47 protein-coding genes, 1 tRNA gene and 2 pseudogenes are annotated in these 57,218 nt (G+C 71.6%); 25 read left to right on the top strand and 25 right to left on the bottom strand.

Annotated features, from left to right (window positions below; all coding sequences use genetic code 11):
- Nucleotides 1-197: 197 nt before the first annotated feature.
- Both ACFRFC_RS06910 and ACFRFC_RS06905 read left to right on the top strand, forming a co-directional pair.
- A complete protein-coding gene (locus ACFRFC_RS06910) occupies nt 198-1,508 on the top strand; it encodes a sensor histidine kinase (RefSeq protein ID WP_382686780.1) in 1,311 nt (436 codons plus the stop codon).
- Nucleotides 1,505-2,170 carry a response regulator gene (locus ACFRFC_RS06905; RefSeq protein WP_382686782.1) on the top strand — a complete coding sequence of 222 codons (666 nt, stop codon included), beginning with the start codon at nt 1,505-1,507 and terminating at the stop codon, nt 2,168-2,170. The genes ACFRFC_RS06910 and ACFRFC_RS06905 overlap by 4 nt, the downstream gene beginning before the upstream one ends.
- A gap of 18 nt (nt 2,171-2,188) precedes the next feature.
- On the opposite strand, the gene ACFRFC_RS06900 is transcribed toward ACFRFC_RS06905, so the two are convergent.
- Nucleotides 2,189-2,599: a VOC family protein gene (locus ACFRFC_RS06900; protein WP_382686785.1), complete on the bottom strand. Its 411-nt coding sequence runs from the start codon at nt 2,597-2,599 to the stop codon at nt 2,189-2,191.
- A 227-nt stretch (nt 2,600-2,826) separates the two neighbouring features.
- Between ACFRFC_RS06900 and ACFRFC_RS06895 the strand changes: the two genes are divergently transcribed.
- The 6 genes and pseudogenes from ACFRFC_RS06895 (at nt 2,827) to ACFRFC_RS06870 (ending at nt 10,763) form a co-directional block, all read left to right on the top strand.
- Entirely contained in the window at nt 2,827-4,932 is a 2,106-nt protein-coding gene (locus ACFRFC_RS06895; protein ID WP_382686788.1) for an MMPL family transporter, read from the top strand.
- A gap of 323 nt (nt 4,933-5,255) precedes the next feature.
- On the top strand, nt 5,256-6,500 hold the full coding sequence (locus tag ACFRFC_RS06890) for an Ig-like domain-containing protein (RefSeq protein WP_382686791.1): 1,245 nt from the start codon (nt 5,256-5,258) through the stop codon (nt 6,498-6,500).
- Nucleotides 6,455-6,730, top strand: a pseudogene (locus tag ACFRFC_RS06885) (hypothetical protein); the annotation flags it as partial. The gene ACFRFC_RS06890 and the pseudogene ACFRFC_RS06885, both read left to right, overlap by 46 nt.
- A gap of 105 nt (nt 6,731-6,835) precedes the next feature.
- The gene (opcA, locus tag ACFRFC_RS06880) at nt 6,836-7,762 is read left to right on the top strand and encodes a glucose-6-phosphate dehydrogenase assembly protein OpcA (RefSeq protein ID WP_382686793.1); all 927 of its coding nucleotides are present in this window, start codon (nt 6,836-6,838) and stop codon (nt 7,760-7,762) included.
- A gap of 414 nt (nt 7,763-8,176) precedes the next feature.
- Nucleotides 8,177-9,076: a phosphogluconate dehydrogenase (NAD(+)-dependent, decarboxylating) gene (gnd, locus tag ACFRFC_RS06875; protein WP_382686796.1), complete on the top strand. Its 900-nt coding sequence runs from the start codon at nt 8,177-8,179 to the stop codon at nt 9,074-9,076.
- Nucleotides 9,077-9,299: 223 nt separating this feature from the next.
- Entirely contained in the window at nt 9,300-10,763 is a 1,464-nt protein-coding gene (locus ACFRFC_RS06870) for a membrane-associated oxidoreductase (RefSeq protein ID WP_382686798.1), read from the top strand.
- On the opposite strand, the gene ACFRFC_RS06865 is transcribed toward ACFRFC_RS06870, so the two are convergent.
- Complete coding sequence (locus tag ACFRFC_RS06865; protein WP_382686800.1) at nt 10,750-11,247, bottom strand: PPOX class F420-dependent oxidoreductase; 498 nt, start codon at nt 11,245-11,247, stop codon at nt 10,750-10,752. The genes ACFRFC_RS06870 and ACFRFC_RS06865 overlap by 14 nt on opposite strands.
- An 86-nt stretch (nt 11,248-11,333) precedes the next feature.
- On the opposite strand from ACFRFC_RS06865, the gene ACFRFC_RS06860 reads away from it, so the two are divergent.
- The 3 genes from ACFRFC_RS06860 (at nt 11,334) to ACFRFC_RS06850 (ending at nt 14,739) form a co-directional block, all read left to right on the top strand.
- A complete protein-coding gene (locus ACFRFC_RS06860; protein ID WP_382686802.1) occupies nt 11,334-11,921 on the top strand; it encodes a TetR/AcrR family transcriptional regulator in 588 nt (195 codons plus the stop codon).
- Nucleotides 11,918-13,369, top strand: coding sequence for an MFS transporter (locus ACFRFC_RS06855; RefSeq protein ID WP_382686805.1), 1,452 nt, complete (start codon nt 11,918-11,920; stop codon nt 13,367-13,369). The genes ACFRFC_RS06860 and ACFRFC_RS06855 overlap by 4 nt, the downstream gene beginning before the upstream one ends.
- A 134-nt stretch (nt 13,370-13,503) precedes the next feature.
- On the top strand, nt 13,504-14,739 hold the full coding sequence (locus tag ACFRFC_RS06850) for a serine hydrolase domain-containing protein (protein WP_382686808.1): 1,236 nt from the start codon (nt 13,504-13,506) through the stop codon (nt 14,737-14,739).
- A gap of 45 nt (nt 14,740-14,784) precedes the next feature.
- Here the strand turns inward: ACFRFC_RS06850 and ribA are convergent, their stop codons facing one another.
- A complete protein-coding gene (gene ribA, locus ACFRFC_RS06845; RefSeq protein WP_382686811.1) occupies nt 14,785-15,498 on the bottom strand; it encodes a GTP cyclohydrolase II in 714 nt (237 codons plus the stop codon).
- A 73-nt stretch (nt 15,499-15,571) separates the two neighbouring features.
- On the opposite strand from ribA, the pseudogene ACFRFC_RS06840 reads away from it, so the two are divergent.
- Nucleotides 15,572-16,234 (top strand): annotated as a pseudogene (locus tag ACFRFC_RS06840) (creatininase family protein); the annotation flags it as partial.
- Here ACFRFC_RS06840 and ACFRFC_RS06835 read toward each other — a convergent pair.
- The 5 genes from ACFRFC_RS06835 to ACFRFC_RS06815 all read right to left on the bottom strand — a co-directional run bounded on the left by ACFRFC_RS06835 (nt 16,207) and on the right by ACFRFC_RS06815 (nt 21,381).
- On the bottom strand, nt 16,207-17,334 hold the full coding sequence (locus tag ACFRFC_RS06835; RefSeq protein ID WP_382686813.1) for a lysylphosphatidylglycerol synthase transmembrane domain-containing protein: 1,128 nt from the start codon (nt 17,332-17,334) through the stop codon (nt 16,207-16,209). The pseudogene ACFRFC_RS06840 and the gene ACFRFC_RS06835 overlap by 28 nt on opposite strands.
- Nucleotides 17,331-18,542 (bottom strand): trans-aconitate methyltransferase, encoded by a 1,212-nt coding sequence (locus ACFRFC_RS06830; RefSeq protein WP_382686816.1) that lies wholly within the window; start codon nt 18,540-18,542, stop codon nt 17,331-17,333. Before ACFRFC_RS06830 ends, ACFRFC_RS06835 begins: the two co-directional genes overlap by 4 nt.
- On the bottom strand, nt 18,539-19,747 hold the full coding sequence (locus ACFRFC_RS06825; protein ID WP_382687014.1) for a glycosyltransferase family 4 protein: 1,209 nt from the start codon (nt 19,745-19,747) through the stop codon (nt 18,539-18,541). The genes ACFRFC_RS06830 and ACFRFC_RS06825 overlap by 4 nt, the downstream gene beginning before the upstream one ends.
- A gap of 158 nt (nt 19,748-19,905) precedes the next feature.
- Nucleotides 19,906-20,304 carry a 6-pyruvoyl tetrahydropterin synthase family protein gene (locus ACFRFC_RS06820; RefSeq protein ID WP_382686819.1) on the bottom strand — a complete coding sequence of 133 codons (399 nt, stop codon included), beginning with the start codon at nt 20,302-20,304 and terminating at the stop codon, nt 19,906-19,908.
- 87 nt (nt 20,305-20,391) lie between these two features.
- On the bottom strand, nt 20,392-21,381 hold the full coding sequence (locus ACFRFC_RS06815) for a zinc-binding alcohol dehydrogenase (RefSeq protein ID WP_382686821.1): 990 nt from the start codon (nt 21,379-21,381) through the stop codon (nt 20,392-20,394).
- A gap of 107 nt (nt 21,382-21,488) precedes the next feature.
- On the opposite strand from ACFRFC_RS06815, the gene ACFRFC_RS06810 reads away from it, so the two are divergent.
- Nucleotides 21,489-22,364, top strand: a complete 876-nt coding sequence (locus ACFRFC_RS06810) for a CDP-alcohol phosphatidyltransferase family protein (protein ID WP_382686824.1) — start codon at nt 21,489-21,491, stop codon at nt 22,362-22,364.
- 255 nt (nt 22,365-22,619) lie between these two features.
- Here the strand turns inward: ACFRFC_RS06810 and ACFRFC_RS06805 are convergent, their stop codons facing one another.
- The 5 genes from ACFRFC_RS06805 to ACFRFC_RS06785 all read right to left on the bottom strand — a co-directional run bounded on the left by ACFRFC_RS06805 (nt 22,620) and on the right by ACFRFC_RS06785 (nt 28,619).
- Nucleotides 22,620-24,029 carry a GH1 family beta-glucosidase gene (locus tag ACFRFC_RS06805; protein ID WP_382686827.1) on the bottom strand — a complete coding sequence of 470 codons (1,410 nt, stop codon included), beginning with the start codon at nt 24,027-24,029 and terminating at the stop codon, nt 22,620-22,622.
- Nucleotides 24,026-24,865, bottom strand: coding sequence for a carbohydrate ABC transporter permease (locus ACFRFC_RS06800; RefSeq protein ID WP_382687017.1), 840 nt, complete (start codon nt 24,863-24,865; stop codon nt 24,026-24,028). Before ACFRFC_RS06800 ends, ACFRFC_RS06805 begins: the two co-directional genes overlap by 4 nt.
- A 58-nt stretch (nt 24,866-24,923) precedes the next feature.
- Nucleotides 24,924-25,922: a carbohydrate ABC transporter permease gene (locus tag ACFRFC_RS06795; protein ID WP_382686829.1), complete on the bottom strand. Its 999-nt coding sequence runs from the start codon at nt 25,920-25,922 to the stop codon at nt 24,924-24,926.
- 11 nt (nt 25,923-25,933) lie between these two features.
- Nucleotides 25,934-27,253, bottom strand: a complete 1,320-nt coding sequence (locus ACFRFC_RS06790; RefSeq protein ID WP_382686831.1) for an ABC transporter substrate-binding protein — start codon at nt 27,251-27,253, stop codon at nt 25,934-25,936.
- Nucleotides 27,254-27,884: 631 nt separating this feature from the next.
- On the bottom strand, nt 27,885-28,619 hold the full coding sequence (locus tag ACFRFC_RS06785) for a DNA polymerase beta superfamily protein (protein WP_382686834.1): 735 nt from the start codon (nt 28,617-28,619) through the stop codon (nt 27,885-27,887).
- A gap of 158 nt (nt 28,620-28,777) precedes the next feature.
- On the opposite strand from ACFRFC_RS06785, the gene ACFRFC_RS06780 reads away from it, so the two are divergent.
- On the top strand, nt 28,778-30,070 hold the full coding sequence (locus ACFRFC_RS06780) for an FAD-dependent oxidoreductase (RefSeq protein ID WP_382686837.1): 1,293 nt from the start codon (nt 28,778-28,780) through the stop codon (nt 30,068-30,070).
- Between the two features lie 73 nt (nt 30,071-30,143).
- Here the strand turns inward: ACFRFC_RS06780 and ACFRFC_RS06775 are convergent, their stop codons facing one another.
- Both ACFRFC_RS06775 and ACFRFC_RS06770 read right to left on the bottom strand, forming a co-directional pair.
- The gene (locus tag ACFRFC_RS06775) at nt 30,144-31,220 is read right to left on the bottom strand and encodes a DUF6745 domain-containing protein (RefSeq protein WP_382687019.1); all 1,077 of its coding nucleotides are present in this window, start codon (nt 31,218-31,220) and stop codon (nt 30,144-30,146) included.
- A gap of 233 nt (nt 31,221-31,453) precedes the next feature.
- Complete coding sequence (locus ACFRFC_RS06770) at nt 31,454-31,780, bottom strand: hypothetical protein (protein WP_382686839.1); 327 nt, start codon at nt 31,778-31,780, stop codon at nt 31,454-31,456.
- A gap of 197 nt (nt 31,781-31,977) precedes the next feature.
- Between ACFRFC_RS06770 and ACFRFC_RS06765 the strand changes: the two genes are divergently transcribed.
- The 6 genes from ACFRFC_RS06765 to ACFRFC_RS06740 all read left to right on the top strand — a co-directional run bounded on the left by ACFRFC_RS06765 (nt 31,978) and on the right by ACFRFC_RS06740 (nt 38,301).
- Nucleotides 31,978-32,934, top strand: coding sequence for an STM4015 family protein (locus tag ACFRFC_RS06765; protein ID WP_382686842.1), 957 nt, complete (start codon nt 31,978-31,980; stop codon nt 32,932-32,934).
- A gap of 7 nt (nt 32,935-32,941) precedes the next feature.
- Complete coding sequence (locus tag ACFRFC_RS06760; RefSeq protein WP_382686845.1) at nt 32,942-33,901, top strand: STM4015 family protein; 960 nt, start codon at nt 32,942-32,944, stop codon at nt 33,899-33,901.
- A 127-nt stretch (nt 33,902-34,028) separates the two neighbouring features.
- Nucleotides 34,029-35,213: an STM4014 family protein gene (locus ACFRFC_RS06755; protein WP_382686848.1), complete on the top strand. Its 1,185-nt coding sequence runs from the start codon at nt 34,029-34,031 to the stop codon at nt 35,211-35,213.
- 43 nt (nt 35,214-35,256) lie between these two features.
- A complete protein-coding gene (locus tag ACFRFC_RS06750) occupies nt 35,257-36,066 on the top strand; it encodes an STM4013/SEN3800 family hydrolase (RefSeq protein WP_382687020.1) in 810 nt (269 codons plus the stop codon).
- Nucleotides 36,063-37,436 carry an STM4012 family radical SAM protein gene (locus tag ACFRFC_RS06745; protein ID WP_382686851.1) on the top strand — a complete coding sequence of 458 codons (1,374 nt, stop codon included), beginning with the start codon at nt 36,063-36,065 and terminating at the stop codon, nt 37,434-37,436. Before ACFRFC_RS06750 ends, ACFRFC_RS06745 begins: the two co-directional genes overlap by 4 nt.
- Before the next feature lie 10 nt (nt 37,437-37,446).
- Entirely contained in the window at nt 37,447-38,301 is an 855-nt protein-coding gene (locus ACFRFC_RS06740) for an STM4011 family radical SAM protein (RefSeq protein WP_382686854.1), read from the top strand.
- A gap of 49 nt (nt 38,302-38,350) precedes the next feature.
- Here the strand turns inward: ACFRFC_RS06740 and ACFRFC_RS06735 are convergent.
- From ACFRFC_RS06735 to sucC, 4 genes are all read right to left on the bottom strand, one after another.
- Nucleotides 38,351-38,438, bottom strand: a tRNA-Leu gene (locus ACFRFC_RS06735).
- A 169-nt stretch (nt 38,439-38,607) separates the two neighbouring features.
- Complete coding sequence (locus ACFRFC_RS06730; RefSeq protein WP_382686857.1) at nt 38,608-40,155, bottom strand: aldehyde dehydrogenase family protein; 1,548 nt, start codon at nt 40,153-40,155, stop codon at nt 38,608-38,610.
- Between the two features lie 338 nt (nt 40,156-40,493).
- Entirely contained in the window at nt 40,494-41,381 is an 888-nt protein-coding gene (sucD, locus tag ACFRFC_RS06725; protein ID WP_382686860.1) for a succinate--CoA ligase subunit alpha, read from the bottom strand.
- An 11-nt stretch (nt 41,382-41,392) separates the two neighbouring features.
- The gene (sucC, locus tag ACFRFC_RS06720; RefSeq protein WP_382686863.1) at nt 41,393-42,523 is read right to left on the bottom strand and encodes an ADP-forming succinate--CoA ligase subunit beta; all 1,131 of its coding nucleotides are present in this window, start codon (nt 42,521-42,523) and stop codon (nt 41,393-41,395) included.
- Between the two features lie 143 nt (nt 42,524-42,666).
- Here sucC and ACFRFC_RS06715 point away from each other — a divergent pair, with 143 nt between their 5' ends.
- From ACFRFC_RS06715 to ACFRFC_RS06695, 5 genes are all read left to right on the top strand, one after another.
- Nucleotides 42,667-44,361 (top strand): thiamine pyrophosphate-binding protein, encoded by a 1,695-nt coding sequence (locus ACFRFC_RS06715; RefSeq protein ID WP_382686865.1) that lies wholly within the window; start codon nt 42,667-42,669, stop codon nt 44,359-44,361.
- Nucleotides 44,362-44,370: 9 nt separating this feature from the next.
- Entirely contained in the window at nt 44,371-45,603 is a 1,233-nt protein-coding gene (gene frc / locus ACFRFC_RS06710; RefSeq protein ID WP_382686868.1) for a formyl-CoA transferase, read from the top strand.
- Between the two features lie 4 nt (nt 45,604-45,607).
- Nucleotides 45,608-47,752: an acetate--CoA ligase family protein gene (locus ACFRFC_RS06705; RefSeq protein WP_382687022.1), complete on the top strand. Its 2,145-nt coding sequence runs from the start codon at nt 45,608-45,610 to the stop codon at nt 47,750-47,752.
- A 129-nt stretch (nt 47,753-47,881) separates the two neighbouring features.
- On the top strand, nt 47,882-49,267 hold the full coding sequence (locus ACFRFC_RS06700; protein ID WP_382686871.1) for an OFA family MFS transporter: 1,386 nt from the start codon (nt 47,882-47,884) through the stop codon (nt 49,265-49,267).
- A 1-nt stretch (nt 49,268) separates the two neighbouring features.
- Entirely contained in the window at nt 49,269-50,690 is a 1,422-nt protein-coding gene (locus ACFRFC_RS06695) for an OFA family MFS transporter (RefSeq protein WP_382686874.1), read from the top strand.
- 137 nt (nt 50,691-50,827) lie between these two features.
- Here the strand turns inward: ACFRFC_RS06695 and ACFRFC_RS06690 are convergent, their stop codons facing one another.
- The 6 genes from ACFRFC_RS06690 to ACFRFC_RS06665 all read right to left on the bottom strand — a co-directional run.
- Nucleotides 50,828-51,877 carry a sugar phosphate isomerase/epimerase family protein gene (locus tag ACFRFC_RS06690; protein WP_382686877.1) on the bottom strand — a complete coding sequence of 350 codons (1,050 nt, stop codon included), beginning with the start codon at nt 51,875-51,877 and terminating at the stop codon, nt 50,828-50,830.
- A gap of 152 nt (nt 51,878-52,029) precedes the next feature.
- Nucleotides 52,030-53,484 carry an alkaline phosphatase family protein gene (locus tag ACFRFC_RS06685; protein WP_382686880.1) on the bottom strand — a complete coding sequence of 485 codons (1,455 nt, stop codon included), beginning with the start codon at nt 53,482-53,484 and terminating at the stop codon, nt 52,030-52,032.
- Nucleotides 53,481-54,650, bottom strand: coding sequence for a metabolite traffic protein EboE (gene eboE, locus ACFRFC_RS06680; protein WP_382686883.1), 1,170 nt, complete (start codon nt 54,648-54,650; stop codon nt 53,481-53,483). The genes ACFRFC_RS06685 and eboE overlap by 4 nt, the downstream gene beginning before the upstream one ends.
- Before the next feature lie 3 nt (nt 54,651-54,653).
- A complete protein-coding gene (locus tag ACFRFC_RS06675; protein WP_382686886.1) occupies nt 54,654-55,502 on the bottom strand; it encodes a TatD family hydrolase in 849 nt (282 codons plus the stop codon).
- Nucleotides 55,502-56,179 carry an EboA domain-containing protein gene (locus tag ACFRFC_RS06670; RefSeq protein ID WP_382686888.1) on the bottom strand — a complete coding sequence of 226 codons (678 nt, stop codon included), beginning with the start codon at nt 56,177-56,179 and terminating at the stop codon, nt 55,502-55,504. The genes ACFRFC_RS06675 and ACFRFC_RS06670 overlap by 1 nt, the downstream gene beginning before the upstream one ends.
- A partial coding sequence (locus ACFRFC_RS06665) for a TIM barrel protein (RefSeq protein WP_383112593.1) occupies nt 56,176-57,218 on the bottom strand: 1,043 nt, incomplete at its 5' end. The genes ACFRFC_RS06670 and ACFRFC_RS06665, both read right to left, overlap by 4 nt.

The raw sequence follows: 57,218 nt of genomic DNA, 5'->3' as shown, positions 1-57,218 counted from the left end.
GTTCGCCCGCGGCGCCGACGTCGGCTGGGTCCCCTCGGGATACGCCGGTTGCCCGGGTCGGGGTCCATGGCTCACGCCACCCGGAGGTAGGGGGTGGGTGGCTCTCAGGAGGGGGACGGGATATCCCTCTCATCGGTGAGGACCGAGGGGCGGGTGGCCCGGAATACTGGAACGGCCCCGCTCACGAGGAGCCGCCCATGTCCGCCCGGTCCTGGATCGCACGGTCCGTCGCCCGTCTGCGCACCACGAACCCGTACGTCGTGGACACGGCGCTGGCCGCCCTCGTGCTGTTCTCGACCACCCTCCAGTGGATCTTCCCCGGCGAGAAGTCGGATGTCCTGACGTGGCAGGGCTATCTGCTCGGGTTGGGGACGGCCGTGCCGCTGATCTGGCGGCACCGGGCGCCGCTCCTGACGGCGTGCGCGGTGTCGGTCGCCACCCCGGCGATGGCCGCCCATCACTCGCCGCCGCCGGACGTGATCTACGGCGGCCTCGTCGCGCTCTACACGGTGGCCGCGCGCTGCCCGCCCGTCCAGCGGCGGGCGCTGCTGGTCGCCTGGCTGATCGGCGTCGCCGGGACCATGAGCTACTTCGGCGGCCCCCAGCCCTACGAGTACGCGTTCCACCTGATGAGCGTCATCTTCGCGTACGCGCTCGGCATGCTGGCCCGGCTCCGGCGCGCCTACACCGCCCAGCTGGAGGACCGGGCGCGGCGGCTGGAGCGGGAGCGGGCCGCCGACACCGAGCGGGCCAGAGCCCAGGAGCGGTCCCGGATCGCGCGGGACATGCACGACGTGCTGGCGCACGCGGTCAGCCTGATGGTCGTCCAGGCCGAGGCCGGGCCGGTGGTGGTGCGCAGTGATCCGGACCGGGCGGAGGCCGCGTTCGACGCGATAGCGACGAGCGGGCGGGACGCCATGGGGCAGTTGCGGCGGCTCCTGGGCGTCCTGAAGGAGGAGCAGGCCAAGGGGGTCCCCGAGCGACTGCCCCAGCCGGGGGTGGCCACCCTTCCCGAACTGCTCCGGCTGGTACGGGAGTCCACCGGGCTACGGGTGGAGATGCGCACGTCCGGCGAGCCGCGCCCGCTGCCGCCGGACACCGATGTGGCCGCCTTCCGTGTGGTGCAGGAAGCCCTCACCAACACCGTCAAACACGCGTACGCTTCGTCCGCGACGGTCGCGCTGGACTGGACGGAGGACGCCTTGACCCTGACGGTGACCGACGACGGGCGCGGCCCGGCGGACACCCCCGGAGGATCTGGGGGTGCGCGCAGATCCGGATCGGCCGGGGGTGCGCGCGGATCCGGACCGGCCGGGGGTGCGCGCAGACCCGGGGTGCCCGGTGTGTCCGAGGACCGTGGGCCGTCCGGTGGGTACGGGCTGATCGGGGTCCGGGAGCGGGCCGTGGCCTGTGGGGGTACGGCCCAGGCCGGGCGGGGTCCGCGCGGTGGGTTCCGGGTGCGGGTGCGGCTGCCCGTCACCGCCGAGCGGGAGGCGGTCCTCGGGTGAGCATCCGGGTGGTGGTCGCCGACGACCAGGAGCTGGTCCGCAGCGGCTTCAGCATGATCCTGGAGGCGCAGCCGGACATCGAGGTGGTCGCGGAGGCCGGGGACGGCGCCGAGGCGGTCGCCGCCGTCCGGGACCACGCGCCCGATGTGCTGCTGCTGGACATCCGGATGCCGGTGATGGACGGCCTGGAGGCGGCCCGGCGGGTGTGCGCGGGCTCGGCGTGCAAGGTCGTCATGCTGACCACGTTCGACCTGGACGAGTACGTCTACGAGGCGCTGTACGCGGGCGCGAGCGGCTTTCTGCTGAAGGATGTGCGCCGCGACGACCTGGTGCACGCCGTGCGGGTCGTCGCGGCCGGTGACTCGCTGCTGGCACCGGCCGTGACCCGGCGGCTGGTCGCGGACATCGTGCGGCGGCGCCGCGAGGAGGCGGTCACCGAGGTCACCCCGCAGCGGCTGGACGTGCTCACCGCCCGTGAGGTGGAGACCCTGCGGCTGCTGGCCCGGGGGCTGTCCAACGCGGAGATCGCCACCACCCTGTTCGTCAGCGAGCACACGGTGAAGACCCATGTCAGCAATGTGCTGAGCAAGCTGGGTCTGCGTGACCGGGTGCAGGCGGTGATCTGCGCGTACGAGACGGCGCTGGTGACACCGGGCGCCTGAGCCGCTGGTCGCGTCGCCTCACTTCACCTCACCCAGCTCCTCGAAGAGGGTGAGCTGGAGGGAGCCGGGGGCTGCCAGGCGGGAGTTGAGGGAGTTCCAGGGGGTGCGGGTGGGTTCGGCGATCACCTCGGCTCCGGCGGCGGCGAGCCGTGCCGTGGCGGCCGTGGAGTCATCGACCTGGAAGGCGACCCGGATGGCTCCGGCGACGCGTCTGCCGACCTCGACGTCGTCGATGAACGCGGCGTGGCGGGGGTCGGTGATCTCCAGGGTGGCGCGGCCCGCCTCCAGGATGGTGACGTGTCCGCCCTCGGAGGAGAACGCGGCGCGTTCGGGGAGACCGAGGACGTCCCGGTAGAAGCGCAGCGCCTCGTCGTAGTCCTCGGCGGTGACGACCAGACGCAGTTCACGGACGGGGGAATCGGCGGACATGGAGGCTCCTTCGCTGGTCGTGGACGATCAGCTCAACCTCCCTGCCCCGGTGGGCATTCCTGAGGCCGGTGGTCGGCGGGCGGTCGCCTCTCCCTCTCAGGAGTGAGACCGGCTGCCCGCTCCCCCGTGCGGGCGAGTCCGGGAAACCCCTCGTCCCGGCGATCCGCCGCTCCCCCTCGCGCCGCGAACCTGTGGGACGTACACACCACGATCCACCGGGAGACACCGTGTTGACCGCACTCGCCCGGACGGCGACCCGCCGTCCGCTCACCGTGATATCGCTCTGGGTGCTGTTCCTGCTGCTCGGGTTCGGGCTCGGTACGGGCGTCTTCGCCCGGCTCTCCGACAATGTGCCGGAGGTGCCGGGCACCGAGTCGGAGGCGGCGGCCCAGTACCTCGACCGCGTGGACCCGGACGGCGAGTCGATCACCGCCGTCGTCGCGGGGACGGCCGTGTCCGACGCCGGACTGCGCGGGCAGGTCGAGCGGACCGTCGCCGACCTCCGCGAGATCACCGGGGTGGCCGCCGTGCCCGACCCCTACACCACTCCCGGCCTGGCCGCCGAGGACGGCCGGGCCCTGCTGATCCCGGTCACCCTGGACGGCGGGCTCGACGCCGACGCCGAGGAACGGGCCGTCGACGCGGCGGTGGACCGTATCCATGAGATCGAGGCGCCCGATGTGCATGTCAGCGGCGGGCCGCTGCTGGGCACCCAGCTCGGCGGCCAGGCGTCGGAGGATGTGGCCAACGCGGAGCTGATCTCGCTGCCGGTGGTGCTGGCGCTGCTGCTGGTGATCTTCGGCGGGCTGCGCGCGGCGGCACTGCCGTTGATGATCGCGGTCAGCGCGATCGCCGGCGCGTTCCTGGCGCTGTTCGTGTTCAGCCAGTTCACCGACATCTCGGTGTACGCGATCCAGATCACCACCATGCTCGGGCTCGGCCTCGCGGTGGACTACGCGCTGCTGATGCTGGTCCGCTTCCGTGAGGAGCGCCGGACCACAAAGGACGTGGCCGAGGCGGTGCACCGTACGGTCGCGGCGGCTGGGCGGACCGTGCTGTTCTCCGGGCTGACCGTGGCCGTCAGCCTGACCGGGCTGCTGGTCTTCCCCAGTGTGTTCCTGCGCAGCATGGGCCTGGCGGTGGCCGCCGTCGTCGTCATCGACATGCTGGCGGCGCTGACCCTGCTGCCTGCCCTGCTGACGAGGTTCGGGGGCAAGATTCCGCCCGCGAAGGAGCGGCCGGAGGGCGAGGAGGGGCGGCTCTTCGCCCGGCTGGCCCGCTTCTCCGCCCGCCGCAAGGTGGCCGTGCTCGCGGTGATCGTCCCGGCGCTGCTGGTGCTGGCACTGCCGGTCGCCGGGCTGCGGATCAACCTCGGCGACGCCACCCAGCTCCCCTCGGACACCGAGGCCCGGCAGCTGTACGACACCGTCGGCGCCCACTTCCCGCCCGGCACCGGCGTCGCCCCGGTCACCGTCGTCGTCGAGCCCGGCACCGATCCGGCGACCGTCGACCGGATCACCGCCCTGTCGCCGGACGCCCAGCTCCAGGAACTGCCAGGCGGCACGACGGTCGTGGAGCTGCCGCCGACCGGAAGCGTCGACGGCGACGCGGCGACCGGCCTGGTCGAGCGGGTGCGGGAGCTGCGCGGGGACGAGCCGGTGACGGTGACCGGACCGGCGGCCCGGTTGGTGGACTTCCGGGAGATGCTCGCCGAGCGGGCGCCCTGGGCCGCCGTGACCGTCCTGGCCGGAATCTTCGCCCTGCTGTTCGCCTTCACCGGTTCCGTGCTGCTGCCGCTGCGGACCATCGCCACCACCCTGCTCAGTCTTGGCGCGGCGCTCGGTGTGGTGGTGTGGGTCTTCCAGGACGGCCATCTCGCCGGGCTGCTCGGCTCCGAGGAACTGGGCGCGCTCAGCCTGACCGCGCCCCCGCTGATCATCGCCATCGCCTTCGGGCTCGCCATGGACTACGAGCTGTTCATCCTGGCCCGGATGCGCGAGGCCCGGCAGCGGTCCGGCGACGACCAGGAGGCCGTGGTCACCGGGCTGCGCCGCTCGGGCCGGGTGGTGACCTGTGCCGCGCTGCTGCTCGCGATCGTCTTCGGCGCCTTCATGACCGGCGGTTTCGCCCCCATCCTCCAGATCGGCCTCGGTCTGACCCTGGCGGTGCTGATCGACGCGACGATCGTCCGGATGCTGCTGGTCCCGGCGACGATGGCGCTGCTCGGCCGGCACGCCTGGTGGGCGCCGAAGCCGCTGCGCAAGGTCCACGACCGGATCGGCCTGACCGAGGAGGCCGCCGCCCCGGCACCCCGGGAGCCGGCGCGGCTGTGAGGCGGTTGCGGGTGAGCAGGTGAGCGGCTGAGCAGGTGAGCGGCTGAGCGGCTGAGGAGGACTTGACTCCGACGGCCGGTGGATCCCTCGGCCGGTGGATCCCTCACGGGGGTGGGGGTCCACCGGCCGTTCGCCCGGTAGGGGGTCCACCGGCCGTTCGCCGCGCCCGCCGGGTGGGCGCATCTCCTTTTCGACTCCGCCTATGCCTCGCCCAACCGAGATTCACGGAAATCTCACTCTTCCTCCCATCCGTTCACAGGTTCGCCCCAGCCGGGCGACGCAGGCTGCAAGACGCACGGAACGTACGAACAGAAAGGCACGCTGTGGGCGTCTCGCACATACCGAACGGGTCCGGACGGCAGCCGCAGGGATGGTCCCGGCGGGGAGTCATCTCCCTGCTGGGCGCGGCCGGAGCCGCCACGCTCGCCGGGTGCACGGGGTCGGCGGACGCGAGCGAGACGGGGTCGTCGGAGTCGGGCGGCTCGGCCACCGCCCAGTCGGCGGCGCAGCGCCCCGAGATCGGGGTCACCCCGGCCGACGGCACGACGAAGGCGTCCTTCACCGCCCCGGTCGAGGTGACCGTGCGGGACGGCACGCTGGCGTCGGTGCGGGTCGAGGGGAACGACGGCAGCACGCTGGACGGGTCGTTCGACGCGGACCGTACGACCTGGACCTCGGACGGGAACCCGTACTCGGGGACGAAGTACACGGTCACCGCGAGCGCGGACGACGGGACCGAGCTGACCGCGAGCTTCACCACCCAGCTGCCCGGTGAGACCTTCGTCGGCTATTTCACGCCCGAGGACGGATCGACGTCCGGCGTCGGTATGCCGGTGTCGCTGAACTTCACCCACGCCGTCACCGACCGCGCGGCCGTCCAGAAGGCGATCAGCGTGACCGCCGAGCCCGCCATCGAGATCGTGGGCCACTGGTTCAGCGACACCCGGCTCGACTTCCGTCCGGAGACGTACTGGGCGGCCGGTACGACGATCACGCTCGGGCTGCGGCTGCGGGACATCGAGGGCGCGGACGGGGTGTACGGCACGCAGTCGAAGGACGTCACCTTCCACATCGGGCGGGAGCAGATCAGCACGGTCGATCTGGACACCAAGGAGATGACGGTCCGCCGGGACGGCCAGACCTTCGCCACCTACCCGGTGACCGGCGGCGACCCCGACCATCTGACCTGGTCCGGGATCATGGTGATCAGCGAGCGGTTCAAGGAGACCCGGATGGAGTCCTCCACGGTCGGGCTCGGTGACGAGTACGACATCCCGGATGTGCCGCACGCCCAGCGGCTGACCACGTCCGGCACCTTCATCCACGGCAACTACTGGGCCGCGTCCTCGGTGTTCGGCAGCCAGAACACCAGCCACGGCTGTGTCTCGCTGGACGACACACAGGGCGCGGACGACACCGCCGTCGCCGGGTACAAGTTCTACGACAGCTCGATCCTCGGGGACGTGGTGATCGTGGAGAACTCCGGCGAGGTGACCGTCGATCCGGCCAACGGCCTCAACGGCTGGAACCTGTCCTGGTCCGACTGGCAGGCGGGCAGCGCGGTGTAGCGGCGTACGCCTTCGGCGGGGCGTGCGCCCTCTGCGGCGGGGCGTGCGCCCCCTTCGGCGGTGGCCCGGACGGCGGCGGCCACTTCGCTTGCGGCGAGTCGTTCACGGAGTCCGGCCCTGAGACGTACGAGGGGCTGATCCTGGATGTGCTTCTCGGCGGCGCCGATCTGTTCCCTCATCACCAGGAAGTGGCAGAGTCCTGGAAGATCCTCGGCCCCGTCGAGGAGTACTGGGCGGCACACGGCCGTCCGGCGCGCGCCACGCGCCGGGCAGCCGGGGTATCGCCCAGGCCGATGAGATGCTCTCGCACGAGACGGACGGAGCTGGCGCAGGCCATGAAGATCGACCTGACCGACACCACGGCAAGCAAGATCAACAAGGCGCTGGTGCAGGGCCGCCGCGCCATCGGCACCCCGGCCGTGGGCATGGTCCTGACGATGGTGATCGTCACCGACGAGGAGAACGCGTACGACGCGATCAGGGCCGCCGAGGAAGCCTCGCACGAGCATCCCTCGCGGACCCTGGTCGTCATCAAGCGGCACGCCCGCACCCCGCGCGACCGCACCCGGTCCAAGCTGGACGCCGAGGTCCGGCTGGGCGCGGACGCCGGTACCGGCGAGACGGTGGTGCTGCGGACGTACGGGGAGGTCTCCGAGCACGCCGACAGCGTGGTGCTGCCGCTGCTGCTGCCGGACGCGCCGGTCGTGGTGTGGTGGCCGGTCGACGCGCCGGAGAACCCGGCCAAGGATCCGCTGGGCGCGCTGGCGCAGCGTCGGATCACCGATCTGTACGCGGTGGAGAACCCGTCGCGGGTGATGGAGGCCCGGGTGCGCTCCTACGCGCCGGGTGACACCGATCTGGCGTGGACGCGGCTCACGCCGTGGCGTTCGATGCTGGCGGCGGCCCTGGACCAGGCCCCGGTGGAGATCACCTCGGCGGCCGTGGAGGCCGAGGCGGACAACCCGGCCGCCGAGCTGCTCGCCCGCTGGCTGGAGGCCCGGCTCGCCGTCCGGGTCGACCGGGTGGTCACGGCGGGGCCGGTGGTGACGGCCGTGCGGCTGGGCACGGCGAAGGGTGACATCGTCATCGACCGCCCGGACGGGCCGCTGGCCACCCTCTCGCTGCCGGGCCAGCCCGCGCGGACCCTCGCGCTGAAGGTGCGCCCCCTGTCCGATCTCATCGCCGAGGAGCTGCGGCGGCTGGACGCGGACGAGATGTACGCCGTCGCGCTGCGGGGCGTGGGCGTCGAGGGGGGCGGGTGATGTCCGGGCGGGCGATGTCCGGGCGTGTGATGTCCGGTGCCCGATTCTGTGGCTGTGGCTGTGGCTGTACCCATGCCTGTACCCGTGGCTGTGGCTGTGGCTTTGTCCGTCCCCGGTCGTCGCCCCCGTCGCGTGCCCGGGCCTGTCACGGGTGCCGCCTCGGGTCCTCTGCCGGGTCCCGGCCGCGTTCCTCTGCGGGGTCCCGGGCGCGTTCCTGTCCGGGGTCCGGGCCCGCGCTGATACCCGCCGCCCCGTCCGAGTCCGTACCGGATCGGCGATCCGCCCGGTACGGGCATCGGCTGTGCGGGCGGGGAGCCGTCCTCGTCCTCGCCGAGGGCGCCTGCGTCCCCGGTCTCGATCCGTCCACCGCCGCCCCTCGTGGCGGCGTACCGCACTCTCGGGAAGTGAACTGACATGCAACTGGGTCTGATCGGTCTGGGCAAGATGGGCGGCAACATGCGCGAGCGGATCCGCCGCGCGGGCCACACCGTCGTCGGATACGACCGCAATCCCGACGTCACCGACGTCCCCGGCCTCGCCGAGCTGGTCGCCGCGCTGGACGCCCCGCGCACGGTGTGGGTGATGGTCCCGGCCGGGATCGCCACCCAGACCGTGATCGACGAGCTGGGCGGGCTGCTGGAGGCGGGCGATGTCGTCGTGGACGGCGGGAACTCACGCTGGACGGACGACGAGAAACACGCCGCCGAGCTGGGCATCAAGGGCATCGGCTTCGTCGACGCCGGGGTCTCCGGCGGCGTCTGGGGCCTGGAGAACGGGTACGCGCTGATGGTCGGCGGCGACCGGGCCCATGTGGAGCGGCTGCACCCGATCTTCGAGGCGCTCAAGCCGGACGGCCCGTACGGCTATGTCCACGCGGGCAAGGTGGGTGCCGGGCACTTCTCCAAGATGGTCCACAACGGTATCGAGTACGCCATGATGCAGGCGTACGCCGAGGGCTGGGAGCTGCTGGAGAGCGTCAACTCGGTGGACAACGTGCGTGAGGTGTTCCGCTCCTGGCAGGACGGCACGGTCATCCGCTCCTGGCTGCTTGACCTCGCGGTCCACGCCCTGGACGCCGACGAGCATCTGGAGAAACTGCGCGGCTACGCCGAGGACTCCGGCGAGGGCCGCTGGACGGTGGAGGCGGCGATCGACCACGCCGTCCCGCTCCCCGCGATCACGGCGTCCCTGTTCGCCCGGTTCGCCTCCCGGCAGGACGACTCGCCCCAGATGAAGATGATCGCCGCCCTGCGCAACCAGTTCGGGGGCCACGCGGTCGAGACGACCGGGGAGGCGACAGGGGAGGCGAAGTAGTCGGGCGGCAGGGTCCGGCCGTGGGGGATCTCCCGCGCGGGGACTCCCACGACCGGTTCCGCCGTACGGCGACGGTGGCAGCGACGGTGACGGTCATGGAGGCAGCGACGGTCGCGGCGACGGTGATGCGCGCCGCACGCACCGACGGTGACCGTACGGGCGAACACCTTGCCGTCATCGCCGTGTTGACACCCGGCGCCGGGCGCGTCAGAGTCGCGTCCCGATGCAGATCGACGACCTGACGCCGGCCGAACAACGGGTGTGGCACGCCTTTCCGCGCGGGGCGACCGTGGACTTCCGTACCGGCGCGGACGACGACCCGGACGCGGGCGCCGACTGGGGCCCGGAGCGGACGCTACGGGCCTCGGTGGTGAAGGCCCTGCTGGTCAGCGGGCCGGAGGTGGACGGCGAGGTCCCTGCGCTGCGGGTGTCCGGCGCCCGGGTCACCGGCCCGCTGGACCTCACCCATGCCGTGATCGACCATCCGGTGCGGCTGGCCCACTGTCACTTCACCGACCCGCCGGACCTCTACGGCGCTCAGCTGCGCCGGCTCAGTCTGCGGGGCTCGGCGCTTCCCGCGCTCGATCTGGGCGGCGTGCGCATCGACGGGCTGCTCCAGCTGTCGGAGTGCCGGATGGGCGGGCGGATCCAGCTGGTCGGCGCGCAGATAGCCGGGGCGCTGTTCCTGGCGCGTGCCCGGCTCACGACCCAGGACGGCGCCAAGCCCGCGCTGCGGCTCAGCCAGGCGACGATCGGCGAGGACCTGTGGGCGCCGGGACTGACGGCGACCGGCGAGATCCGGCTCAGCGGTACCACGGTCGGTGGCAGCGTCGACCTCACCGAGGCCCGTCTCGACCCGCCCGGGGGGCCGGCCGTGGACGCGCAGAAGATCACCGTGGACGGCGACGTGGTGATGAAACGGGCCCGGGTGCGCGGCTGGATCGGTCTGCGGGGCGCCCGGATCACCGGCCGCCTGGATCTGTCGCACATCGACCTCGCCCGTCCCGGTGAGGCCGTGCTGCGGGCCGGAAACGCGACCATCGGCCAGCTCTGGCTGCGCGGCGGGCCGCCCGTGGACGGGCGGGTGGGGCTGCGGCACGCCCAGATGGACGTCCTGTTCCTGGAGCCGGAGGTGGTGCCGGGCCCGGTGTATCTGGAGGGCCTCGTCTATACGTCCCTGATCCCGGGCGAGCCCGCCGCGCGTCGGCTCCCGCTGCTGGAGCGCGACGGCGACGGCTACGTCCCCTACGCCTACGAGCAGTTGACGGCCGCTTATCGCCGTATCGGCGACGACGACGCGGCCCGCCGGGTGCAGCTGGCGAAGCAGCGCCGCCGCCGGGCCACCCTGTCCTGGTACGGGCGGGTCTGGGGCACGGTCCAGGACGCCACGGTCGGCTACGGCTTCCGCCCGCTGCGGGCGTGCGGCTGGCTGCTCTCCCTGGTGGCGGTCGGCTCGGTCGCCTTCGGTCTGCACCACCCACGCCCGCTGAAACCGTCCGAGGCGCCGGGCTTCGACCCGGTCTTCTACACCCTGGACCTGCTGCTGCCGGTGATCTCCTTCGGCCAGGAGTCCGCGTTCGCGCCGGACGGCTGGTACCAGAAGCTGTCGTACGTCCTCGTCCTCGCGGGCTGGATCCTGGCGTCCACCGTGGTCGCGGGCGTGGCCAGGATCGTCAACCGGCAGTAGCGCGGCGGGGCACCCCGTAGGCGCGGTCCACCCGGATCCGCAGGACGAGGCGGCGGTCGTGGACCATCGCCCGGCGATAGTCGTCCCAGTCGGGATGCTCGCCCAGGACGTCGCGGTACAGCCGGATCAGCTCCTCGACCGTGGCGTCGTCCGGGTCCTGGGCGACCGGGGTGAGATCGGCGGTGCCCTCGGCCACCGTGTAGGCCCAGCGGTCGGCGCTGGTGACGTGGTAGGACACCCGGGCGTCACGGCGGGCGTTGCGGGTCTTGGCGCGGTCGTCCGTGACGGAGATCCGGATGATCCGTTCCTCGGGGTAGTAGGCGTGGCTGACGTTCGACAACTGCGGGCGCCCGTCGCGTTTGAGGGTGACCAGCACCCCACCGTGCCCGTCGGAGAGCAGCTTGAGCAGCGCGTCCTGGCTGTCGTCGCGGGTCGCACCGGCGGTCTCGGTATCGGTATGGGTCTCGGTCCTGTCCTCAGTCATGTCCGGATAACCGGGGCGAGCGCGGGTCCATTCCCCCCGGAGGACACTCATAGACACTGTCTACCCCCGCCTGGTAGACAGTGTCTATGAGCGATTCCGAAGAACTCGGGCTGCGTGCCCGGCTGGTCGATGCCGGTGTGGAGCTGCTGGAGCGGGAGGGCCCGCAGGCGCTCACCCTGCGGGAGATCGCCCGCCGGGCCGGTGTCTCGCACGGCGCCCCGCGCCGCTACTTCCCCACCCACCTGGAGCTGCTGTCGGCCATCGCGGGACGCGGCTTCGGCGAACTGGGCGAACGGGTACGGGCGGTGGCCGGGGACGACGGAGCGGGGCCGCGCGAGCAACTCGCCGCGCTGGGGCGGACGTATCTCGACTTCGCGCTCGACCGGCGCGGGATGTACGAGCTGATGTTCCGTCACGATCTGCTGGAGAGCGGCCATCTGGGCCTGCGGGACACGAGCCTGCCGCTGTTCGGACAGCTGGTGGAACTGGTCGGGCAGGCCCGCCCCGGCACCGACGCGCGGGTGGCCGCGGGCGCGCTGTGGGCGAACTGGCACGGGATCGCCCAGCTGTGGAGCTGGGGCAGCCTGCGGCTCGCGACAGGCGCGAGCGACGTGACACCGGTGCTGCTCGCGTCCCTGGACGCGCATCTCGGGGCGGGGGCGGAGCGACGGTGATACGGGGACGGGTGCTCGCCGGGAGCATCACCGGCGCGGTGATCGTCGCCTTCGACGGGACCGTGCTGACGGTGGCGCAGCCGAGTCTGCGGGCGGATCTGGGTGCCTCGCTCGCGCAGGTGCAGTGGGTCGGTACGGGGTATCTGGTGGCGGTGGCCGGGCTGCTGGTGTTCGCGGGGCGGCTCGGGGACCGGTACGGGCATCAGCGGCTCTTCGGTATCGGCATGCTCGGCTTCGGCGCGGCCTCCGCCGGGATCGCGGCGGCACCCGATATCGGGTGGATGGTCGGACTGCGGGTCGTGCAAGGGGTGTTCGGTGCGCTGCTGCAACCGGCCACGCTCGGCATGCTCCGGGCCTGGTATCCCCCCGACGCACTGCGCCGCCCGATCGCCCTGCGGACGGCGGCCATCGGGGTGGCGGCGGCCGTGGGTCCGGTGGTGGGCGGGGCACTGGTGAGCGGGCCCGGGTGGCGGGCGGTGTTTCTGGTGAACGTGATTCCGGCGGTGGTGTTCGGGGGGCTTGCACTGGGGTGGGGCGGAGGGAACGGGAGCGGGAACGGGAGCCGGGGCGGCGGTTTGGCGGGAGGCGCGGGCGGCGGCCCGGTGGAAGGCCGGCGCGTCGGCCCGGCCGAAAGCGGGGGTGCCGCCTCTGGGAAACGCGCCCACTCCCTGGACCTCCCCGGCGCACTGCTGCTCACCCTCGCGCTCGGCGGCCTGGTCCTGGCGCTGCTGCCCGGGGCCCACTGGACGGTGGCCGCGTTGGTGGCCGTCGCCGGGGTGGCCTTCGTACGGCATGAGCGCCGGACCCCGTATCCGCTGGTCCCCGGGGACGTCGTGCGGGCGCCGGGCGTCGCCGCCGCGCTGGCGCTGCTGGTCGCCGCGTCGGCCGCCCTGCACGGCACGCTGTTCGTCTGTGTGTTCCTGTTGCAGGGCCCGCTGGGCCTCGACCCGTTCGAGAGCGCGGTGCGCAGTCTGCCGCTCGCCGTGCTGATGGTCGGTGCCGCGGCCGGGAGCCCCGTGGTGCTGCGCCGGCTGGGTGCCCGGTGGACGGCCCTCGTGGCGTGCGGGGCGCTCACCGCCGGGATCGTGCTGCTGTCCCAGGCCACGGGCACCTTCGCCCTGTGCTGTGGGTTCGCGCTGGTCGGGGCCGGGTTCGGGGCGGTGATGGTGACGGCTACGCAGGTCGTCGTACGGCACTCGCCCGTGGCGTCGGCCGGAGTGGCGGGCGGGTTGCAGCAGACCGCGCTGCATGTCGGACCGGTGCTCGGAGTGGCGGCCGTGGCTGCGCTGATGAGCGACGTGGGACTGCGCGCGGCGCTGGTGGTGCCGGTGGTGGCGGGGGTGGTCGCGGGGTTCGCGGCGTGGGCACTGCCGGGAGGGACGTCCGGCGGGGCGGGGGCGACCGGCCGGGCTCCCGGTGCGGTAGGCACGGTGGCGCGGTCGGGGTAGTAGTCGATGCCACACTGCCGATCAAGGGGTCCGGCGGTGCTCGTGGGGGGACCTGAGCGACGATGAGGGCCGAGGGCGCGGGCGCGGGGTGTACCGGTCCCCACCTCGTTGGAAGGCAAGTGGAGGAGAGCGCGATGGCAGGACTGCGGCAAGAGGTCGACCCGGCCGAGGTGGGGCTGGATCCGAAGGCGCTGGACCGCCTCGACCGGCACTTCGCGTCCGTCGTCGGCGAGGGGCGGTTGCCCGGGTTCCTGGTGTCGGTCGCGCGGGGCGGCCGGGTCGCCCATCTCACCGCGCACGGTGAGCGGGACATCGCGGCCGGGCTGCCCGTGGAGCCGGACACATTGTGGCGGATCTACTCCATGACCAAGCCGGTGACCGCGGTCGCCGTGCTGATGCTGGTCGAGGAGGGCAAGCTGTCGCTGGACGATCCGGTCGCCCGCCATCTGCCCGCGTTCGCCGACGCGCGCGTGTACGTCGGTGGCGCGGGCGACGACGTACGTACCCGGCCCGTCGAACAGCCCATCCTGATCCGGCACTTGCTGAGCCACACCGCCGGGCTGACCTTCGCCTTCTACCACTCCCACCCGGTCGACGCGCTGTATCGCGCGGCCCATCTGGAGTCCTCCGTGCCGCCCGGCGCGGATCTCGCCCGGACCATCGATGTGTACGCGAGTCTGCCGTTGCAGTTCGAGCCGGGGACCCAGTGGAACTACTCCGTGGCCAGCAATGTGCTCGGCCGGGTCATCGAGGTGGTGTCGGGCCGTCCCCTCGACGCCTACTTCGCCGAGCGTCTCTTCGGCCCGCTCGGCATGCCGGACGCCGGATTCGAGGTCGCGCCCGAAAACCTGGGACGGCTCTCGGAGTTGTACGGCGAGCGGGAGGACGGCCGGGGCATCGAGCGGATCGCCGGGCTGCCGCTGAAAGGGCGGCCGCGCTTTCTCTCCGGCAGCGGCGGCATGGTCGCGGGAGCCCACGACATCCACCGGTTCATGGAGTTGCTCCGCCGCGGCGGGGAACTGGACGGCGTACGGCTGCTGTCGCCCGCGACCGTCGCCCTGATGACCGCCAACCACCTCCCCGGCGGCGCCGATCTGCGCTCCTTCGGCAGCCGCCCGGCGCACGACGAACCCGGCAACGAGGGCGTCGGCTTCGGCCTGGGTGTCTCCGTGGTGATCGACCCGGCCCGCACCAAGGCCCCCGCCGGGCTCGGGACGTACGGCTGGACCGGTGTGGCCACCACGACGTTCTTCGTGGACCCGGTCCGCGATCTGACCGTGCAGTTCTACAGCCAGGTCCGCCCGCGCACCTCGCACACGATCTTCCCGGACCTGAAGCGGCTGGTGCATGAGGCGGTGGTCGTCGGCTGACTGTCTTCCGGACAGATGACGCCCACTGGTTCCGGCTTCGGTCCGTCAGGACCAGTGGGCCACGGCGTCCAGGTGGGGCAGATGGTGATCCAGCCGCTCCCGCTTGGTGCGCAGATAGGTGATGTTGCTCTCGGACGGCGGGATGAGCAGCGGGACCTGTTCGGCGACCTGGACGCCGTGGCGCACCAGCGCCTCCCGCTTGCGCGGGTTGTTGGACAGCAACCGTACCGAGCGCACACCGAGGTCGCGCAGGATCTCGGCGGCCACCCCGTAGTCGCGGGCGTCGACGGGCAGACCGAGGGCCAGATTGGCCTCCACCGTGTCCAGGCCCTCCGCCTGGAGCGCCATCGCGCGCAGCTTGGCGAGCAGTCCGATGCCCCGGCCCTCATGGCCTCTGAGGTAGACGACGACGCCGCTGCCCGCGGCGACGACCGCCCGTAGCGCGGCGGCCAGTTGATCGCCGCATTCGCAGTGCTGCGAGCCGAAGGCGTCGCCGGTCAGGCACTCGGAGTGCAGCCGGGTGAGGATGTCGCCACTGCCGAGGCCGCCGAGATCGCCATGCACCAGGGCCACTTGTTCGTCGCCGCGGTCGTGGTCGAGATAGCCGATCGCCTGGAATTTTCCGTGCACCGTGGGCAGGGGTGCATTCACTATCCGTTCCACGCCGGTGCGCTTCGGTGACTTCGGTGTCATAGATGGCTTGGGTGCCTTCGGTGACTTCGGTGACTTCGGGCCGAGTATGCCGAGGTTTTCTGTCATGATCTGGTTCCTAAGCAGAGACGAAGGGCCGGGACGACAGTTCGGGGAATGGGGATAGGGGTGGGGATGGTGAATGATGCGTGATGCGGGTATAGGGCGGGCGGGCTACGGTCCGTTGCCGGCGGACACCACTGACGATGTCCGGGGCCGTGGTGCGGCGTTGCCGTCACAGGTCGCGGTGCTGCCGGTCGGGAGTTTCGAGCAGCACGGCCGGTATCTTCCGCTGGCGACCGACACGCTCGTCGCCTGTGCCGTGGCCCGGGAACTCGCCGCCGCCTACCCGGTGCACCTCCTTCCTCCGGTGACGATCTCCTGCTCGCACGAGCACGCCGCCTGGCCGGGGACCGTCAGCATCTCCGCCGTCACCCTGCACGCGGTGATCAGGGACATCGCCGACTCACTGCGACGCTCCGGGGTCGGCGCCCTGGTCGTCGTGAACGGTCACGGGGGGAACTATGTCCTGGGCCATGTGGTTCAGGAAGCCTCCGCGCGCGGTGAGCGGATGGCGTTGTACCCGGCCGTGGAGGACTGGGAGGCGGCCCGGGAGCGGGCGGGGGTGGAAACCTCGCTGCTCACCGATATGCATGCGGGGGAAATTGAGACCTCCGTCCTGCTGCACACTCATCCGGAACTGGTCCGGCCCGGTTATGAGACCGCCGATTTCATCCAGGACGACCGGCGGCGCCTGCTTACTCTCGGCATGTCCGGCTATACCGATTCCGGCGTCATCGGCCGTCCTTCCCTGGGATCGGCGGAAAAGGGAAAGGAACTGCTGGCAAGCCTCACGGATTCCTTCGGTGCGTGCTTTTCGCTGCTGACGGACGATGCTTCTTCGGCGTAGGCCGGGGTCTTCTCGCGCAGGGCCGTCCAGCCCCGGGCGGCGAGGACGAGGGCGCCGGGCAGGCTCGCGGCGAAGCTGAGCACTCCGTAGACGACGGCCGTGGTCAGACCGCTGCCCGCGCCGAGTCCGGCCGCCGAGAAGGCCCAGGCGGTGACGCCCTCGCGCGGGCCCCAGCCGGCGACGTTCAGGGGGACGCTCATCGCGAGCAGGGCGAGGATCGCGAGCGGCAGCAGTGTGCGGACCGGGGCGGAGACTCCGGCGACCCGGGCCGCGACGACGAACAGTGCGAGGTGACCGGCCAGCACGAGCAGGGACCAGCCGATGACGCCGGGTGCGTTGCGCCGGGACAGCAGGGCCTCGCGGGCTTCGGCGAGCAGGGTGCGGCGGGGGCGGTCCGGGCGGGGGCGGTTCATCCGTATGGCGGTGGCCACCGCCAGGGTGCCCGCGGTGGCGGTCAGGAGGAGCAGGGTGAGGTGGCGGGTCTGGTGCTGGACGGGTGACGGGAGGGTCAGGAGTACGGCCGTCCCGGCGCCGGCGAGGACCAGTTGACCGGCGGTGCGCTCCAGGACGACGGCGCGGATGCCGCGGCCCAGGTCGCCCTCGCCGCGGCCGTGGCGGACGGCGCGGTCGACGTCTCCGAGGACTCCGCCGGGGAGTGCGGCGTTGAGGAACAGGGCGCGGTAGTAGTCGGCGACGGCCGGGGCCAGGGGGAGACGGAGGCGCAGGCCCCTTGCGACCAGTTGCCAGCGTCGGGCGCTGAGGACGGTGGTGAACAGGCCGATCGCCAGGGCGGTGGTGAGGGCCTGGGCGTCGATGCGGCGCAGGCCGTCCAGGAAAGCGCCGGTGCCCAGGCGCCACGCTAGTAGGGCGAGGATTGTGGTGCCGGCTGCTGTGCCGAGGTGGGTTTTGAGGGTTGTGTGTCGGGTGCGGGTGGGGTGTGGCTGGTCGCGCAGTTCCCCGCGCCCCTTTGGCTGCGTTGCCGGTGCCCGCGTCATGAGGTGCCGTCTGTGGGGCGGGGGAGGGCCAGGAGGTCGGTGTGGTGGATGGTTGCTCGGAGTTGGCCTGCTGTCAGGGTCGTCAGCCGGGCGGCCAGGTAGTTCTCCGCTCGTCTCGTCAGCTCCGGGCGTTGTTCCACCGCCGCCGCCACCCAGCCCCGTAGCCACTGGGCCGTCAAGGCTGCCTGCTGCGGGCCGAGTTGCCAGGGGCTGGGGCGGATGTGGACCGTCGCGCCTCGCTCGGAGAACGCCTCGCACGCCGTGGTGATGGCATCGGGGCCGAGCAGGCCGGTGCGGCGCTGGTGGGCGTTGAAGGCGGTGGTGATCTCGGCGTCCAGGGGGTCCGCGGGGGTGAGGTCGACGCGGCCCGCGACGGAGAGCGTGAGCAGGGCCGGGCAGCCCGCGCCGGTACACGCGGCGGCGAGGGCCTCGATCTCGCCGGGAGTCAGGACGTCCAGCAGCGCCGACGCGGTCACCAGTGACGCACCCGCCAGGGCGTCCGGGGTCAGCCGGGCCACGTCACCGCGCCGGGTCTCGACCGTGACCCTGCTGCCGTCGGCGGCCGAGCGCGGGGCGCCCGCGGCGGCGAAGTGCAGGAGGTAGGGGTCACGGTCGTGCAGGATCCAGTGCTGGGCACCGTCCAGCCGGGGCGCCAGCCAGCGGCCCATCGAACCGGTGCCACAGCCCAGGTCGTGCACGACGAGGCCGTCCGCCCGGCTCGGCGGATCCGCCAGCCGGACCCGCAGGGGGTCCAGCAACTCGGCCGACCGTGCTCGGGCGTCGACGGGTTCCCGCAGCTCCAGCCATTCGGGGGCGTAGCGCGGGGCGGTGTGGGGGTGGGGGGCGGATTCGGGGTGGGGGGTGCGGGTGGGGGTGGCGTCAGGAGCGGGGGCGGTAGTGGGGCCGGAGTCGCGCAGCCGGACGGTGGGGCGCTCGCCGGTGTTGGCGCCCGGGAGGGGAGCGTGGGTGGAGGGCCTGCCTTGGAGGGGGGCGCTCTCGTCGGAATCGGTCGTCGGCTCAGCGCGCTCCCCGGACCCCTCTGAAGGCGTGCCGCTCGCGCGGGATCTGCCCGGGAGGGCGGCGTTGACGGGGTTCCCGCCCCGCAGCTCGCCGCCGGCAGGGGCCCCACCCGGCTGGGCAGTGGCGCCGCCGGACCCGGCCTCCCGCGCCGCGCTCGCCGAAGTACCCGCCGTGCTCGGGTCGTTCATGCCGCCCTCCGGGGTTCGGTCGGTAGTCGGGTCAGTACGGCGGCCAGGGACTTGGCGGTGGAGGCCCAGCCGGTGAGGGCGGTTCGGCGGGCTCGGGCCGCGGACCTGAGGCGGCGGCGGACGTCCGCCTCGCCGAACCAGCCGCGCAGTGCGGCGGCGAGGGCGGCCGGGTCCCCTGGCGGGACGAGGATGCCGGGGACGCCGCCGTCGGGCGCCCGGCCGACCGCCTCCGGGAGGCCGCCGACGTCCGTGGCCAGCACCGGGACGCCGCGCGCGAGAGCCTCCGTGACGGCCATGCCGTACGTCTCGGCGTACGAGGTGAGGACCATCAGGTCGGCCGTGGCGTAGCTGGCGTCCAGGGCGGCGCCGGTCCGGGGGCCGGGCAGCTCGACGCGGTCGGTCAGGCCGTGCCCGTCGATCTGGGCGCGGAGCCGGTCGACGTACCCGGGGTCCTGGGTCAGCGCGCCCACGCAAACGCAGCTCCAGGGCAGGTCGGCGACCCGGGCCAGGGCCTCCACCAGGCGGTGCTGGCCCTTGCGGGGCGTCACAGCGGCCACGCACAGCAGCCGGGAGACGCCGTCGGTGCCGTAGGCGAGGGGGGCGATGTCGGCGCCCGGGGTGGCGACATGGACCCGGTCGGGGGCCAGGCCGTGGTGGGAGACCAGGCGGCGGGCGGCCCAGCCGCTGGTGGCGATCACCGCGGGGACTCCCCGCAGCACAGCGCGTTCGCGGGCGTCGAGTTCCTCGGCCGCCTCGGGGCTGAGGCCCTTCTCGTCGCCCAGCGGGAGATGGACCAGGACGGCGAGGCACAGCCGGTCGGTCTCGGGGAGCACCACCTCGGGGACCCCGCAGGCCACCAGACCGTCCAGCAGCACGACCGCGCCGTCCGGGAGGTCCGCCAGGACGCGGGCGAGCTGGGCGCGCGCCTCCGGTGCCGGGCGCGGCCAGCCGCCGTCCACCAGGTGCTTGTGCACCTGCCAGCCGAAGCCGGGCAGGTCGAGGCAGATCCGGCGGTCGTAGGCGTTGCCGCCGCTCGGGGTCGCCGGGTCGTCGACACCGCCCGGCAGGACGAAGTGCACGGAGCGCAGGGACATGGGGATGATCTCGCCGTTCTGCGGGGCCGCCTGTGCGGGGACGTAGGTCAGACGCGGGGCGGGGGCCTTCACGTCGGCCGCCGCCTCGGCTGACTCGGTCACGCCGGTCACCCCGGCCGCCTCATTCACCCCGCTTACCCCGGTCACCTCGGCCGCCTTATTCACCCCGCTCACTCCGCTCACCTCGGCCGCCTCATTCACCCCGGTCACCCCGGCCGCGTCGGTCACGACGGTCAAGTCCGCCACGTCCGCCACGTCCATCACGTCCGTCACAGCGCACGCTCATAACTCGCCCAGGCGACATGCGATTCGTGCAGCGTGACGGCGATACCGGTCAGGCCCCGCGCCCCCTCGCCGAGCGCGCCCTTGTGGACCCGCTCCGCGAGCCGGTCGGCGATGACCTTCGCGAGGAACTCCGTGGAGGTGTTGACGCCCGCGAAGTCGGGTTCGCTGTCGAGGTTGCGGTAGTTCAGCTCGCCGACGACGGCGCCGAGTTCCCGGGCCGCCAGGCCCATGTCGACGACGATGTTGTCGTCGTCCAACTGCTCGCGCCGGAAGGTGGCGTCCACCAGGAACGTCGCCCCGTGCAGACGCTGCGCCGGGCCGAACACCTCGCCGTGGAAGCTGTGGGCGATCATGATGTGATCGCGGACGGTGACACTGAACAACGGGCGACCCTCCAGGTGCGGGACACGGATACCGGGTAATACGGCCGTCCGGCGTGCCCCGTTCACCGCCGGGCGGGTCATCTCAGGTCAGGACGGTCCGCCATCGGGGTAGCGCACCCGGTGGCACAGTGCCGGGATCGCGCCCGACGCCAACTCCGGCATGACCGCAGGAAGTTCGGCGAAAGCACACTCACCGGTGATGAGTTCATCCAACGCCGGATCGGCGAGAAGGTCCAGGGCGAGGGCGAGCCGGTCGGCGTAACCGCGGCCGGGGCGGGCCGCCGGGGAGACGGTGCCGACCTGGCTGCCGCGGACGACCAGGCGGCGGGAGTGGAACGCCTCGCCGAGCGGCAGAGCGACGCGCCGGTCCCCGTACCAGCTCAGTTCCAGGACCGTGCCCTCGGGGGCGAGGAGTTCCAGGGCCCGGGTCAGACCGCGCTCGGTGGCGCTGGCGTGCACGACGAGATCGCGGTCGCCCAGGGCGTCCTCGGGCGCCGCGAAGTCCACGCCGAGCGCCGCGGCGACCCGCGCCCGCGCCGGGTCGGTGTCCACCAACTGCACGCGCACGCCGGGGAACCGAGCCAGCAGCGCGGCCACCGAACAGCCGACCATGCCGCCGCCGACCACCGCGATCCGGTCGCCGACCAGGGGTGCCGCGTCCCACAGCGCGTTCACGGCGGTCTCCACGGTCCCGGCGAGCACGGCCCGCCCGGCGGGCACCGACTCCGGTACCAGGGTCACGGCGGTGGCGGGGACGACGTACCGCGTCTGATGCGGGTAGAGGCAGAAGACCGTACGGCCGACCAGGGTGTCCGGGCCCTCCTCGACCGTGCCGACGTTGAGGTAGCCGTACTTCACCGGGGCCGGGAAGTCGCCCTCCTGGAAGGGCGCGCGCATGGCGGTGTGCTGGCTGCCGGGCACCTGGCCCCGGAAGACGAGGGTCTCGGTGCCACGGCTGACGCCGGACCACAGGGTGCGGACGACGACCTCCCCGGCCTGCGGTTCCGGCAGTGTGACCGGCCGGATCTCACCCTCACCCGGACGGCTCAACCAGAACGCGTGTGCGGAGCGGTTCATCCACATCCTCCTGAACGATCGGGAAGCTGTTCACGTACCGAGGTGTGCACAGGCCGCGCACAGTACGCGGCGACGAAGGACTCTGTCACACGGCCGGAGGATGCGCGGTGGCCCTGAACAACACCTGTGGAGCGAGGCCGGTTCTCCAGGAACCCGCCGTGGGCGCGGGGGCGCAGATCCTGCTGCTGGCCCTGGTCGGCACGGCGATCGGCATGGGACCGGCGGGCTGGCTGAGCGGTCTGGGCTTCGCGCTCGCCCTGTGGGCGGTGCTCTCCGTCGCGCTGCGCCGCTCCCGGCTGAGCCGCTTCGGCCCCGCCAACCGGGTCACCCTCGGCCGCGCCACCCTGGTCGGCGCGGTGACCGCCCTGGTCGCGGACTCCTTCCGGTCCGCGCCGCCCGTCTCCCTGCTGGTCGGCCTGACGGCGGTCGCGCTGATCCTGGACGGCGTGGACGGCAAGGTCGCCCGGCGCACGGGTACGTCGTCCGCGCTGGGCGCCCGCTTCGACATGGAGGTCGACGCGTTCCTGATCCTGGTCCTGAGCGTGTATGTCTCGATGTCGCTGGGACCGTGGGTGCTGCTGATCGGCGCCATGCGGTACGGCTTCGTCGCCGCCGCCCGGCTGTGGCCCTGGCTCAACGCCCCGCTGCCGCCGAGCACGGCCCGCAAGACGGTGGCCGCGCTGCAAGGAGTCCTGCTGCTGGTGGCGGGCGCGGGCCTGCTGCCCCGCGCGGCGACCACGGGGGTCGTCGCGCTGGCACTGGCCCTGCTGGTGTGGTCGTTCGGGCGGGATGTGGGGTGGCTGTGGCGGGGGTCGCGGGCGACGGCGGGGGTCCGGGTGACCGTACGGGGATGGGTACGGGGATGGGTACGGGCCTCGGCCTGGCGGTCGCGGGCGCTGGACCCGCTGGACCCGCTGGAGGCGCAGGCGAAGCCGCCCGCCGCGATCGACCCGCAGCGGCTGCTGGAGCCTGTGGCTGGCTGACGCAATCGCACGTCGGTGGGTGGGCTGGTGGACGCGGTGACGCCCCCTCACGCCCGCCGCGGCAGCACCACCACGGCCACCACCGGTACCGCCATCACCACCGGTACCACCGCCACCGGCGGCGGTACCGCTCGTCGCGACCGCCCACGCACCGCCCACGTCATCCGGCGTCGCCGCCCGGGTGTCGCTGAGGCCGGACGTTCGGGCCGCCCGGCCTCCCCTGTGCGTCAGCCCCCTACCGCCGGGGCGTTGAGGTCAGGCGGCCTCGGCCGCGCGGCCCCGGTGGGCGCGGACGATGTCCGCGTAGCGGTGCCCGGAACCCTTGATGGTGCGCTTCTGGGTGTCGTAGTCGACGTGGACGAGACCGAAGCGCTTGTCGTAGCCGTACGCCCATTCGAAATTGTCCAGCAGGGACCAGGCGAAGTACCCGGCGAGCGGGGCGCCCTTGCGGGCGGCGGAGGCGCAGGCGGCGAGGTGCTGGACGAGGTAGTCCTGGCGCTCGGGGTCCTCGACGGTGCCGTCGGGGCGGACGACGTCCGGGTAGGACGAGCCGTTCTCGGTGACGTACAGCTTGCGGACGCCGTAGTCCTCGGTGAGGCGCAGCAGCAGGGTCTCGATGCCGGTGGCGTCGACCTCCCAGTCCATGCCGGTGCGCGGGACGAGCGGGCGGCGGATGGTGTCGACGTGCGGGACGGGGGCCGCGGGGTCGTCGGCGACGGTCTGCGGGAAGTAGTAGTTCAGGCCGAGCCAGTCCAGGGGTGCGGCGATGGTCTCCAGGTCGCCGGGCCGCTCGGGGAGTTCGACGCCGTACAGCGCGCGCATGTCCTCGGGGAAGCCGCGGCCGTGCACCGGGTCGAGCCACCAGCGGTTGGTGTGGCCGTCCATGCGGCGGGCGGCGGCGAGGTCCTCGGGGCGGTCGGAGGCGGGGTGCACGGTGGAGAGGTTGTTGACGATGCCGACCTGGGCGCCGGGGACGGCCGCGCGGATGGCCCGGGCGGCGAGGCCGTGGCCGAGGAGCAGATGGTAGGAGGCGCGGACGGCGGCGGTGAGGTCGGTCCAGCCGGGGGCCATCTTGCCTTCGAGGTGACCGATCCAGGCGGAGCACAGGGGCTCGTTGAGGGTGGTCCAGTGGGTGACCCGGTCGGCGAGCCGGTCGGCGACGACGGAGGCGTACGAGGCGAAGTGCTCGGCGGTGTCGCGTTCGGGCCAGCCGCCGCGGTCCTGGAGCGCCTGCGGCAGGTCCCAGTGGTAGAGGGTGACGGACGGGGTGATCCCGGCGTCCAGCAGGCCGTCGATCAGCTTGTCGTAGAAGTCGAGACCCCGGGCGTTGACCGGGCCGTCGCCGCCGGGCAGCACGCGGGGCCAGGCGATGGACAGCCGGTAGGCGTTGGTGCCGAGCCGGCGCATCAGGCCGATGTCCTCGCGCCAGCGGTGGTAGTGGTCGGCGGCGACATCGCCGTGGTCGTCGTTGTCGATCTTCCCGGGGGTGTGCGAGAAGGTGTCCCAGATCGACGGCCCCCTGCCGTCCTGCGCCACGGCCCCCTCGATCTGGTACGCCGAGGTGGCCGTGCCCCACAGGAAGTCGTGCGGGAGGGCGGCGAGGTCGATGCGGTCGAAACGTTCGGACACGGAAGTCCTTTCGGTGTGTTCGGGGACGCCGGTCACTTGACGGCCCCCGCCGTCAGACCGGTGACGAGAAAGCGCTGGAGCAGCAGGAATCCGGCGACCACGGGCAGGCTCACGACCAGTGACGCGGCCATGATCTGGTTCCAGTAGACGTCGTTGAGGGTGGAGTAGCCCTGGAGGCCGACGGCGAGGGTGCGGGTGGTGTCGTTGGTCATGACCGAGGCGAACAGCACCTCTCCCCAGGCGGTCATGAAGGCGTAGACGGCGACCGCGACGATGCCGGGGACGGCCGCCGGGACGACGACCCGGAACAGCGCGCCGAGCGGGCCGCAGCCGTCGACCAGCGCCGCCTCGTCCAGATCGCGCGGCACCGAGTCGAAGTACCCGATGAGCATCCAGATCGAGAACGGCAGCGAGAAGGTGAGATACGTCAGGATCAGCCCGCCGCGCGAGCCGAACAGGGCGATACCGGTGGCGTTGCCGATGTTGACGTAGATCAGGAACAGCGGGAGCAGGAAGAGGATCCCGGGGAGCATCTGGGTGGAGAGCACGGTGACCGTGAAGACACGTCGGCCGCGGAAGCGGTAGCGGCTGACGGCGTAGGCGGCGAACACCGCGATGACCACCGAGCACACGGTCGCCGCGCCCGCCACGATGAGCGAGTTCAGGAAGTACTTGGCGAGCGGGACGGTGGACCAGATGTCGATGTACGGGCGGATGGTCAGGCCGCTGGGCAGCCAGCGGAACTGGCCGGTGACATCGGCGAGCGGCTTCAGGGAGCTGGAGACCATCACGTAGACGGGTACCAGGACGAAGCCGGTGAGCAGGGTGAGGAAGACCCGCCGGGACCAGAGGAAGGACCGGGGCGGGGCCATCGGGGAGCGGGCGGTGCGTGTCGCGCGGTTCTTGGAAAGGGGCTGGGGGGGCTGGACGCTAGACATCTGCGGTCCTCCGTCCGCGCGAGGTGAGCCACAGGTAGCCGCCGGTCACCAGCAGCAGGAAGAGCAGCAGCAGGACGGACATGGCGGAGCCGGTGCCGAAGTTCCAGGTGACGAACGACGCCTGGTAGATGTGGACGGAGATGAGGTCGGCGGCCTCGGGCGCGGCCTTGCCGAACATCACGTACGGCGTGTTGAAGTCGTTGAACGTCCACAGGAACAGCACCAGGACCAGGACCTGGTTGACCGGCCGCAGCGAGGGCAGGGTGATCCGGCGCAGTTGCTGCCACATCCCGGCGCCGTCGAGGGCTGCGGCCTCGTACAGCTCCCTCGGGATGTTCTGGAGTCCGGCCATCACGATGAGGAAGGCGAACGGCCAGCCCTTCCACACCGACACGATCAGCAGGGCGTAGAAGCTGTTGTCGCCGATCAGCCAGAAGGAGGGCTGGTCGGTGATGCCGAGCTGGTCGTGCAGGACATGGTTCACCAGGCCGTTGTCGTGCTGGAACATGAACACCCAGGTGATGACGGCGGCGTACACGGGCAGCGCGTACGGCACCAGGAACAGGGCGCGCAGCAGGCCCCGGCCGCGGAAGGTGTCCTGCATGTAGATCGCGGCGGCGGTGCCGATCAGCCAGCACAGGCCGACCGAGAGCACGGTGAAGAGGCAGGTGGTGAGGAAGGAGCGGAGCAGGGCCTCGCCGACGGGGGCGTCGAAGTCCACCGACAGCCGGTAGTTGTCGAAGGCGGACCAGGGGGCCGTGCCCCAGTCGCGGATGTAGAACTGGGTGAGTTCCTTGAAACTCATCGTGATGCCGATGACCATCGGCACCAGATGCACGAGGAGTTCGAACAGCACGGCGGGCAGGAGCAGCAGATACGGCAGGGAGACGCGCCGGAGCCGCCCGGAGCGGCGCGGGCGGCGCGCCGGGCCGGGCGGGGTCTTGCGGACCGCCGGTTCGCCGGTCCCGGCGGAGGCAGTGGTGGTGGTCACGGTGCGGGCACTCACTGCGTCGGCATCTGCTGCTGGGCCTTCTCCAGCGCCGCCCTCACCGAGTCCTCGGTCACCGGACGGCCGCCGGCGGCGTCCGCGAACAGCTCCTTGATGGCGGTGCCGACGGCGGTCTCGAACTGGGACTCGTCGGGCACCTGCGGGGCGGCGATGGCGCTGCCGGCCAGGGTGTCCTTGAGGACCGCGTTGGCGGGGGTGTTGAAGGCTGCGTCCTCCTGCGCGCCCTTGACGGGCGGGATGGAGGTGTACGCCTCGTTGAGGATCTTCTGCTCGGCGTCGCTGGTCATGAACTTCACGAACTCGGTGGCGCCGTCGAGGTTGTCGCTGTTCTTGAACACGGCCAGATTGATGCCCATGACCATGGAGTTGACGCCGGTGCCGGTACCGGGGGCGCCGGACTGCACCGGCACCGGCGCGATGCCATAGTCCTCCTCGCTCATGCCCTGCGAGGTGAGATTGGCGGACGCGGACTGCCACAGCAGCATCGCGGACTTGCCCTTGGCGAAGTCACTGATCGACTGGTTCTGGGCGTATTCGGCGTTGCCGGGGGCGACGATCTTGTCGGTGGCCATCAGATCGACGAACTGCTTGACCCCGGTGACGGCGCTGTCGGAGGTGAAGTCGGGCTTGCCGTCGGCGGTGAAGAACTCGGCGCCGTGCTGTTTGGCGAAGACGACGGCGTGGTGGATGTTCTCGGAGGGGTTGGCGCCCTCGATGGCCAGGCCCCACTGGTCGTCCCCGGTGAGCTGCTTGCCGTCGGCGATCAGCTCGTCCCAGGTGGTGGGCGGCTCCGTGATGCCCGCGTCCTCGAACATCTGCTTGTTGTAGTAGAGGGCGTAGGCCATGGAGTACAGGGGGACGGCGGCCGGGTCCTGGCCCGCGGCGCCGGTCGAGCCGAGCGCGGAGTCGACGAAGCGGTCCTTGCCGCCGATCTTGTCCAGGTTCGCCTGGTCCCAGGGCAGCAGTGCGCCGGTCGCTTGCAGCGAGGCGCTCCAGGTGTTGCCGATGTTCAGGACGTCGGGGCCCTGGCCGGAGGTGGTGGCGGTGAGGATCCGGTTGAGCAGGTCCGACCAGGGGACGACCTCCAGCTCCACCTTGATGCCGGTCTGCTCCTCGAACTTGTCCAGCTCCGGCTGGAGCACCTCCTTGTCGATCTCGACGCTGGCACCTTGGTTCGATGCCCAGTAGGTGAGGGTCTTCGGTGAGTCGTTCGACCCACCGCCGTCGGCGGACGACCCGCCTCCGCAGGCCGAGGCGGCCAGGGCGAGTGACATGGTGACGGCGCCTATGGCCGCGGCTCGGATTCTGCGCATGAAACGGGTGTCCCTTCAGGGAGGCCATCATGGCTTAATTTAGGACGTGAGTTAAACCTGTGGAGGCGAGCGCGTCAAGGGATCGGACGGGGGTGTGGGGGGTTCGCTTTGTGGGGGGTTCGCTTGTCGAAGCGTGCGCCGTCTGTCCCCTGTGCGGGCGGGATCCGTCTGACGGTGCTCGGTTGTCTGGACGGAGCCGTCATCGGGGAGGATCAACCGCCGGACAGGCCCCCGGGTAACCGGCGGATCGACGGATCTACGGATCGATGGATCGACGGGTCTACGGGTCTACGGGTCTACGGACACAGGCGTACGACGGCAAGCAAACCTGCGCTACACCTGACACCGGGAACGGGAACGGGAACGGGAGCGGGAGCGGGAACGGGGAACGGGGAACGGGGAACGGGGAACGACCACAGCGGTACGGTCACGCACGGTCGGCTCCCCTCAAGTCTTGGCGTCAGAATCCGCGCCGCCCTGCCGTGGGCGGCGTGCGTCGGCACGGCGAGTGCGGGGAACGAGGCCCGGTCAGGGCACGGGGTGTCCCCTCCCCCGCCTCAATCCCCTCCCCCACCTCGATCCCCGCTCCCACCTCGATCCCCTCCAACCCCGCGGCCCCCTCCATCCCCTCCTACACCCCCGCCTCGTAGAACCGCCTCCGCACCCCCCGCAGCCACGCCTCCACCACCCGCTCGTCCGGCTCCTCCGGGAGCACGCTGCGGGCTCCCTCGAACGCCTCCTGGAACTCATGCAGCAGCGGGCGCGCGGCCTCGGGGTCGGCGGCGACCCGCTCGCCGAAGCCGCGGAACGACTCGGGGTCGTCGAGCCGGATCGTCAGCCGCCCGGTGCGATACAGCTCGTACCCCTGGTGGCAGAGCCGTTTGAGGTGGCGGGCGTGTTTCGCGGTGCGCCTGCGGGTGTCGGCGGAGAACGAGCCGTCGGCGCGCTGCTCCAGCCGACGGAACTGCTGGGTGGCGTAACCGAGGTAGGCGTCCCGGACGCGCGGGGCGCTCAGGAAGGACAAACGGATGTCGATCAGCTCGTCCCCCAGCTCGGTACGCACCTCGTACAACTCGTCCGGCAGCCATACGAGTTCCAGCACCGTCGGATTGCCGCCGAGGGCGAGCCGGCACCACTTGGCGGCCTCGTGGAGGGTGCGGTCGGGGTCCGTGGTGACGTGGGACTCCTTGGGCGGGCGCAGGCCGTGCAGTTCCTCGGTGGGGGCGGCGAAGAGGCCGAGGCGGTCGACGTCGGAGTCCTGGTGGGCGAGGCCGTAGGCGGTGGATCCGACGATGCCGGAGAGCAGGACATTGCCCACGGTCGCCGCCTCCGGGGTGGCGGCGGTGTTCGAGTCTGTCGCGGTCACGGGTTCCCCCTCGTACCGTTTCGTGCCGAGCGCACCACCCGTTCCGGGCGGCGAACGTCATGATGCCCGTCCGGTACGCCGAACGGCCTCCCGTTTTCCCCACCCGCTCGGTCGTCCCCCAACCCGCGCGGTCATGGACGGCACGCCTCCTGCCGAGTATGGCCATAGGTACGACCGCGGCCCGACAGGAGCACACCGTGCACTCCGAGCACTCCGAGCAGCCCAGGCAGACCGGGCGGACCCTCACCACCCGATGCTGTGTCGTCGGTGGTGGCCCCGCCGGCATGATGGCGGGCCTGCTCCTCGCCCGGCAGGGCGTGGATGTCATCGTCCTGGAGAAGCACGGCGACTTCCTGCGCGACTTCCGCGGGGACACCGTGCACCCCTCGACCCTCCAGATCCTCGACGAACTCGGGATGATCGACGAGTTCCTGCGGATCAAGCACAGCAAAGTCACCTCCGTCTCCCTGGAGACACCCGCCGGTGCCGTCCAACTCGCCGATTTCTCCGCCCTGCGCGGCCCCTACCCGTACATCGCGTTCATGCCGCAGTGGGACGTCCTGGACTTCCTCGCCGCCAAGGCCCGGCGCCTGCCCGCCTTCCGGCTGATCCAGCCGGCCGAGGTGACCGGGGTGATCCGGGAGAACGGCTCGGTGCGCGGGGTGCGCGCCGAGACCCCCGACGGTCCCCTGGAGATCCGTACCGACCTGGTGCTGGCCGCCGACGGACGGCACTCGACCGTCCGCCGCGCGGTGGCGCTGCCGCTGGCGGTGAGCAAGGCCCCCATGGACGTGCTGTGGTTCCGGCTGACCCGGGAGCCCGGCGAGACCACCAGCTTCGTGCGCACCGGCCCCGGCCATCTGCTCATCACCATCGACCGCGACACGTACTGGCAGGTGGCGTACGTCATCCCGGCGGGCGCCTACGACGCCGTACGCGCCGAGGGTCTGGCCCGGCTGCGCGAGCGGATCACCGCCGTACGCGGCGGGTTCGCGGCCCGGCTGGAGCGCGAGATCACCGACTGGGACGACGTGAAGCTGCTCAGCGTGCGGGTCGACCGGCTGCGCACCTGGTACCGGCCCGGTCTGCTGTGCATCGGGGACGCCGCGCACGCGATGTCCCCGGCGGGCGGGGTGGGCATCAACCTCGCCGTGCAGGACGCGGTCGCCGCCGCCCGGATGCTCGGGCCGGTCCTCGGGGCCGGGCGGGCACCGACGCGGCGCGAGCTGGCCGCCGTCCAGCGACGCCGGGCCCTGCCGGCACGGGCGGTGCAACTGGTCCAGGTCCGGCTGATGACCGACATGTATCCCAAGGACTCCAAGGACTCCAAGGACTTGGCGACGTACGGCAAACTGCCGCTGGTCGTACGGCTCGTCCGGCGCTTTCCGTTCCTGAGCGGCTGGACGGCACGGTTCATCGGGGTGGGCCTGCGGCCGGAGCACGTGGCCTGAGCCTGGGGGCAGGGACCCGCTCCCCCACATCCCCGCGCCCGGCCATGCCCCCGCGCGGGCCGCCGCGCCCCGCTCACGTCTCCCGCTCTGGCGTGTACTGCCCCTCCTCCAGCCCGAACGTCCAGGCGACCCCCTCCTTGGCGGTCCGCATCCGCGGCGGCACGCGCAGCCAGTACGTGCGGTGGGTGCCGTCGGGTTCCGGCGTGGAGTTGAGCACCTCGACCATCACCAGCGGCTCGTCCCCGTCCAGCTCGATGCGCCACAGCACCCCCGCCTCGTCCCGCTGCACGGGCTCGGCCCCGGACTCCTCCAGATAGCGTTCGTAGCCGTAGTGCTCCAGCATCACGCGGCGCAGCTCGGCGTTCTCCTCCTCGCGGATGCGCCGCGGGGTCAGCCCGGAGAGCCCGTCGAGGAACTCCGCCGGCACCGGCATCCCGCGCCACGCGTACAGGGCGAACCCGTCGGGGAAGGCGAGCGCCGGTCCGTCCCCGCGGTCGAGCCGGCCAGCCTCGTCCCGGTGCAGCTCCACCGGCCGCTCACAGACGATGGCGGTCCTCTCGTACGGCCACCACCAGCCCGCCGCGCGGGCGACGGCCGCGATCCCCGCCAGCGTCCCGATTCCCTGCTCGGTGCCGTCTTCGATGGCGTCCTCGATGGCGTCCCCGACGGCGTCCTCGGTACAGTCCTGGCCGTCGAAGGCCGCCAGCCAGGCCGCGTCGTGCTGGCCCAGCACCGCGTCCAGCAGGGTGAGCCGGACCGCCTGCTCGTCCTCCGGCGCCGCGGCCACCGCCCCGACCACGCCCGTCCGGATGCGCTCGGCCAGCATCGCCGTACCGTCCCACAGCACGGCGCCGGTCAGGGCCCAGTGCGCGGCCCAGTCCGCCGGTCCGAGCCGGTCGAAAACCTGCTGCCGCGCGGCGGCCCACGGCCGGGTGCGCACCGCGTCGCGGACACTGCCGCCCGCCGTACCGTCGGCCGTCAGCCGGGCCGCCGTCCGTACGCCCTCGCACGGTGAGCCCACCCAGACGATGTCCGCGGGCTCGGCCAGCCCCGCCAGCCGGTACGCCAGGCGCACCCCGTCCTCGGCCGCCGCGCGGTCCGCCGGACCGGTCGCCGCCGCCACCTCACGCCAAGCGGCGGTCACATCCATCGCCCCGACCGCCACCACGTCCGTCGCCACATCGTCCGTCGCCACGTCGTCCGTCGCCACGTCGTCCGTCAGCACGGTTCCCGTCATCGCCGCTTCCACCTGTGCCGTCCCTATCCCCACACCGATCCCCATCCCCGTACCGATCCCCGTCTCCATGCCCGTCCCCGTTGTCACCGCCGCACTCCCCGTCGCCACCGCCGCACTCCCCCTCGTAACCGCCACTCCCCGTCGGCTCAGTCCGCCACGACACGGACCGCGCCCGGCGCGTACTCGCGCTGCCGGATCACCCGGTACCACCCCTTGGGCAGCGGTATCGCCGCGTGCTCCTCGTGCACCACCCGGCCGCCGTCCGGGAGATGGAGGTAGGAGGAGCCGAACGGGCCCGCCTCGCGGACCAGCGTCCCCGGTCCCAGCACGGCGTGCGCATGGCCGGTGACCTCGCCGAGCGCCAGCATGAGCCGCCCCCGGCCGTCCCTAGGCTGCTGCGGCAGCCGGCCGGTGCCCGGCGGCACGGCCGCCTCCTCGACGGGCACGATCAGGACGTCACCCTGCCGGTACATGCGTGTCTCCCTTCGCCGTCGGCACAGCGCCGACCCGATGTCCACGACGGTACGGGGAGGGTCTGACAATCACCCCCGGCCCGGCTCTCGCACCGGCTCCGGACCGGCTCCCGTCGGGCCCGGTACCCGGAGTGTCAGTGGGGGTTGGTAGAAATCTCGCGACCACCCGAAGTGTCAGGTCCCAGGAGGCCAGCACCATGTCCTATGTCGAGCATCTGCGGGAACTGCACGGCCTGCCCGTCTTCGACTTCGCCGACCACAAGGCGGAGCAGGAGCTGCCGGAGGCGGGTGCCGTGGCCTGGCGGCTGGCCGAGGACCCCTACGGGGACTCCTCGGACGAGGAGTTCGGCGACCTCTGGGACCGCTTCCTGGATACGGTGGACTGCGCGGGCGTCCGGGCGATCGTGGTGGGCCCGTGGGGCGAGGTGTACGACCACGACTCCAGCGACGTCGTCCGGCGGCTGGTGAGCGCGCACGACCGGCTGACCGGGCTGCGGGCGGTGTTCCTCGGCGATCTGGTGATGGAGGAGGCGGAGATCTCCTGGATCGAGCAGTCCGATGTCACGCCGGTCCTGGCCGCGTATCCACTGCTGGAGGAGTTCGGGGTGCGCGGCGGCACCAGGCTGAGCTTCCCCGCGGTGCGCCACCGCTCCCTGCGCACCCTGTGCTTCGAGGCCGGTGGCCTGCCCGGCGAGGTCGTGCGCGGCGTCGTCGCCAGCGAACTCCCCGCGCTGGAGCACCTCGACATCTGGCTCGGGGTGGCGGAGTACGGCGGTGACACGACCGTGGCCGATCTGGCGCCGCTGCTGGCCGGGGGCCGCTTCCCTGCGCTGAGCCATCTGGGCCTGTGCAACAGCGAGATCGAGGACGAGATCGCCGCCGCCGTCGCCGGGTCCCCGCTCGTCGCCCAGCTGTCCTCTCTCGCCCTGTCCCTCGGCATGCTCACCGACGAGGGGGCGACGGCCCTGCTCGACGGCCAGCCGCTCACCCACCTCACCACTCTCGACCTGCGCCACAACTACGTCACCGATGAGGTGGCCAAGCGGATACAGGCGGCGCTGGAGCCGCACGGCGTCGAGGTCGACCTGTCCGAACCGGGCCAGGAATGGGAGGACGACGGTGAGGTCCACCGCTTCACCATCGTGGCGGAATGAGGACGTCATGACCTTCACGCACCACTTCGACACCTGCCCGGAGTGGCCGGTGGTCAGCCTGTCCGGGCCGGACGCGCGCGAGCTGCCGGCCGCGGGCGAGGTCATCTGGCGCCTGGACTGCGCCGGGGAAACGCCCTTCACCGACGTATGGCGGGCCTTCACGGACCAGGTGGCCACCGAGGAGGTCCGGGCCCTGGTCATCGGGCCCTGGTGGCACGAGGAGTACAGCGACCTGCGTCCCGCCCTGGACCTGATCCTCGCCGACGCGGACCGCTTCCCGGCGCTGCGCGCCCTGTTCCTCGCCGATGTGTCCAGCGAGGAGTGCGAGATCTCCTGGCTCCGGCTCACCGACATCACGCCGGTCCTGGAGCGCTTCCCGCTGCTGGAGGAACTGGGCGTGCGCGGCGGCGACTCACAAGGGCTCGGCGAGGAGTCGCTGTTGCTACGTCCCGTCCGCCATGAGGCGCTGCGCGTCCTGCGGTTCGAGTCGGGCGGCCTGCCCGCACCGGTGGTCCGCGCGGTCGGCGCCTGCGAACTGCCCGCGCTGGAACGGCTGGAGCTGTGGCTCGGCGAGTCCCACTACGGCGGTGACACGACCGTGGCCGACCTGGCGCCGCTGCTCGCCGGGGGCCGCTTCCCGGCGCTGCGCCATCTGGGCCTCCAGGACAGCGAGGTACAGGACGAGATCGCGGCGGCGGTCGCGGCGGCGCCGGTGGTGGCCCAGCTGGAGTCGCTGAGCCTGTCCATGGGCACCCTCGGCGACACCGGGGCGGACGCGCTGCTGCGCGGCCAGCCGCTGACCCACCTCAAGCGGCTGGACCTCCATCACCACTTCCTGAGCAGGCCCATGGCCGACCGGATCCGCGCGGCACTGGCCGCCGCCGGGACCGAGGTGGACCTCTCGGACGGCCAGACCCGGCACCGCGAGCGAAGCCCGGAGAGGCGCTATGTCGCAGTCTCCGAGTGACCTGGTCCCGCGGCGGGGCGACACACCGCTGGGGCTGAGCGACACGCCGCCACCGCTGCGCGACACACCACCAGCGCTACGCGGCACGTCACCACCGCTATGCGACACGCCGACGCCCGCGACCGGCGTGTCGCCATCCACCAGCACCCCGCCCCCCGACACCCCCCTCCGCCTCACCGTCATAGGCAACCCCGAGAACCGGCGCACGACGCTCTTCGTGGACGCCGCCCGACACGCCGGGCACGCGGCCCCCCGCGTGCTGGCGTGGCGGGACCTGCTGACCGGTGCCCGGTACGACTTCGCGCCGGGCGAGTTCGTACGCGTCGACTCGCCCGGTGAGAACGCCGAGGTGGACCGCCTGCTGCGCGGCACCGACGATCCCGCGCGGGTCGAGGGGACGGCCCGGTGGCACCGCCGTTTCACCGCGGCCCTGCGGGAGGTGACGGGCGAGGCGCACCGCGCGGGCGCGGTCACGTCCGCCGATCCGGAGGAGGTCGCCGTCCTGTTCGACAAGCGGCGCTGTCACGCCCGGCTCGACGCGGCGGGCGTCCCGGTCCCCCAGGCACTGACGGGTCCGGTCGACGGCTGGGCGGGGCTGCGGGAGCAGTTGCGGGCGGCCGGGATCTCCCGGGCGTTCGTGAAGCCCGCGCACGGTTCATCGGCCTCCGGGGTCATGGCCCTGTCGGTGGCGGGCCCCGGCCGCGTCAAGGCGACGACCTCCGTGGAGAGGACCCCCGACGGCCGCCTCTACAACTCCCTGCGGGTACGCGACTACACGTCGGAGGCCGAGGTCGCCGCGCTCGTCGACGCCCTCGCCCCGGACGGCCTGCATGTCGAACGCTGGCTGCCCAAGGCGGCCCAGGGCGGCCGGGCCGCCGATCTGCGGGTGGTCGTGGTCGCGGGCCGGGCCACACACGCCGTCGTACGGACCAGTCGGCACCCGATGACGAATCTGCACCTGGGCGGCGCCCGCGGCGACCTGGAGGCCGCCAAGGAGGCGATCCGCGCGGCGGGGGCCGACTTCACCGCCGTCCTCGACCTCGCCGAGCAGGCCGCCGTGTGCTTCCCGAACACCCTCTGCGTCGGTGTGGACATCCTGCCCGCCACCGGCTGGCGCCGCTTCGCCGTCGGCGAGGTGAACGCCTTCGGGGACCTGCTGCCCCGGCTGACCGGCCTGCCCGGCAGCGGCGCCGAGGGCCTGGACACCTACGCCGCGCAGCTGGCCGCGGCACCGGCGGCTGTACGACGCGCGCGGGTCGCCGCCGCCCGGCCGCCACACCCGAAGGAGCACCACCGTGACCCCAGCCCCTGACCAGAATGGCGCCGCCACCAGCACCGCCGCCCGCCCCGTCGACATGAACGACATCGTCGGCACCCACGACATCCTCCTCGTCACCCTCGACACCCTGCGCTACGACGTGGCACAGGAGTTGGCCGAGGCGGGCCGGCTGCCGAACCTGGCCCGGCATCTGCCCGGTGGCGCCTGGGAGCGCCGACACGCCCCCGGCAGCTTCACCTACGCCTCCCACCAGGCGATGTTCGCCGGTTTCCTGCCGACCCCGGCCGCACCCGGCCCGCATCCACGCCTCTTCGCCGCGCGTTTCGCGGGCAGCGAGACCACGGCGGACGGCACCTATGTGTACGACACGCCCGACCTGGTCACCGGTCTGGCCGCCGCGGACTACCGCACGGTCTGTATCGGCGGCGTCGGCTTCTTCAACAACCAGGGCCCGCTGGGCTCGGTGCTGCCCGGGATGTTCCAGGAGAGCCACTGGGAGCCGGAGTTCGGGGTGACCTCACCCACGTCGTTCGAGTCGCAGGTGACCCGCGCGGAGAGCGCGATCGCACAACTGCCGCCCGAGCAACGCCTGTTCCTCTTCGTCAACGTGTCGGCCCTGCACCAGCCCAACTGGTTCCATCTCCCCGGCGCCACCCGCGAGACGGGCGACACGCGGGCCACCCATGCCGCGGCGCTCACCTATGTGGATCACCACATGGGACGGCTCCTGTCAGCCACCTCCCGCCGAGGTCGCCCGTGCTTCGCCATCGTCTGCTCCGACCATGGCACGGCGTACGGCGAGGACGGCTTCACCGGTCACCGCATCGGCCATGACGTCGTATGGACCGTTCCCTATGCCCACTTCTTCGTCGACGAGGCCCGATGACGCTCACCGAAGCAACGCCCACCCCCGCCCCCGAAGCCACCGACATCCGCCCGTACCAGCAGTACGTCTACGCGTACCCGCACAAGACCGCGTACCGCCCGCTGCCCCGCGAGCGCGCCCGCCTGCGCGAGCTGTGGGCGAACGAGCCGAAGGACGCCCTCTCCCTCTACTTCCACATCCCGTTCTGCGAGGTCCGGTGCGGCTTCTGCAACCTGTTCACCCGCATCGGGGCGCCGGGCGAGCTGACGACGGCGTACCTGGACGCCCTGGAGCGCCAGGCGACCGCCGTGCGTGAGGCGCTGGGCGAGGGGGCGCGGTTCGCGGGCGCGGCGTTCGGGGGCGGCACCCCGACGTTCCTGGAGGCGGCGGAGCTGGAGCGGCTGTGCGATCTGGCGGAGCGCGGCCTGGGCGCCAGTCTCACCGCGATCCCGCTCTCGGTGGAGGCGTCGCCGGCCACGGCGACCGCCGACCGGCTGTCCGTGCTGGCCGACCGTGGCACCACGCGGCTGAGCCTGGGCGTGCAGAGCTTCGTCGACGCGGAGGCTCGCACGGCCGTACGCCCGCAGCGGCGCGCGGATGTCGAGGCGGCCCTCGCCCGGATCCGCGACGCGGCGATACCTGTCCTGAACATCGACCTGATCTACGGCATCGACGGCCAGACGGAGCGGTCCTGGACCCAATCCCTGGAAGCGGCGCTCGCCTGGCGGCCGGAGGAGCTGTACCTCTACCCCTTGTACGTCCGCCCGCTGACGGGTCTCGGCCGCCACCACGACGGGACATCGGGCGAGGCGGCCTGGGACGCGCAGCGCCTGCGCCTGTACCGCCACGGCCGCGACCATCTCCTGGCCGCCGGCTACGAGCAGGTGTCGATGCGGATGTTCCGCCGCGCGGACGCCCCGATGACGGGCGGCGAGGACTACGCGTGCCAGACCGACGGCATGGTGGGCCTGGGCTGCGGCGCCCGCTCGTACACCTCCACGCTGCACTACTCCTTCGACTACGCGGTCGACATGCACCGCATCCGGGGGATCATCGACGCTTACACGACCCGCACCACCACCGACTTCACCTACGCCGACTACGGCTGGGAGATGACCGCCCTGGAGGCGAAACGCCGCCACCTGCTGCAATCGCTGCTCCAGGCGGAGGGCATGGACATCGCGGCCTATCGCACACAGTTCGCGGGCACGCCGGGTGATGACTTCGCCGCCGAGCTGGACCGCTTCCACGACCGGGGCTGGCTGGACGACTCCGCGGGCCCGGACCTGCTGCGGCTCTCCCCGCAGGGCCTGGCCCACTCCGACGCGCTGGGTCCCGAGCTGTTCTCCCCCGCCGTACGCGCCCGTATGGCCGCGTACGAGCCGAAGTGAGGCGACCGCCATGGACCTGACCCTCCTCTACCGGGGCCCACTGGCGTCGTGCGACTACGACTGCCCGTACTGCCCTTTCGCCAAGCGCCGCGACAGCCGCGCCCAGCTGACCGCGGACCGCACGGCGCTGGAACGGTTCGCCACCTGGGCGTCGGCCCAGCACGAAGACCGCCTCTCACTCCTGTTCACCCCGTGGGGCGAGGGCCTGGTCCGCTCCTGGTACCGCCGCACCCTCACCGAACTGAGCAGACTGCCCCACATCAACCGGGTGGCGATCCAGACCAACCTCAGCTGCCGCACGGACTGGCTGGCCGACGCCGACCTCGACACCCTCGCCCTGTGGTGCACCTTCCACCCCGGCCAGACTCCCTACGACCGCTTCCTCACCAAATGCCATGACCTGGCCGCCCTCGGGGTCCGTCACAGCGTGGGCGTGGTCGGCCTCCCCGACCACCTGGACCAGGCCCGCCGCCTGCGCACCGACCTCCCACCCCACATCTACCTGTGGATCAACGCCGCCGAGGGCCACACCTACACCGACACGGAGGCGTCCGACTGGACCGCCCTGGACCCCCTGTTCCCCTACAGCCGCCACCCGCACCCCAGCGCGGGCCTGCCCTGCCGCACGGGCGAGTCCGTCATCTCGGTCGACGGCGAGGGCACGGTCCGCCGCTGCCACTTCGTCCCCTCCACCCTGGGCAACCTCTACGACAACTCCTACCGCGACGCCCTGCGCACCCGCCCCTGCCCCCTCACCACCTGCGACTGCCACATCGGCTACGTCCACCTGGAAACCCTGCCCCTGTACGACGTGTTCGCGGGCGGGGTTCTGGAACGGATGCCGGCGAGGTGGGGGGCTGGATAACCCGGCACATACGACGAGGGCCCCGACCGTACGGTCGGGGCCCTGGTGCTGGTGTCCGAGGGGGGACTTGAACCCCCACGCCCGTTAAAGGGCACTAGCACCTCAAGCTAGCGCGTCTGCCATTCCGCCACCCGGACAAGGTGTCCGCCGCTTGGTGCGGGGGTGTTCCCCGCAGCGACGCGGACAACCATACCAAGGTTTCGGAGCGGCTCTCACCTGCGTTTTCCGTCGCCCGGACAGCCCTGCGGGGCAGGGGTGCCCGGGTGGCGGAAGCTGAACGGAGGGTGATTGTTCGGCTACTTGGCGCTATGGCATCAGGTGGTACTCCGTGAAATTGCCCGGCTGCCGTTCCCCCTCCGGTCCGTGGGTCACGGCGTGCACCAGGAGTTCGCCGCCGACGAACGCGCCGCGCCAGGACGCGCCGAAGCCGCCGAAGAGTTCGTCGCGGTCGCCGCGGGAGCGGGGCTTGCCGTGGCCGACCTTGAAGGCGCGGATCTGCGGGGCGAGGCGCTCGTAGGTCGCGCGGTCGTCGGTGGACAGGGTGGCGACCAGGGCGCCGTTGGACGCGTTCATGGCGGCCAGCAGCTCCGCCTCGGTGTCCACCAGGACGATGGTGTCGACCGGGCCGAAGGGCTCGGCGTGGTGGAGGGGGGAGGAGGGCGGGGGATTCAGGAGGGTGACGGGCTGGACGTAGGCCGAGGTGTCCTGGCCGGGCAGGAGGCGGGCGTCGGACAACTGTCCGCGGTGCAGCGGGACGGCGCCCCGGTCGACGGCCTCGGCGACCTGGTCGGTCAGCTCCTTGGCCTTGGCCGCGTTGATCAGCGGCCCGAAGTCCAGGTCGGGGTAGGGGTCGTCGGGGTGGGCGACGGCGAGCGGGTGGCCGACCTTGAGGGTGCGGACCGCCGGGAGGTAGGCCGCGAGGAAGGCGTCGAACTGCTCACGCTGGACGACGAAGCGCGGGTACGCCGTGCAGCGCTGCTTGCCGTAGTCGAAGAGCTTGGGGACGACGGCGGTGAGCGCGTCCCAGTCCGAGTGGTTCCAGATGCCCCAGGTGTTGAGTCCCTCCTGTTCGAGGATGTGCCGTTTGCCCAGGTCGGCGACGGCGGTGGCGACGGCGGCGCCGGTGTCCCGGCCGCCGACGAAGGAGACACAGCCGATCTCGGGCGCCCGCACCAGCGCCTCCGACAGCTCGCCTCCGCTGCCGCTGACGAGGGTGACGGGAATGCCCTCGCGGGCGGCGAGCGCGGCGGCCAGGGTGAGACAGGCGACGCCGCCGTCGGTCGGGGTTTTGGCGATGACCGCATTGCCTGCCAGTGATTGGACCAGCAATGCGTGAACGAGCACGCTCATCGGATAGTTCCAGCTCGCGATGTTGGAGACCGGTCCGTCCAGCGGGGTCCGGCCTTCCACCATGGACTCGATGCCGTCGACGTACCAGCGCACTCCGTCGATGGCCCGGTCCACGTCCGCCGTCGCGAGCCGCCAGGGCTTGCCGATCTCCCAGACCAGCAGCAGGGCGAGCAGGTCGCGGTGGGCGGCGAGGGCGTCGAGGGTGGCGGCGACGCGGGCGCGGCGTTCGGCGAGCGGGACGTGGCGCCAGGCGCGGTGCTGGTCGAGCGCCGCGCGGACGGCCTGCCGGGCGGTGGTGCCGTCCAGGCGGGGCGGGCCGGCGATGGGGCTGCCGTCGACGGGGGTGGTGGCGGGCAGGGTGCGGCCGTCGGGCTGCCATCCGGCGTTCCAGAGGTTGAGCACGCGGTCGTCCCGGAATGCCTCGGGGGCGACGGTCAGACACCGCTGCCAGGCGTCCGACCAGGAGGTACCGGATTTCAGGGTGAGGGTGTTCGTGGGTGCCATCGTGGGCTCCGCTCTCGGTGCACAGTCGGGGCGGGAGGGGCGTGGCTGGTGGTCATGGTTACTCATGGCTGGTCGTGGCTGGTCGCCGGGCACGGCGCGCACCGCCGTGCCCGGAACGCCGTACGGCGGTGCCGTACGGGTGGGTACGGTGACTCCGCGCGGCGGTTTCCGCACGGCGGTTCCCCGCGGTGGTTCCGTACGGCGGTTCCGTACGGTGACTCCGCCGCGGTGACTCCGCGCGGTGGTCGCACGGTCACCACGCGGAGGTCACGGAGGTCGCACAGGTCACGCAGGGGGCCGCCGGCCGGGCGTGGGGCCGGCGGGGCCCTCATCGGCTCTCATCCAGTGTGGTCGTCCAGCGCGGCCACCACCAGGCGTGCGGTCTCGGTCGGGGTGCTGCCGACGCGTACGCCGACCGCTTCCAGGGCTTCCTGCTTGGCCTTGGCGGTGCCGGAGGAGCCGGAGACGATGGCGCCGGCGTGGCCCATCGTCTTGCCCTCGGGCGCGGTGAATCCGGCGATGTAGCCGACGACGGGCTTGGTGACGTGCTCGCGGATGAAGGCGGCGGCCCGTTCCTCGGCGTCGCCGCCGATCTCGCCGATGAGGACGATCAGTTCGGTGTCGGGGTCGTCCTGGAAGGCGGCGAGGCAGTCGATGTGGGTGGTGCCGATGACGGGGTCGCCGCCGATGCCGACACAGGTGGAGAAGCCGATGTCGCGCAGTTCGTACATGAGCTGGTAGGTGAGGGTGCCGGACTTGGAGACCAGGCCGATGCGGCCCGGCTTGGTGATGTCGGCGGGGATGATGCCGGCGTTGGCCTGGCCGGGGGTGATCAGGCCGGGGCAGTTGGGGCCGATGATCCGGGTGCCGCGGTGCTTGGCGTACGCGGTGAAGGCGACCGAGTCATGGACGGGGATGCCCTCGGTGATGACGACGGCGAGGCCGATGCCGGCGTCGGCGGCCTCGGTGACGGCGGCCTTGGCGAAGGCGGGCGGCACGAAGACGACGGTGACGTCGGCGCCGGTGGCCTCGATGCCCTCGTGGACCGTGCCGAAGACGGGCACCGCGCGGTCGTCGAAGTCGATGCTGCGGCCGGCCTTGCGCGGGTTGACGCCGCCGACGACATTGGTGCCCGCGGCGAGCATCCGCCGGGTGTGCTTCATGCCCTCGCCGCCGGTCATGCCCTGGACGAGGACCTTGCTCTCCTTGGTCAGGTAGATGGCCATGTCCCGGCTCCTCAGGATGCGTGGGCGAGTTCGGCGGCGGTGCGGGCGGCGTCGTCCATGGTGGCCGACTGGCGCACCAACGGGTGCGCGTGCTCGTCGAGGATGGCGCGGCCCCGTGCGGCGTTGTTGCCGTCGAGGCGGACGACGAGGGGTTTGGTGAGCTTGATGGTGTCCAGTGCCTGCACGATGCCGTCGGCGACGGCGTCGCAGGCGGTGATGCCGCCGAAGACGTTGACGAAGACGGACTTGACGTCGGGGTCGGAGAGGATGACGGACAGCCCGTCCGCCATGATCTGCGCGGAGGCGCCACCGCCGATGTCGAGGAAGTTGGCGGGCCGGGCGCCGCAGCCCGCGACCACGTCGAGGGTGGACATGACCAGTCCGGCGCCGTTGCCGATGATGCCGACCTCGCCGTCGAGCTTGACGTAGTTCAGCCCGCGCTCGGCGGCCACCGCCTCCAGCGGGTCGTCGTGCTCGGCGGACTCGGCGCCCCAGCGGGCCTGCCGGAAGCCCGCGTTGTCGTCGAGGGTGACCTTGCCGTCGAGGGCGAGGATCTGCCCCTGTGCGGTGCGGACCAGCGGGTTCACCTCGACGAGCAGCGCGTCCTCGCGGATCAGCACCTCCCACAGCCGTACGAGTACGTCGACGGTCTGCGGCGGCAGTTTGGCGGCCTCGGCGATCTCGCCGGCCTTGGCGGAGGTGACTCCGGTGGCCGGGTCGATCGGAATGCGGGCCACCGCTTCCGGCCGAGTTGCGGCGACCTCCTCGATGTCCATGCCTCCCTCGGCGGAGGCGATGGCGAGGAAGCGGCCCGCCGCGCGGTCGAGGACGTAGGAAACGTAGTACTCCTTCTCGATGTCCACGGGCTGGGCCAGCATCACCTTGCCGACGGTGTGGCCCTTGATGTCCATGCCGAGGATCTGCCGGGCGGTCAGCTCCGCGGCGGCCGGGTCGGCGGCCAGCTTGACCCCGCCCGCCTTACCGCGGCCACCCGTCTTGACCTGGGCCTTCACCACAACCCGGCCGCCTAGACGGCGGGCGATCTCACGGGCTTCCTTGACCGAGTCGGTGACCTCGGCCCGCGGCACCAAGATGCCGTGCTCCTCGAAGAGTTCCCTTGCCTGGTGTTCGTACAGGTCCATCTCGGCTCCTGACTGAAAGTGTCGCACGCCCCCTGGACACCACCCACCGGATGCGGGATAACAAGCTTCATACAGTATTCGTCGACTGTATGCAATGTACCGCGAGACCGCTCCAACCCCCTACGAAGGGACAGGACTTCGCCATGCCTGACGACAGCCGCGACCAGAACGAGCAGCTCATCTCGGGTGGGCACCTCGTCGCCAAGGCCCTCAAGGCGGAGGGTGTGGAGGTCATCTACACCCTGTGCGGCGGGCACATCATCGACATCTACGACGGCTGCGTCGACGAAGGCATCGAAGTCGTCGACGTCCGCCACGAGCAGGTCGCCGCGCACGCCGCGGACGGCTATGCCCGGATCACCGGCAAGCCCGGCTGTGCGGTGGTCACCGCGGGACCGGGCACCACCGACGCCGTCACCGGAGTCGCCAACGCCTTCCGCGCCGAGTCACCGATGCTGCTGATCGGCGGCCAGGGCGCACTCACCCAGCACAAGATGGGGTCCCTCCAGGACCTGCCGCACGTCGACATGATGAACCCGATCACCAAGTTCGCGGCGACCGTGCCCGACACGGCCCGCGCGGCGGACATGGTGTCCATGGCATTTCGGGAGTGCTACCACGGCGCACCCGGGCCCTCCTTCCTGGAGATCCCGCGCGACGTGCTCGACGCCAAGGTGCCGGTGTCCAAGGCACGGGTGCCGCAGACCGGCGCCTACCGGGCCTCGACCCGCTCGGCCGGAGACCCCGAGGCCATCGAGAAGCTGGCCGACCTGCTCGTACACGCCGAGAAGCCGGCCATCCTGCTCGGCAGCCAGGTGTGGACCACCCGGGGCACCGAATCGGCCATCGAACTGGTCCGCAGCCTGAACATCCCCGCCTACATGAACGGCGCCGGCCGCGGCACCCTGCCGCCCGGCGACCCGCACCACTTCCAGCTCTCGCGCCGCTACGCCTTCTCCAACGCCGATGTCATCGTGATCGTCGGCACGCCCTTCGACTTCCGCATGGGCTACGGCAAGCGGCTCTCCGCGAACGCCACCGTGGTGCAGATCGACCTCGACTACCGCACCGTCGGCAAGAACCGCGACATCGACCTCGGCATCGTCGGCGACGCCGGCCTGGTGCTGAAGTCCGTCACCGAGGCCGCCACCGGGCGGGTCAACGGCGGCGCCTCCAAGCGCAAGGAATGGCTGGACGAACTGCGCGCCGCCGAGCAGACCGCACTGGAGAAGCGGCTGCCGAGCCTCAAGTCCGACTCCTCCCCCATCCACCCCTACCGCCTGGTCAGCGAGATCAACGACTTCCTCACCGAGGACTCGATCTACATCGGCGACGGCGGCGACATCGTCACCTTCTCCGGGCAGGTCGTCCAGCCGAAGTCGCCGGGCCACTGGATGGACCCCGGCCCGCTCGGCACCCTCGGCGTCGGCATCCCGTTCGTGCTCGCCGCCAAGAAGGCCCGGCCCGACAAGGAGGTCGTCGCGCTCTTCGGCGACGGCGCGTTCTCCCTGACCGGGTGGGACTTCGAGACCCTCGTCCGCTACAACCTCCCCTTCGTCGGGATCGTCGGCAACAACTCCTCAATGAACCAGATCCGCTACGGCCAGGCCGCCAAGTACGGCATTGAGCGCGAGCGGGTCGGCAACACCCTCGGCGACGTCCACTACGACAAGTTCGCCCAGATGCTGGGCGGCTACGGCGAGGAGGTCCGCGACCCCGCCGACATCGGCCCGGCACTGCGCCGCGCCCGTGAGTCGGGCAAGCCGTCGCTCATCAACGTCTGGGTCGACCCGGACGCGTACGCCCCCGGGACCATGAACCAGACCATGTACAAGTGAGGTGATCCGGTGACCGCCAAGGCACTCGAAGGCGTCCGCGTCCTGGACATGACCCACGTCCAGTCCGGGCCCTCCGCGACCCAGCTGCTCGCCTGGCTCGGCGCGGACGTCGTCAAACTGGAGGCGCCGTCCGGCGACATCACGCGCAAGCAGCTGCGTGATCTGCCCGACGTCGACTCGCTCTACTTCACGATGCTCAACAGCAACAAGCGCAGCATCACCCTGAACACCAAGACCGAACGCGGCAAGGAGATCCTCACCGAGCTGATCCGGCGCTCCGACGTCATGGTCGAGAACTTCGGGCCGGGCGCGGTCGACCGCATGGGGTTCAACTGGGACCGCATCCAGGAGATCAATCCGCGGATCGTCTATGCCTCCATCAAAGGGTTCGGCGACGGCCCGTACACCAACTTCAAGGCGTACGAGGTCGTCGCGCAGGCCATGGGCGGGTCGATGTCGACCACCGGCTTCGAGGACGGACCGCCGCTGGCGACGGGGGCCCAGATCGGGGACTCGGGCACCGGTGTGCACGCCGTGGCGGGCATCCTGGCGGCGCTCTACCAGCGCGAGCACACCGGGCGCGGGCAGCGGGTGAACGTGGCCATGCAGCACGCTGTGCTCAACCTCTGCCGGGTGAAGCTGCGCGATCAGCAGCGCCTGGCCCACGGTCCGCTCCGTGAATACCCCAACGAGGACTTCGGCGACGAGGTTCCCCGCTCGGGCAACGCGTCCGGCGGCGGCCAGCCCGGCTGGGCGGTCAAGTGCTCGCCGGGCGGACCGAACGACTGGGTGTATGTGATCGTGCAGCCGGTCGGCTGGCAGCCGATCACCGAGCTGATCGGGCGGCCCGAGCTGGCCGACGACCCCGAGTGGGCGACACCCGAGGCCCGGCTGCCCCAGCTCGGCAAGATGTTCCAGCTGATCGAGGAGTGGACCTCGACGCTCCCCAAGTGGGAGGTGCTGGAGAAGCTCAACGCGCGCAACGTGCCGTGCGGGCCGATCCTGTCCACCCGGGAGATCATCGAGGACTCCTCGCTGGCCGCCAACGAGATGGTGGTCCGCGTCCCGCACCCGGAGCGCGGCGAGTACATCACCGTAGGCAGCCCGCTGAAGCTGTCCGACTCCCCCGTCGACGTGATCAGTTCGCCGCTGCTGGGCGAGCACAACGCCGATGTCTACGTCGGCGAACTGGGCCTCGGTGACGAGGAACTGCGCCTGCTCAAGTCGAACGGAGTGATCTGACGTGATGGCGGAAGACCGGGTGCTGAGGGTGCGTACGCTCCTCGACGCGGTGCGGGCCGAAGGGCGGACCGCGCTGACGGCACCCGAGGGCAAGGTGATCGCCGATGCCTACGCGATCGCCGTACCGGGCGAGGAACTGGCGACGGATGTCGACGAGGCCGTGGCGTTCGCCGCGCGGTTCGGCGCGCCGGTCGTCATGAAGATCGTCTCGCCGGACATCCTGCACAAGACCGACGCCGGCGGGGTGATCGTCGGTGTGGAGGGCGCGGCCGATGTGCGGGCCGCGTTCCACAAGATCATCGACAACGCGCGTGCCTATGACGCCGCCGCCCGGATCGAGGGCGTGCAGGTGCAGGAGCTGCTGCCCAAGGGGCAGGAGGTGATCGTCGGGGCGGTGACCGACCCGACGTTCGGCAAGGTCGTGGCGTTCGGCCTGGGCGGGGTCCTGGTGGAGGTCCTCAAGGACGTCACCTTCCGGCTCGCCCCGGTGGACGCCGACGAGGCACTGTCGATGCTGGACTCCATCCGCGCGGCGGAGATCCTGCGCGGGGTGCGCGGTGCGCCCGCGGTGGACCGGTGGGCGATCGCCGAGCAGATCCGCCGGGTCTCCGAGCTGGTCTCGGACTTCCCGGAGATCGCCGAGGTGGACCTCAACCCGGTGATCGCCACCCCGGACGGGGCGGTCGCGGCGGACATCCGCATCATCCTGGCCGAGTCACAGCCCAAACAGCGCCGCCGGTACACGCGCGAGGAGATCCTCACCTCGATGCGCCGCCTCATGCAGCCGTCCTCGGTGGCGGTCATCGGCGCGTCGAACGAACAGGGCAAGATCGGCAACTCGGTCATGCGCAACCTGGTCGACGGAGGTTTCGCCGGCGAGATCCACCCGGTGAACCCCAAGTCCGATGACATTCTCGGCCGCAAGGCGTACAAGAGTGTCACGGACGTTCCCGGTGAGGTGGATGTGGCCGTGTTCGCCATCCCGGCCAAGTTCGTGGCCGCGGCGCTGGAGGAGGTGGGCCGCAAGAAGATCCCCAACGCGGTGCTGATCCCCTCCGGGTTCGCCGAGACCGGCGAGCATGAACTCCAGGACGAGATCGTGGCCATCGCCGAGCGGCACGGCGTCCGGCTGCTGGGCCCGAACATCTATGGCTATTACTCGACGTGGCAGGACCTGTGCGCCACGTTCTGCACGCCGTACGACGTCAAGGGCGGGGTCGCGCTGACCTCGCAGTCGGGCGGCATCGGGATGGCCATCCTGGGCTTCGCGCGGACCACCAAGACCGGCGTGTCGGCGATCGTGGGCCTGGGCAACAAGTCGGACCTGGACGAGGACGACCTGCTGACCTGGTTCGGTGAGGACCCGCACACCGAGTGCATCGCGATGCACCTGGAGGACCTCAAGGACGGCCGGGCGTTCGTGCAGGCCGCGCGGGAGACGGTGCCCAAGAAGCCGGTCGTGGTGCTCAAGGCGGGCCGTACCGCCGCGGGCGCCAAGGCGGCCGGCTCGCACACCGGCGCCCTCGCGGGCGACGACGCCGTGTACGACGACATCCTCCGGCAGGCGGGTGTCATCAGGGCGCCGGGCCTGAACGACATGCTGGAGTACGCGCGCGCGTTGCCGGTGCTTCCGGCGCCCAAGGGCGACAACATCGTGATCATCACCGGGGCGGGCGGCAGCGGTGTGCTGCTCTCCGACGCGGTGACCGACAACGGTCTGTCCCTGATGGAGATCCCGGACGACCTGGACGCCGCCTTCCGTGAGTTCATCCCGCCCTTCGGGGCCGCGGGCAACCCGGTGGACATCACCGGGGGCGAGCCGCCGTCGACGTACGAGGCGACGATCCGGCTCGGTCTGGAGGATCCGCGCATCCATGCGCTGGTCCTCGGCTACTGGCACACCATCGTCACGCCTCCCATGGTCTTCGCGGAGCTGACCGCGCGCGTGGTGGCCGAGTTCCGGGAGCGCGGCATAGAGAAGCCCGTAGTGGCGTCGCTGGCCGGCGATGTCGAGGTCGAGGAGGCGTGCCAGTACCTCTTCGAGCACGGTGTCGTGGCGTATCCGTACACGACCGAGCGGCCGGTGGCCGTACTGGGCGCCAAGTACCGCTGGGCGCGTGCGGCGGGCCTGTTGGGGGGCGGTTCATGAGCTGAGGGCGCGGGGGCCGGCCGGCGGTGCGCCGTCGGCCGGCCCCGGGACCCGCGCGCGCACGAAAGCACGAAAGGCATGGACAGGGGGCGCTGGCCAGAACTTTCGAGGCAAGGGGTGCGAGTAATTGTGACTACCACCGACGTTCCAGGGGTCGCCTCGTTCCGTGAGGTGACCGACAAGAACGGACGCGTTTACCGCGTCGGCGAATCCGACATCGACGTCATGGGCCGCAAGCGCAAGTGGATGGTGATCCTGCCGTGGATCGGCATGATGGGCATCTCCTCCGCCGAGTACGCGTTCGCGTCCGCCGAGGACACGCTGCACATCGCGCACAGCTGGAACAGTCTGCACATCTTCTGGATGATGACTGTCTGGATCTTCTTCCAGGCAGCGGTGGCGTTCCCCGCGGGGAAGCTGCGTGAGAGCGGAAAACTGCCGGCCCGCTGGGCGATGATGCTCGGCGCGCTCGGCACCGGGCTGGGTTATCTGTCTCTGGCCTTCGCGCCACATGTGATCGTCGCCTATATCGGCTTCGGCATGTTCAGCGGTATGGGCGCGGGCATGGTGTACGCCACCTGCGTCAACATGGTCGGCAAGTGGTATCCGGAGCGCAAGGGCGGCAAGACCGGCTTCGTCAACGGCGGTTTCGCCTACGGTTCGGTGCCCTTCGTGTTCCTGTTCACCGGCTACATGGATATCACCAACTTCCGCTGGGTACTGGTCGCGGTCGGTGTCTTCCTCGCCGGTGTCGTCGCCTTCGCCGGTTACTTCTTCCGGGACCCGCCGAAGAACTGGTGGCCGGCCGAGATCGACCCGCTGAACCCGCCGAAGGACCCGCGTGCGGCCCGCTCGATGCGGATGAACCCGCCGGCGGTCCACCAGTACTCCCCCAAGGAGGCGTGGAAGACGGGCCGGGTGGCCCTGATGTGGGTGTGTCTGGCCTGCACGTCCGGCGTGAACATCTTCGGTATCGCCTTCCAGGTGGACATCGGGGAGGAAGCCGGGTTCGCGGGCGGCATCGTGGCCACGGCGATGTCCCTGAAGGCGATCGTCAACGGCACCGGCCGCGGTGTCATCGGCTGGCTGTCCGACCTGTACGGCCGCAAGCGCTGCCTGCTGGTCGTCTGCGTCATCCTGGGGCTCTCGCAGTACGGGATCCTCTGGTCGGCCGAGCTGAAGAACCTTCCGCTGTTCCTGCTCTTCTCCTCCATCTCCGGCTTCGGCGGCGGCGCCATCTTCCCGATGTTCGCCGCGCTCACCGCGGACTACTTCGGTGAGAACAACAACGCGTCCAACTACGGCATGGTCTACAGCGCCAAGCTGGTCTCCGGTCTCGGCGCGGGCATGGGCGCCGTGGTCGTCGCCGCCTGGGGCCACTCCGGTGCCTTCATCCTGGCGGGCTCCATCTCGCTGTTCGCCGGCTGCATGGCCCTGTTCCTCAAGCCACCGGGACGCGACAACGACAAGCGCATCACTCCCAACCCACAACCGCTCGGCGAGGAAACCGCGTGACATGACGGCAGATCCGTACGCACCAAAGAACAGCACGTCAGCACAGTCCGACGCCGCACACCGTCCCTACCGCGAGGTGACCGACGCGCGCGGGCGTGTCTTCCGCATCGGGGAGACCGACCGCGACATCCTCGGCCACTCCCGCAAGATCATGGTGTACCTGCCGTGGCTCGCCATGATGGCCATCAGTGTCTTCGAGTACGCCTACGGCTCGGCCGAGGACACCCTGTCCCACGCCCACGGCTGGAGTCAGAGCGACACCTTCTGGATCCTCAGTGTCTGGGTGTTCTTCCAGGCCGGCATCGCCTTCCCCGCGGGCTGGCTGCGGGAGAAGGGGATCCTGACGGCCCGCCGGGCCATGTACATCGGTTCCGGCATGTGTCTGCTCGGCTTCCTCGCCCTGTCCCACCTGAGCAATGTCCTCCTGGCGATCCTCGGCTTCGGCGTCGTCGGCGGGATCGGAGCCGGCCTGATCTACGCGACCTGCATCAACATGGTCGGCAAATGGTTCCCCGAACGACGCGGCGCCCGCACCGGCTTCGTCAACGGTGGATTCGCGTACGGATCACTGCCGTTCATCTTCATCTTCAACTACGGATTCGACACCGCGAACTACCACCGCGTCCTGGACCTGATCGGCCTGTACATCATGATCGTGGTCGTGGGATGCGCGTTCTTCTTCAAGGACCCGCCGAAGAACTGGTGGCCCGCGGACATCGACCCGCTCACCCAGGCGGGCGATACGAAGAACGCGGTCGCGCTCGCCAAGAACCCCCCGGCGACGCGCCAGTACAGGCCCATGGAGGCGATCCGCACCGGGATGCTGCCCCTGATGTGGATCTCGATCGTGCTGACGGCAGGAGTGTCGATCTTCGGGATCTCCTTCCAGGTCAGCTTCGCCAAGGAGGTCGGCTTCGGCCCCTTGGTGGCGGCCTCGTCGATGGGTGTCATGGCGGTCATCAACGGTGTCGGCCGGGGCGTGGTGGGCTGGCTGTCCGACCGGTGGGGCCGCAAGTCCACCCTGGTCTTCGTGGTCGTCGTGCTGGGCCTGGCCCAGTTCGGCGTGATCTGGGCCGGGCATCTCAAGAGCGAGTGGCTGTTCCTGGTCTTCGCCTTCCTGTCCGGCTTCGGCGGCGGCGCGTTCTATCCGCTCTTCGCGGCGCTGACCCCGGACTACTTCGGCGAGAACTACAACGCGACCAACTACGGCCTGGTCTACAGCGGCAAACTGATCAGCGGCCTGTTCGGCGGCGGCCTCGGTTCCATGGCCGTGGCCGCGTGGGGCTACTACGGCGCCTACGCGCTGGCCGGCGGTCTCTCGATGGTCGCCGCGGCCATCGCGCTGCTGCTGCGGCAGCCGGGGGCGGGCGTGTCCGGTGGCCGGGCCGCGCCGACCCGGCCACATCCCCAGCCGGCGGGCTGAGCCGACCATCCCCGCCGGTCCATGAAGGAGGCCCTCCCCAGCCACTGGGGAGGGCCTCCTCGCGCGCGTGGGCTACGGTGCCGGAGGCCGCCGTCCGTCCGGCGCAGCCGTCAGCCGCGGTGCCTGACCGGGGGCGGTCAGCTCTTCTCGCGCAGCGAGTGCAGGTGCTCGCTGGAGCGGCGGGCGAAGCGCAGGGAGTCGCCCGGGTTGTCGTGCTCGGCCTGCCAGTGGTGGTAGAGGCGCTGGCCGCGCAGCCGGGTGACCGCGGAGATGAACTTCTGGTAGTCGATGTCGCCGTCTCCGACATCGGTCATCCGGTAGCCGTAGGCGGTCGCCGGGTCGTACTCGCCGTCCTTGACGTGGAACAGCGGGTAGCGGTCGGGCTGCTTGAGGACGTAGCGCACCGGGTCGAAGGGGGCCGCGGTGCCGTCGGGCCGCTTGGAGAAGCGGTGCTGGCCGACGAACGCCCAGTAGATGTCCATCTCCAGGTAGACGAGGTCGGGGTCGGTCTCGGCGAGCAGGACGTCGTAGAGGCGGACCTTGGGGTTGTCACTGGCGAAGGAGAATTCCTCGGAGTGGTTGTGCTGGTAGAACTTCATGCCCCGCTTGCGGGCCGCGGCGCCGTAGGTGTTGAACTCCTCGGCGGCGCGCTTCCAGGCGTCGACGGTGTTGCCGTAGCGGAACGGCCCGGAGGCGGTGCCTATGTGCTTGAGGCCGAGGGCCTGGGCGTCGTCGAGGACCTTGGTGAGGTTCTGCGCGAAGGTGTAGGCGTTGGGGTCGCTGGAGTAGTAGCCGACGTGGCTGCCGATCGGGTTCAGGCCGTGGTCGCGGGCGAGTCGCTTGAGCTGGGCGAGGGTGATCGGGCCCGCCGAGCCCTGGCCGTAGCCGGCCAGCTCGATCTCGTCGTAGCCGTACTCCTCCAGCTCGGCGAAGACGGGCGCGAAGCCGAGCGTGGAGATCTTGTCGCGGAGGCTGTAGAGCTGGATGCCGAGCCGGCCGGGGGGCAGGACGGGGCGGCCCCGGCCGCCGCGCCGGTCGGCGGCGTCGGTGGCGGCCTGCGCGGGGGCGGCGGCACCCACCAGGGCGGCGGCGGTGGCGCCCGCGGCGACGCCGAGCATGCCTCGTCTGCTGAGGCGGTGGGACAGTTCGGGGTCGTTCGCCTTGCTGGTGCGAGGCGTGCGGCTCATGGGAACTCCTTGTGATCGCAGGGCGTTGTCAGTGGTGAGTGCTTCACTGATGTCAGTGCTTCACCGATGGCCACCCGGTCAGTGACAACCGAGTGGCCGGTGATGACCGGATGGCCGGTGACCAGGTGGTTCGGTGATGAACAGTGGAGACTTCACTGAGGGATGGTCGGATCGCCGGGTCCGACGGGCCGGCCGAGGCCGGCGAGATGGAGCAGGAGTGACTTGACATCGGTGGCCGCTACGCGGTCTCCGACAGCGCGGGGGGTGGAGCAGATGATGAGCGGACCGTCGTCGTCGCTCAAGGGAAGGCGGCCGTGGCTGCCGCGAATAGGTGAGGGATCCAGCGGCACGACCGCCATGCGGTAGCGCATGCCCAGCTTCTTGCGGGCCAGCGCGGTCGCCGCCTTGACCTTGACATAGGGGTCGAGGGGATCCATGAACAGCTCGACCGGGTCGTAGCCGGGTTTGCGGTGGATCTCGACGAGCTGCGCGAAGTCGGGCGCGCGGTCGTCGTCGAGCCAGTAGTAGTACGTGAACCAGGCGTCCGGCTCCGCCACGGCGACGAGTTCACCGGCGCGCGGATGGTCCAGCCCATGGGTCTTCTTGCCCTCGTCATCGAGGAGTTGCTCGATGCCGGGCAGATCGGCGAGCGCGGCGCGGGTGGCTTCGAGGTCCTCGGGGCGGCGGACGTAGACATGGGCGATCTGGTGGTCGGCGACCGCGAAGGCGCGGGAGGCCATCGGGTCGAGGTACTCCATGCCGTCCTGGGTGTGCACCTCCAGCAGTCCGGCCCGGCGCAGCGCGCGGTTGATGTCGACGGGCCGGCTGACCGGGGTGATGCCGTACTCGGAGAGGGCGACGACGGTCCGGCCCTCGGCGCGGGCGTCGTCCAGCAGCGGGGCCAGGGCCGCGTCCAGGTCGGTGGCGGCCTTCAGGGAGCGCGGGTCGTCGGGGCCGTAGCGCTGGAGGTCGTAGTCGAGATGCGGGAGGTAACACAGCGTCAGATCAGGGTGACGGGTACGCATGATGTGGCGGGTGGCGTCGATGATCCACTGGCTGGAGACCAGATCGGCGCCGGGGCCCCAGAAATGGAAGAGGGGGAAGGTGCCGAGTTTCTCGGTGAGTTCGTCGTGCAGAGCGGGCGGGCGGGTGTAGCAGTCGGGTTCTTTGCGGCCGTCGGCGTAGTAGACGGGACGGGGGGTGACGGTGATGTCGGTGTCCGCGCCCATGGCGTACCACCAGCAGATATTGGCGACCGTGTAGCCGGGGTGGGCGCGGCGGGCGGCGTCCCAGAGCTTGTCGCCGCTGACCAGGCCGTTGTGCTGGCGCCACAGCAGGACGTCGCCGAGTTCGCGGAAGTACCAGCCGTTGCCGACGATGCCGTGTTCGCAGGGCATGGTGCCGGTGAGGAAGGTCGACTGGGCGGCGCAGGTGACGGCGGGCAGGACGGTGCCGAGCGGGGCGCGGGAGCCGGATCGGCCGAGGGCTTGGAGGTGGGGCATGTGGTCGAGCAGACGGGGGGTGAGGCCGACGACGTCCAGGACCAGGAGCGGGGTCGGGGTGGTGTCCTCGGTGGGTGCCGGGGGTGCCGGGGATGGCGGGGTCACGGCAGCTCCTTGAGGCCGAGGTCGGTCAGCAGGTCGCGGGCGAGGGTGAGTTCGGCGGCGATGCCGTCGGCGAGCTGGTTGCGGGCGCGGGGCCGCAGCTCGGGCGGGAGGGCCTGCCAGGTGTAGGTCTCGACCTCCAGGTGGCGGGTGAGCGGGACGGGGCCGCCGACCAGCCGGGTCAGGGTGGTGCGCAGGACGGGGAGCGTGGAGGTGAGGGGCGCCGCGGGGGCGGCGTGCAGGGGGACATGGAAGTGGGAGCGCCAGGGGGAGGCGTCGGGGAGGTGGTCGCCGGCGAGGGCTTCGCCGAGGTCGTCGGTGCCGCGCAGGCCGGCGGCGGTGGCGGTGCGGGTCTGGTGCAGGAAGCGGGGTTCGTCGAAGGCGGCGAGGGCCTCGCGGACCTCGGGGAGGTGGGGTTGTTCGGCGTGCAGGGCGGCCGAGAGCTGGGTTTTGACGACGGGGACGCCGTGTGCGGTGAGGGCGTCCAGGGCGGTGTGCGGATCTTCGAAGGAGGTGGCGAGATGGCAGGTGTCGACGCAGATGCCGATGCGGGGGTGGCCGATCCCGGTGAGCGGGGCGAGGGCGTCGGCGGTGGTCTCCACGACACAGCCGGGTTCCGGTTCCAGGCCGATGCGCAGGGAGCGGCCGGTGAGTTCTTCGAGCGCGTCGAGGCGTTCGGCGAGGGTGCGCAGGGCGGCCAGGGAGGCGTCGAGGCGTTCGGGTCCTGCGGCGGTGCGCCAGGCGAGGGGCAGGGTGGAGATGGTGCCCTCGGTGACGTCGTCGGGCAGCAGTCCGGCGAGGAGCCGGGCCAGGGCGGTGGTGTGCTCCAGGCGCTCGGGGTCGGCCCAGTCGGGCTTGTAGACGCGGTACTTGACCTCGTCGGCGCCGAAGCCCTCGTAGGGGAAGCCGTTGAGGGTGACGACCTCAAGGCCGCGCTGGTCGAGTTCGGTGCGCAGGGTGCGCAGGGCCGACGGGTCGGCGACCAGGGTGGCGGTGGCGTCCTTGGCGAGCCACAGGCCGATGCCGAGGCGGTCGCGGCCGAGGCGGCGGCGGACGGGTTCGCAGTGGTCGCGGAGCTGGGCGAGGACGCCGTCGAAGGTCTCGGCGGGGTGGACGTTGGTGCAGTAGGCGAGGTGGACGGTGGAGCCGTCGGGGTGGCGGAAGCGCATCGCTCACTCCCCGCCGCGCAGGATGGAGTTGCCCTCATGGGTGGGGTCGGTGATGGCGACATCGAGGTTCAGCCGCCCGCTGAGCCCGTAGAAGGCGACGGGGTTGCGCCACAGCACCCGGTCGACGTCGTCGTCGGAGAAGCCCTCGGCCAGCATCAGGTCGGCGACCTTGCGGGTCTTCAGGGGGTCGCTGCGGCCCCAGTCGGCGGCGGAGTTGATCAGCACCTGCTCGGGTCCGTAGGCGCGGAGCAGGGCGACCGTGCGCTGTTCGTCCATCTTGGTGTCGGGATAGACGGAGAAGCCGAGCCAGCAGCCGCTGTCCTTGGCCTCCTTGACGGTGGTTTCGTTGAGGTGGTCGATCAGGACGCGGTCCAGGGGCAGCGCGGATTCGCGGACCACGTCGATGGTGCGGCGCAGCCCGGCGAGCTTGTCGCGGTGCGGGGTGTGCACCATGGCGGGCAGTTCGTGGTCGGCGGCGAGCTGGAGCTGGGCGGCGAACGCGGTGTCCTCGGCCGGGGTCATGGAGTCGTAGCCGATCTCGCCGACGGCGACGACCTGGTCCTTGACGAGATAGCGGGGCAGTTCGTCGAGGACGGGGACGCAGCGGGGGTCGTTGGCCTCCTTGGGGTTGAGGGCGATCGTGCAGTGGTGGGCGATGCCGTACTGGGCGGCGCGGAAGGGTTCCCAGCCGAGCAGGGCGTCGAAGTAGTCGAGGAAGGAGGTGGGCGAGGTGCGGGGCTGGCCGAGCCAGAAGGCGGGTTCGACGACGGCGCGGACGCCGGCCGCGTACATGGCCTCGTAGTCGTTCGTGGTCCTGGAGGTCATGTGGATGTGGGGGTCGAAGATGCGCATCAGGACTCCTTGCCGTGGGGGCCGGCCGGGCTCGCCGGGGGTGCGGTCTCGGTCAGGGCCAGGACGCGGTACAGGTCCTCGGGGACGTCACGGCCTGCGGCGGTGCGCTCGGCGGCGTAGTCGGCGAGCATCCGGGCGAGTTCGCTGTCGCCGCCGGCCCGGCGGGCGAGGTCCGCCACCTCGGTGACGGACACGCCGGTGAACAGGCACTTCAGGACGGCGTGGCGCCAGGCGTGGGGGGTGAGATGGCGGGCGCCGTAGGGGCCGAGGGCGGCGGCGACGAGGGTGGTGTCATTGGCGCGCAGCGCGTCCTCGATCAGTGGCAGGGCCTCCGGGCCGGGCACGAGGTGGGTGAGGGCGTGCAGCACGGCGCGGCGTTCGGCGCCGGTGCCCTGGGAGTAGACCCGGTCGAGGGCGGTGGCGTCGGCGCGGGCGGCGTGCAGGATCAGCACGCGGGCGGCGTCGGCGTGGTCGGGGCCGCAGCGGCGGCCGGCCTCGGCGAGTCTCAGCTCCCATGCGGAGATCGGGCCGTGCGAGCCGGGGTGGTCGGCGGCCTCTTGCAGGGCGCGTTCCAGCCAGGAGCCGGCGTCCGGGGTGAGCGAGGCGGTGAGGCGGGTGCGCAGTTCGCCCAGGGGGAGGCCGGTGGGCTTCAGGTCCACGCTGCTGCGGTGATTCATCTGGGGCTCCCTTGTGGGGACGGCGCGGCTTGGCGCAGGAAGGGGAGGGAGAGTTCGGCGAAGTGCGGGCCCGCGTGGGAGTGGCGGGGCAGTTCGACGACGGTCAGTCCCCGGTAGCCGGTGGCGGCGAGGGCGGCGAGGACCTCGGGGAAGTCGATCTCGCCCTCGCCCAGCGGGAGGTGTTCGTGCACACCGCGGCACATGTCCTCGATCTGGACGTGCCGCAGCCAGGGCGCGGCGGCGCGGACGCAGTCGGTGGGCGGGAGCGGCTCCAGGCACTGGCAGTGGCCGATGTCCAGGGTGAGGCCGAGGTGCTCGGGGTCGCCGAGGTCGCGGCGCAGCCGGTGGAAGTCGGCGAGGGTGGCGAGGAGATGGCCGGGTTCGGGTTCGACGGCGAGGGGGATGCCGGCGGTGGCGGCGGCGTCCAGGACGGGGGTGAGGGAGTCGGCGAGACGTTTCCAGGCGGTGTCGGGGTCGGTGCCGGCCGGGGGGACGCCGCTGAAGCAGTGCACGGCGTGGGCGCCGAGGTCGGCGGCGATCCGTACCGCCCGCAGCAGCAGGTCCACCCGGCGGGCGCGGTCCTCGGGGTCCGGGTCGAGCAGCGTGGGGCCGTGCTTGCGGCGCGGGTCGAGCACATAGCGGGCGCCGGTTTCGACGGTGACCTCCAGCCCCAGCTCGTCCAGCAGCCTCGCCGTCCGGCCGGTGCGGGTGGCGATGTCCGGGGCGAACGGGTCGAGATGCATGTGGTCGAGCGTCAGTCCGACGCCGTCGTAGCCGAGATCGGCGAGCAGGTGCAGGGCGTCGTCCAGCCGGAGGTCGGCGAGCCCGTTGGTGCCGTAGCCGAAACGGAGGGGGTGGGGTGGGGTGGGGGTGGCCTGCGAGGCGGGGGCGTGCGGCTTGGGACCGGGTGGTCGTGTGCCGCGCGAGGGGGAGGCGTGCGACTCCGGGCGGGGTGGCTGCGTGCGCGGCGACCGGGGGCGGTGAGGCTCGGGCTCCGGGGACTGCGCGCCGCGCGAGGGGGAGGCTTGCGACTCCGGGC

The sequence above is a fragment of the Streptomyces sp. NPDC056734 genome (assembly GCF_042790455.1).
Classification (GTDB): Bacteria; Actinomycetota; Actinomycetes; order Streptomycetales; family Streptomycetaceae; genus Streptomyces.
This window is presented reverse-complemented; position numbering and strand designations above follow the sequence as displayed.

Coding starts and splice junctions, on each gene's coding strand:
- ACFRFC_RS06865 (WP_382686800.1), bottom strand. CDS start 11,247: ATGACTGAGGACAGGACCGAGACCCATACCGATACCGAGACCGCCGGT.
- ACFRFC_RS06830 (WP_382686816.1), bottom strand. CDS start 18,542: ATGAACGACCCGAGCACGGCGGGTACTTCGGCGAGCGCGGCGCGGGAG.
- ACFRFC_RS06770 (WP_382686839.1), bottom strand. CDS start 31,780: ATGTACCGGCAGGGTGACGTCCTGATCGTGCCCGTCGAGGAGGCGGCC.
- ACFRFC_RS06740 (WP_382686854.1), top strand. CDS start 37,447: ATGGACCTGACCCTCCTCTACCGGGGCCCACTGGCGTCGTGCGACTAC.
- ACFRFC_RS06800 (WP_382687017.1), bottom strand. CDS start 24,865: ATGGCCCCGCCCCGGTCCTTCCTCTGGTCCCGGCGGGTCTTCCTCACC.
- ACFRFC_RS06860 (WP_382686802.1), top strand. CDS start 11,334: ATGAGCGATTCCGAAGAACTCGGGCTGCGTGCCCGGCTGGTCGATGCC.
- ACFRFC_RS06790 (WP_382686831.1), bottom strand. CDS start 27,253: ATGCGCAGAATCCGAGCCGCGGCCATAGGCGCCGTCACCATGTCACTC.
- gnd (WP_382686796.1), top strand. CDS start 8,177: ATGCAACTGGGTCTGATCGGTCTGGGCAAGATGGGCGGCAACATGCGC.
- ribA (WP_382686811.1), bottom strand. CDS start 15,498: ATGACAGAAAACCTCGGCATACTCGGCCCGAAGTCACCGAAGTCACCG.
- ACFRFC_RS06835 (WP_382686813.1), bottom strand. CDS start 17,334: ATGACGCGGGCACCGGCAACGCAGCCAAAGGGGCGCGGGGAACTGCGC.
- ACFRFC_RS06760 (WP_382686845.1), top strand. CDS start 32,942: ATGACCTTCACGCACCACTTCGACACCTGCCCGGAGTGGCCGGTGGTC.
- ACFRFC_RS06670 (WP_382686888.1), bottom strand. CDS start 56,179: ATGAATCACCGCAGCAGCGTGGACCTGAAGCCCACCGGCCTCCCCCTG.
- ACFRFC_RS06675 (WP_382686886.1), bottom strand. CDS start 55,502: ATGCGCATCTTCGACCCCCACATCCACATGACCTCCAGGACCACGAAC.
- ACFRFC_RS06765 (WP_382686842.1), top strand. CDS start 31,978: ATGTCCTATGTCGAGCATCTGCGGGAACTGCACGGCCTGCCCGTCTTC.
- ACFRFC_RS06870 (WP_382686798.1), top strand. CDS start 9,300: ATGCAGATCGACGACCTGACGCCGGCCGAACAACGGGTGTGGCACGCC.
- ACFRFC_RS06695 (WP_382686874.1), top strand. CDS start 49,269: ATGACGGCAGATCCGTACGCACCAAAGAACAGCACGTCAGCACAGTCC.
- sucC (WP_382686863.1), bottom strand. CDS start 42,523: ATGGACCTGTACGAACACCAGGCAAGGGAACTCTTCGAGGAGCACGGC.
- ACFRFC_RS06690 (WP_382686877.1), bottom strand. CDS start 51,877: ATGAGCCGCACGCCTCGCACCAGCAAGGCGAACGACCCCGAACTGTCC.
- sucD (WP_382686860.1), bottom strand. CDS start 41,381: ATGGCCATCTACCTGACCAAGGAGAGCAAGGTCCTCGTCCAGGGCATG.
- ACFRFC_RS06815 (WP_382686821.1), bottom strand. CDS start 21,381: ATGAACCGCTCCGCACACGCGTTCTGGTTGAGCCGTCCGGGTGAGGGT.
- ACFRFC_RS06850 (WP_382686808.1), top strand. CDS start 13,504: ATGGCAGGACTGCGGCAAGAGGTCGACCCGGCCGAGGTGGGGCTGGAT.
- ACFRFC_RS06780 (WP_382686837.1), top strand. CDS start 28,778: ATGGCCATAGGTACGACCGCGGCCCGACAGGAGCACACCGTGCACTCC.
- ACFRFC_RS06730 (WP_382686857.1), bottom strand. CDS start 40,155: ATGGCACCCACGAACACCCTCACCCTGAAATCCGGTACCTCCTGGTCG.
- ACFRFC_RS06750 (WP_382687020.1), top strand. CDS start 35,257: ATGAACGACATCGTCGGCACCCACGACATCCTCCTCGTCACCCTCGAC.
- opcA (WP_382686793.1), top strand. CDS start 6,836: ATGAAGATCGACCTGACCGACACCACGGCAAGCAAGATCAACAAGGCG.
- ACFRFC_RS06745 (WP_382686851.1), top strand. CDS start 36,063: ATGACGCTCACCGAAGCAACGCCCACCCCCGCCCCCGAAGCCACCGAC.
- ACFRFC_RS06910 (WP_382686780.1), top strand. CDS start 198: ATGTCCGCCCGGTCCTGGATCGCACGGTCCGTCGCCCGTCTGCGCACC.
- ACFRFC_RS06900 (WP_382686785.1), bottom strand. CDS start 2,599: ATGTCCGCCGATTCCCCCGTCCGTGAACTGCGTCTGGTCGTCACCGCC.
- ACFRFC_RS06705 (WP_382687022.1), top strand. CDS start 45,608: ATGGCGGAAGACCGGGTGCTGAGGGTGCGTACGCTCCTCGACGCGGTG.
- ACFRFC_RS06775 (WP_382687019.1), bottom strand. CDS start 31,220: ATGGATGTGACCGCCGCTTGGCGTGAGGTGGCGGCGGCGACCGGTCCG.
- ACFRFC_RS06715 (WP_382686865.1), top strand. CDS start 42,667: ATGCCTGACGACAGCCGCGACCAGAACGAGCAGCTCATCTCGGGTGGG.
- eboE (WP_382686883.1), bottom strand. CDS start 54,650: ATGCGCTTCCGCCACCCCGACGGCTCCACCGTCCACCTCGCCTACTGC.